This is a genomic window from Xanthobacter autotrophicus ATCC 700552 (assembly GCF_043194565.1).
GTDB classification, from domain to species: domain Bacteria; phylum Pseudomonadota; class Alphaproteobacteria; order Rhizobiales; family Xanthobacteraceae; genus Xanthobacter; species Xanthobacter autotrophicus_F.
This window is the reverse complement of record NZ_JBAFVS010000028.1, coordinates 1-55785: the sequence shown is the minus strand read 5'-3', so window position 1 is coordinate 55785 and position 55785 is coordinate 1. Positions and strand designations below refer to the sequence as shown.

Sequence of the window (55785 nt, the reverse complement as noted above, 5' to 3'; positions counted from 1 at the left end):
ACTTCCGCCGCTCTCCGGAGGACTGGCCGTTCCGCGATCCGCAGGACGGACGGCTCTTCACCCAGGCGGTCTCGGGCACCGCGCTGGGCAACAGCGGCGTGGTGCTGCGCCGGTTCGCCCTTGATGGGGCGGGGCTGGCGCGCCTCGGCCGCTATCATGTGCGGGGCGACATGGCGGCCGGAACGCTGGTGCCCGTGCTGGAGGATTTCAACGCCGGCGACATCGAGCCGATCCACGCGGTCTATGTGGGCCATGCCCACCTCGCCGCCCGCATCCGCGCCTTCGTGGACTTCCTCGCCGCCGCCATCCGGCAGGAGCCGGACGGCACCACGGAAGGTTAGACGGGGGCTTCGGCGGCCGGCTCCAGGTCCAGCGCATCGCGCAGCAGCAGGGCAATGTGGCGGGCCTTGCGGCCACTGCCATGCTCGATCTGGTGGCGGCAGGAAAAGCCGTTGGCGATGAGCGGCGCGTCTTCGGGCGCCGCGCGCATGGCGGGCAGCAAGGCGAGTTCCGCCATCCGCATGGAGACGTCGTAATGCTCCGCCTCCAGCCCGAAGCTGCCGGCCATGCCGCAGCAGCTGGTCTCCACGATGTCGTAGGAGAAGCCGGGGATGAAGCCGAGCACCTTGCGCGTCGCCTTCATCACCCCGAACGCCTTCTGGTGGCAGTGGCCGTGCAGCACCGCCCTGGGGCCGGGCAGGGGCTTCAGCCGCATGCGCAGGCCCTTGTTCTGGTGCTCGCGGGCGAGGAACTCCTCCAGCAGGAACAATTGCTTGCCCAGCGCCCCCACTTCCGGCCCCAGTCCAAGGCTGTACAATTCGTCGCGCAGGGACAGCAGGCAGGACGGCTCCAGCCCGATGATGGGGGTCTGCGCCGCGATCTCCTTGCGGAAGGCCGCGAGCACGCGCAGGCCCTCGCCGCGCGCCTTCTCCACCATGCCGGTGGTGAGATACGTGCGGCCGCAGCACAGGGGCCGGTCGGGCTCGGCATCGGCGGGATCGGGCCGGGCGATGCGCACGGCGTAGCCGGCGTGGGTCAGCACCGCATGGGCGGCTTCCGCCACCTCCGGCTCGAAATGGTGGCAGAAGGTGTCCACGAACAGGATCACCTCGCCGCGCGGGGCCTCTGCTTTCGGTTGCGCGACGGCCGGCGCCGCATAGGCGCGCGCCGCCGGCTCGGGGATGGCGCGGCGGGCGCTGATGCCCAGCAGTCGTTCCGCGGCCTTGGTCAGAAGCCGCGAGCGGTTGCGCAGCATGATGGCGAAGCGCAGCAGCCGGCGATGGCGGCCGGTCCATTCCGGCACCCCGCCGAACAGCCGGGTGCGCCGGGGCACGCCTTTGATCTCATGGCGCTGGGCGAGATATTCGGTCTTGATCAGCGTCATGTCCACGGCGCTGGGGCATTCCTTCTTGCAGGCCTTGCAGGACACGCACAGGTCCATGGCCGCATCGAGCCGGGGATCGGCGAAGGCGTTGGCGTCGGTGCCGTCGTTCAACGCGGCCTTGAAGGCGGCGACGCGGGCTTCCGTGGAATGGGCCGTGTCGCCGGTGATGCGGTAGCTTGGGCACATGACGCCCTTGCCGGTATTGCGACAATCGCGGCTGTGCATGCACACGGCTACCGCTTTCGCGTAATTCCCGCCGGTGGCGGGAATGCCGGAATAGGCGTCGCCGATGCCGTATGTGTCGTAAGCCGACCAGTCGAGGAAGGTTTTCATGCCGCAAGCCCCGTTCGCGCCCGCCGAAGCAAGATGCGTACCCGAGGCGAAAAGGGCCGGCTCCGGGCCGCACGAAGGGCGATGGCGCCCCGGAGCCGGTTCCACGGTGCGTCACTGGACGGCGCACGCACCGCAGCTCGGAAAAACAATGTGATGCCCCATGGCCCGTGCGCATTGCTCATGGGCCAAGCCCGCGCGGCTTGAGCGGGTCAAGCCCGCGCGGCGCCTGAGCGGTTAAAAGCGCGTGGTGAGGGTGGTGAGCCAGGCGGGGGAAGCGGCCACCAGGGCAGATTCCAGCTGCTTGTCGGCGCCGGTGAGGATCAGCAGGCCCACCAGCACCAGGACGAGGCCCAGCACCGTCTTTGCCCCCTTGCCGGCGCCCAGCAGGCGGCTGCGCCAGCGCGCCAGCGCCGGGCGGAACAGGGTGCCGAGCAGGGCCAGGGGCAGGCCGGCGCCGAGGCCGAACAGGGCCATCACCCCCGCCACCTGCGGCAGGCTCTGCCCCTGCGCCGCCAGCACCGAGGCTGCGCCAAGGGTCGGGCCGACGCAGGGGCTCCATACCGCCCCGAGCAACAGGCCCACGGCGAACTGGCCGCCGATGCCGGCGCGGGAGAAGCCGTCGAACCGGCGCGCGGCAAGGTCGCTCACCGGCCCGCCGGCAGCGGCGAGGCGGGTTTGCAGCTGCGGCACCGCGAGCACGGTGCCTACCGCCACCATCAGCAGCGCCGCGACCATGCGGAACGCCTCGCCCTCCAGGCCGATGGCATAGCCGATGGTGGCCACGAACAGCCCGATGGCGACGAAGGAGAGGGCGACGCCCGCCGCCAGCGCCACCGGCGCCAGGCGATGCTCGGCCGCCGCCGCCCCGAGCACGATGGGCAGGAGCGGCACCACGCAAGGGGAGAGCACGGAGAGGACCCCCGCCATGAAGGCGAGGGCGTAGCTGCCGAAAGCGAGGCTTTCCAGAGCCATGATCGCCTCAGATGGCGTGGGAGAGCAGGGCCTCGATGGAGCCCTTGTGGGTGTCGCCCACGGAGCGCCCGGCCTCGGTCGTGCCCTTGAAGGCGATGAGGGTGCTCTGGGAGCGCGCGTTGAAGCTCTTCACCGCATCCTTCTGGCTGTCGAAGTCCACGCGGAACACCACCATGTCCTTGAATTGCGGCTGGCTCAGCAGCTCCGACAGGATGGGCGCCTGCGCCGCGCAGACCGGGCACCAGGAAGCGTGGATCTCCACCAGGATGGGCTTGCCCGCCTGCTGGGCCGCCTGGAAGGCGGTGGGCGTGAAGGTGGTATGGGTCGGCGCGGCGAAGGCCATGGCCGACACGCCGGCGACGAGCGCGGCGCCGAGCGAGAAGGCGAGGGTGGCACGACGGGTGAACATGTGTCTAAAGCTCCACGTCCCGAAGATGGCGTCCGGCGCAGCCGCGCCGGCACGGAAGGCCCGGTCCCGCAGGGGCCGACACCGGGATTTCGCCCCAGGGCCGCCGTCGGTTACAGGCGGGTGGGGCGATCACGCCGAGGTGATGGGTCAAGGAGGACCGCCACGGGGACGTGGCCATGGGCGCGCGGCTACGGGCGCGTGGCCTGCCGTCTCGCCCGTTCACACGGCAGCGCCTTTCCGCTAGATGAGCGTGAGGCGCCGTCTGCGCTTCCTCTTTGCGTTTTGAGGCGGGTTGCCGTCCGGGCTGATGCAGCCCTCGCGGATCCGGCTCTGGCTGGCTCGAAAGGTGTGTTCCGTGACCGATCAGGTGAAGCTCGTGCTTGCTTCAGGCTCGCCCCGCCGGCTGGCGCTGCTCAATCAGGCGGGTATCGAGCCGGACCTGCTCATGCCCGCCGACGTGGACGAGACCCCCGAGCGCGGCGAGCTGCCGCGCCGCCTCGCCCAGCGCCTCTCGGAAGCCAAGGGCAAGCTGGTGGCCCAGCGGGCGAAGGACGCCGAGATGAACGCGCTGGTGCTCTCCGCCGACACGGTGGTGGCGGTGGGCCGGCGCATCCTGCCCAAGCCGGACCTGGAGGATGAGGCGGACGCCTGCCTGCGGCTGCTCTCGGGTCGCACCCACCGGGTCTATACCGGCGTGTGCCTGGTGGACGCGAAGGGCCGCGCCCACACCCGCCTGGTGGAAAGCCGGGTGCGCTTCAAGCGCCTGTCGCGGGATGAGATCGCCGATTACCTCGCCTGCGGCGAATGGCGGGGCAAGGCCGGCGGCTACGCCATCCAGGGCATTGCCGGCTCGTTCGTGGTGAAGCTGGTGGGCTCCTACAGCAATGTGGTGGGGCTGCCTCTGGCCGAAACCATCGGCCTGTTGTCGGGCCAGGGCTACGACGTGCGCGCCGGCTGGGTGGAGCGCGCCGCATGAGCGCGGACCAGCCCAGCGACGAGAAGCCCAAGGCCGGGAAGGCCGGGGCCGGGAAGGCCGGGGCAGCGAACGCGAAGAGCGGGCCGGCCAAAACCGCCCTGCCCAAAAAGGCCACCGCTCAAAAGACTGCGGCCCCGAAGACCCCGGCCCAAAAGGCCCCGGCCCAAAAGACCGCAGCCAAGGCGAGCGCTCCCAAGGCCGCCACGGACCAGGCCGCCCCGCCAAAAGCTGCAATCGCCGACGTGGCCGCCCCGGACACGCGCAGCCCAGACGCGGCTGCCGGCACACCTTCCGCCTCCGCCTATTCGGCCAAGCCGTGCCCGATCTGCTCCAAGCCGTCGGCGGAGCGCTTTCACCCGTTCTGTTCCAAGCGCTGCGCCGACGTGGATCTCCACCGCTGGCTCTCCGGCTCCTACGCCATCCCCGGCCGCCCGGACGAGGAGGAGGACGGCGAGGCCCAGGACGAAGGGTGAGGGGCCTTTCCCGCCGCCACCTTGACGCCCCCCGAGCGCCGCGCGAGGTTGCTCGCCCAAGACGGTGAGGAGCGCAGCATGGCGGCGGTGGAACGGACGGCGGACACCTACCCATCCTTCCGGACGCAGGCCCTCATTGACGGCGCCTTCGCGCCGGCCGTCTCGGGGCGCACCTTCGACGCCATCAATCCGGCCACCGGCAAGGTTCTCGCCCAGGTGGCGGCGTGTGACGCGCAGGATGTGGACCGCGCGGTGAAGGCGGCTCGCGCCGCGTTCGAGGATCGCCGCTGGGCGGGGCTGCGGCCGGTAGAGCGCAAGCGCATCCTCCAGCGGTTCGCCGAGCTGATCCGCGCCCATCGCGACGAGCTGGCACTCACCGAAACCCTCAACATGGGCAAGCCCATCGCCGATGCGCGCTCGGTCGACGTGCGCGCGGCGGCGGACTGCTTCGCCTATTACGGCGAGTGCTGCGACAAGGTCTATGGCGAGGTGGCGCCCACCACCGCCGATCAGCTCGCTTTGGTGCTGCGCGAGCCCTTGGGCGTGGTGGGCTGCGTGACGCCGTGGAACTTCCCCATGATCATGGCCGCCTGGAAGGTGGCGCCGGCGCTGGCCATGGGCAATAGCGTGGTGCTGAAGCCGGCGGAGGAAAGCCCCCTCACGGCGCTTCGCCTCGGCGAGCTGGCGCTGGAGGCGGGGGTTCCGGCGGGGGTGTTCAACGTGGTGCCGGGCCTCGGCGTGGAGGCGGGCAAGGCGCTGGGCCTGCACATGGACGTGGACGCCATCGCCTTCACCGGCTCCACCGAGGTGGGGCGCTATTTCCTGCGCTATTCCGCCGACAGCAACCTCAAGCGGGTCTTCCTCGAGCTGGGCGGCAAGACCGCCTTCGTGGTGGCCCACGACGTTCCCGACCTCGACGAGGTGGCGCAGGCGGTGGCCTCCGGCATCTTCTTCAACCAGGGCGAAATGTGCACGGCGGCCTCGCGGCTGCTGGTGGACAACCGCATCCGCGCGGAGCTTGTCGCCCGCGTGGCGGCGCTGGCCCCGCGCTGGATGCCGGGAGATCCGCAGGACCCCGCGGCCCGCGCCGGCGCGGTGGTGAGCTTTGAGCATCAGGGCCGCATCCTTGCCGCCATCGCGGAGGGGATCGCCTCCGGCGCGCGGCTGGTCACCGGCGGCACGGCGGTGCGGCAGGACACCGGCGGCGCCTTCGTGGCACCCACCGTGTTCGATGGCGTGGCACCCTCATCCGCGCTGGCGCAGAAGGAGATCTTCGGCCCCGTGCTCTCGGTGATCGGCTTCGACGGGCTGGAAGAGGCGGTGAGTATCGCCAACGGCACCGTCTACGGCCTCGGCGCGGCGGTGTGGAGCGGTGATCTGGCCGCCGCGCACAAGGTCGCCCGGCGCTTCAAGGCCGGCATCGTCTATGTGAACTGCTTCGACGCCGACGACATCACCACCCCGTTCGGTGGCGTGAAGCAATCCGGCTTCGGGCGCGACAAGTCCTTGCACGCGCTCGACAAATATTGTGATCTGAAGACGGTGTGGACGCGGCTTTAGGGGCTGCCTCCTGTCACGACGCCCACCGTTCCCCGGACCAGCGACACCGCAGGTGGAGCGCCGATCCGGGGCCCAGCGCAAAACTCCTGCGCAGCAGGCAAAACCCTAAGGATGCTCCGGGAAAGAGCCGCCTTCGGCGCAGTCTTGCGCTGGACCCCGGCTCTCCTTCCACTGCGCTGCGCTTCGTTGCAGTCGGCCGGGGCGCGAGGACGCGGCGTTTGTCGCGAGTTGGCTCAGGGTGTGGACGCGGCTTTAGGGGCTGCCTCCTGTCACGACGCCCACCGTTCCCCGGACCAGCGGCACCGCAGGTGGTGCGCCGATCCGGGGCCCAGCGCAAAACTCCTGCGCAGCAGGCAAAACCCTAAGGATGCTGCGGAAGAGAGCCGCCTTCGGCGCAGTCTTGCGCTGGACCCCGGCTCTCCTTCCACTGCGCTGCGCTTCGTTGCAGTCGGCCGGGGCGCGAGGACGCGCCCCCAACCTCGACCGTTAGCCCCTCACGCCCGCTCCAGCAGAAAGACGTGCTCCATCGCCGGGCACTGGCCCTTGAGGCCGCCGGAAACCGGAACCGCCTCGATCTCCGCCACCATATAGTCGGCGCCATACAGCGCGCGGGTCTCCGCCGGCTCCACGGAAAAGGGCGGGCCGGCCACCAGCGATTGGTCATAGGCGTAGCAGACGAGCAGTTGCGGGGCGCCCTCCGTCAGCGCCACGAGGTGGGGGGCGTAGCGGGCGCGCATGTCCTTCGGCAGGGCCACCAGGGCGGCGCGGTCCCACACCGCATCCACCGGGCCGAGGGTGTCGCGGGTGAGCGCGAAGATGTCGCCCTGCAGGATGTCGAGGCCGGGGGCGCTGAAGCGCGTGAGTGCGCCGTCCGCCGTCACCTCAGGCGCGACGCCCAGCTCGGCGAACAGCTCTTCCACCGCGATGCGGCTCAGCTCGGCGCCGACCACCTGAAATCCCTCGCCCAGCAGCCAGGCGATATCCCGCGTCTTGCCGCACAGGGGCACGAACACGCGGCCGCCCGGACCCACGGGGAGGCGGGAAAAATGCGTCACCAGGAAGGCGTTGGCCTTGCCCTCGTGAAAGCCGATCTGCTTGCCCTCCCACCGCGCCCGCCAGAAATCCGCTTCCATCCGCAGCTCCCCTTGCCTTCATCCAGTCAGATCGCCCAAGCGGGCCATTTGCGCAAGCGTGCAGCACATATGGGCGCGGCCATGCTTTCGCGATATGACTTTCCACACAGTCCTTGCGTGGTCCTCACCGGAGCAGCCCATCGTGACATCCGCCCCCCTCTCGAACTCGACGGCCCACTGGCGCGCGCTGGATGCGGCGCACCACCTCCACCCCTTCTCCGATACCAAGGCGCTGAACGCCGAGGGGGTGCGGGTCATCACGCGGGCGGAAGGGGTCTATGTGTTCGACAGCGAGGGCAACAGGATCCTCGATGGCATGTCGGGCCTGTGGTGCTCTCAAGTCGGGCATGGGCGCAAGTCCATCGTGGATGCCATCGCCCAGCAGCTCCACCAGCTCGATTATTACAACACCTTCTTCAAGACCACCCATCCCGGCGCGGCGGAACTGGCCGCCGCCATCTCGGAGGTGGCGCCGGCGCACATGAACCATGTGTTCTTCACCTCCGGCGGCTCGGAGGCGGTGGACACGGTGCTGCGCATGGTGCGCCACTATTGGGCGGCGCTGGGCAAGCCGGAAAAGTCCATCTTCATCTCGCGCCGCAACGGCTATCACGGCTCCACCCTCGGCGGGGCCTCGCTGGGCGGCATGAAGCCCATGCACGCGCAGGGCGGCCTGCCCATTCCCGGCATCATCCATGTGGCGCAGCCCTATTGGTGGGCCGAGGGCGGGGAGATGGGCCGCGATGAGTTCGGCCTCTACGCCGCCCGCGAGGTGGCCCGCGCCATCGACGAGGCGGGGCCGGAAAACGTGGCCGCCTTCATCGGCGAGCCCATCCAGGGGGCGGGCGGCGTGGTGATCCCGCCGGCCAATTACTGGCCGGAAGTGGAGAAGATCTGCCGCGAGCGTGATGTTCTTCTGGTATGCGACGAGGTCATCTGCGGGTTCGGGCGCACCGGCCGCTGGTTCGGCTCCGATTACATGGGTGTGAAGCCGGACCTCATGACCTTCGCCAAGGGCATCACCTCCGGCTACTTCCCCCTCGGCGGTGTGATCGTCGGCGACAAGGTGGCCGAAGGCTTCATCGAGCACGGCGGCGACTTCAACCACGGCTTCACCTATTCGGGCCATCCCGGCGGCTGCGCGGCGGCGCTTGCCAACCTCAAGATCATGCACGAGGAAAAGCTGGTGGAGCGGGTGCGCACCGACATCGGGCCGTACCTGCAAGAGCGCTGGCTGAAGCTCGCCGAGCATCCCCTGGTGGGCGAGGCGCGCATGGTGGGCCTCATCGGCGCGCTGGAGCTGACGCCGGAAAAGGCCACCCGCGCGGCGTTCGCGGCGGAAGAGGGCACGGTGGGCCTGATCTGCCGCGATTTCTCGTTCCGCGAGGGGCTGGTGATGCGCGCGGTGCGCGACGGCATGATCCTCGCCCCGCCCTTCACCCTCTCCCACGAGGAGGCGGACGAACTGGTGGCCATCGTCTGGCGGGTGCTGGACCTCACCTATGCCGAATTGCACAAGCGCGGGATGATGGTGCCGGTGCCACGGGTTCCGGCGCGCGCGGTCCAAGCTTCGGTGTAGTTGAGAAAAACCTCATGCCCCGCTCCGGGGCATGAGGCTGGAGGTCCCCCTCACGCCACCGGCTTGCTCTCCGCGAAGCCGGGGCAGGCGGCGGCGAAGGCTTCGTACCAGGCGACAAGCCTGAGATGGTCCGCCCGCCACTTGCCCTCGAAGCGGAAATCGAACCAGCCGAGCGCGCAGGCGAGTGCGATGTCGCCCACCGTGATGGTACCGTCGAAGGGGGCGGCATCGGCCTCGAAGGCGGCGAGGGCGCGAGTTCGCTTGCCCTCCTGATGGTCCAGCCACTTGGGCTCGTGCTTCTCCGCCGGGCGGAAGCGGGCCTCATAGAGCAGCAGGATGCCGGCATCCATCATGCCGTCCGCCAGCGCTTCCTTGCGCAGGGCGGCGATGCGCGCCTTGGGGTCGAGGGGCAGGATGCGGCCGCTGCCGGCGAGAAAGTCGAGATAGGCGAGGATCACCGAGGAATCGAACAGCACCTCGCCCTCGTCGGTGAGCAGGGCGGGCACCTTGCCGAGCGGATTCTGCCGACGCAGGGTATCGTTCGGGTCCAGCGTGTCGGCGGGCTCGATCTCGAGGGTCTGGCCGAGGATCGCGGCGGCGATGCGCACCTTGCGCACGAACGGCGAGGTGGCGGAAAAGCGCAGCAGCATGGGGGCAGGTCCGGGGCTGAGAAGGGACCTTTCAGATAGCGCGGGGTCCGCTGCGCCGGAAGTCAAAACCCGCAGCGCATGTCATCAACGGCGTGAATGGGTGAGCGTGCAGCGCGCGGGGCCTCACCCGCCCGGCGTGAGCCATGACACGCGGGCGCGGCCCTGCCCGTCGCGCGCCAGCAGCGGGGCGAGGGCGTTGAGGATGGTGCGCATCTCGTCCGCCAAAGTGAACGGCGGATTGACGATGATGAGCCCGGACCCCGACAGGGTGTCGAGGCTGCGCACGGTGGCGAAATCCAGCTCCACCCGCAGCGTCTTGGGCAGGCCGAGGCGGGCCACGTCGCGGCGGAAGGCATCCACCGCCTTGAGGTCCTTGATGGGATACCACAGCATGATGATGCCGGTGGCAAAGCGCTGGGTGGCGGCCTCAAGTCCCGTCACCAGGCGCTGGAACTCGCCCGGCTCCTCGAACGGTGGGTCCACCAGCACCAGCCCGCGCCGCTCGCGGGGCGGCAGATGGGCGGCGATCCCCTGCCAGCCGTCCTGGGGCAGGATCTTCACCCGGGGGTCCTCGCCCACGCGCTTTTCCAGCTTGGCCCGCTCTTCCTTGTGCAGTTCGCAGAACAGGAAGCGGTCCTGCGGGCGCGACAGGGCGAGCGCCAGCGCGGGGGAGCCGGGATAAAGCCGGCGGCCGCCGGCGCGGGTGGCGCGCACGGCATCGAGATAAGGTGCAAGCAGGGCTGCGGCGGGCTTGGGCAGGGTGCCGGCGAGGTCGGCGGCCAGCACCGCCTCGATGCCGGTATCTGCTTCCAGCGTGCGCTGGGCGTTGGCGCCGTCCAGGTCGTAGAGGCCGGCGCCGGCGTGGGTGTCCAGCACCCGGTAGGCGTTTTCCTTCTTGTTCAGATAGGCGAGCACGCGGGCAAGGGCGGCGTGCTTCATCACGTCGGCGGGGTTCCCCGCATGGAACGAATGGCGGTAGTTCATGGGTTTGGACTGATCCGCCTCATCTGCCGCTGCGCACGGGCGGCATCACCATGCGCGACAGGCGGCAGGCGCGCCGGTCCACGTCGGGGCAGGCGCGGAAGGCGAGGTCCTGGCTGAGGCAGACCCGCACCTCGGTCAGCCGCCGCCGGTCGCATTGCACCGAGAACATGTCGGACGACAGGCCGGGATTGGCGGTGCGGAAGGCGCTTTCCACCTCGGAGGGCGCGACCATGCGGTAGTCGTCGAGGCGGGTGAACTCGGCGGGGATCACCACCTTGTCCCGTGCCGCGCGCACGAGGTCGAAATAGGCCTGCGGCGGAAGGCCGGAGCAGGTGCCGTGCTTCTTCCACTCATAGATGACGAGCCCCCGGCTCGGCATCACGTCCAGCATGGAATTCACCAGCGGGTTGGGCACGTAGGGGGCGGGGCGCTGGCAGTTTTCGGGAAAGCCGCGCTCATATTGCGGCCACAGGCCGTGCACCACGAAGGCATAGGGGCGGGTGCGGCTGCACTGGGGCTCGTTGTCCGCCTTCGGGCCCTTGTCCTCGCAATAGGTGGGGGACCAGGAGAGGGACAGCACGTAGAAATCGAAGCGGCCGGGCGCATGGTCCTGCGCCGCCGCCGGCCCCGTCAAGACCGCGACGAGCGCAGAGCAGAGCAGGCCGGCGACAAGACCGCTGGCGAAGGCGACGAGGGTGCGCCTCACGGACCCGCCATCTTGCAGGACGGCGCATAGGCATAGCTGCGGTCGAGGCCTACCACGCACCAGTCCACGCCCCAGCTGGCGCCGATGAAGCCGCCGTCCTCGATGATGGAATAATAGATGGCGCGCTTGCGGGCGTCGTTGGTGAACACGGTGCCCCTGCAGAAGCGGCGCGGCTGGTATTCCGGTCCCCACGGGCGGAAGGCGATCTCGCGCACCTTCTCGAAGCCGGTGATGGCGAGGGCCGAGGACCAGTACATGCGCTCGGTCTCGGCGAATCGGCTGGCGATGAGGTCGAGGGCCTGCTGATCCTCGCAGGCCGGCACGACGCCGGAATAATTGGGGCCGGAAAGCCAGAAATTCTTTTCCAGAAGGCTCGCCGCACCGGCGCCGGAGGCTCCGCCCATGGTCAGGAGCGCAAGCCCCACCACGGCTGCCGCAGCCTTCACCGCGCCTGATGCCGCCGCGAGGGACATCGCGCGCTTCGCCTTCGCCGCTGCGCTCCGCGCCCGATAAAGCATGGTCCTCTCCACTTCAGGCCCCCCGCCCATGTCGGGCGAACTTGACGGGGGACGATGCGGCGGCGTTTTCGCCCGGTCAAGGACACGGCGGCAACACCTTGCCAGAAAATGAACGCAGGGCGCCTGTCGTGCTCCCGCCGGAATGATGCGGCATGCTCCTTCCTGAATTTAGAGGGCGATTCACCGGGCAAATGGGTTCAACTTGCCCGGGTCGCGCTCAAACTCCGACTCACCGTCCGCCGGCCCACCGGGAGGGTTCATGTCGCAGTCCCGCTTTGCCAGCATGCCGTCTCCCGCACCGCCCGCCGCCGTCGCGGCGCCGCGCTTCGCATCCGGCCGGGAGGCGGCGCTGGATCTGAGGCCGGACCAGCCGGTCTATTGCTTCCGCCCCCATGTGCTGGCGGCCGACGCGAAAGCCTTCCTCGACGCCTTTCCCGGCAAGACCGCCTATGCGGTGAAGACCAATGGCGAGCCCATGGTGCTGGATGTGCTGGCCAGGGCTGGCATTGCCGCCTTCGACGTGGCCAGCCCCGCCGAGTTCGCCGCCGCCCGCGCCGCCGCGCCGGGGGCGGAGCTGCTCTACATGCATCCGGTGAAGGCCCAGTCGGACATCCGCCTCGCGCTCGAGCACTACCGCATCCGCGCCACCGCCCTCGACCACGAGGACGAGGTGGCCAAGATCGTGCGCATGGTGCGGGCGCTGGATCTCGACCCGGAAGACCTCACCTTGTTCGTGCGCATCGCCTCCAAGGGGGATGCGGCCTACGAGCTGTCCAAGAAATTCGGCGCGGCGCCGGGCCATGCGGCGGAACTGCTCCAGCGCATCCACGGCCTGGGCATCAAATGCGGCCTGTGCTTCCATGTGGGCAGCCAGGTGGAGGACCCCGACACCTATGCCCGCGCGGTGGCGGTGGCAGCCGAGGTGCGCGCCGCGGCGGGGGTGCCCATCGTCGCCCTCGACGTGGGCGGCGGCTTTCCCGCCACCTATGCCCAGAACCCGCGTCGCCCGGCGCCGCCCATGCCGCCGCTGGCCGAGATCATCTCAGGTCTCATGGGCGCGGTGGAGCGCCATGGCTTTGCCGGCACCCCGCTGGTGGCCGAGCCGGGACGGGTGATCGTGGCCCGCGCCTTCTCGGTCATCGTGCGGGTGCTCTTGAAGAAGGGCCAGCGGCTCTACATCAATGACGGGATCTGGTCGTCCCTGTCCGATTCGTGGACCGGCAAGATCCTCCTGCCGGTGCGTCACATTCCCGATCCGGCCCGCCGCCGGCGGCCGGGGCGGGGCGCATCAGGCAGCGGGCGCATTGAGCCGTTCCGCATCTATGGCGCCACCTGCGACAGCGTGGACGTGTTGTCGCGCCCCTTCTACCTGCCCGAGAGTGTGGACACCGGCGACTGGATCGAGATCGGCCACATCGGCGCCTATTCCCTGTCCCTGCGCACCCGCTTCAACGGGTTCTATCCGGACACTTTCGTGGAGGTGGAGACCCCCTTCGAGGCGGGCGACGCGCCGGAGGGCTTCGCCGAGCCTGAGCGCCGCGGGGGCGTGGAGGAGTGATCTTGAATTTGTAGTTGCCCATGCCGGCGCACCGTCCGAACCCGAAACGGTGATCGAGAACACGGTCGTTTGAATTGCCCCAAAGGGGCGCCGCCGCGATCCTCCGCCGCCATTGGAGGATACACAGCATGCTTATTCGACGCCGACGGGGCTGGGAAATTCCCGAATCAGCAGCGACGCCGGAGGGGATCTACCTCTCCCGCCGGGAGCTGATGGGCGCGGGCGCGATGATGGTGGCGGCCGGCCTTGCGGGACCCGCGGCGGCCCAGCGCGTCGGCGACCTGCCGGACCCCTCGGCCAGCCTTTACCCGGCGCCGCAGAACCCGCGCTACACCCTGGAGCGGCCGGTGACGCCGGAGGCTAAGTCCAGCACAGTCAACAATTATTACGAATTCAGCTACGCCAAGAACGTCGCCCCCTCCATGGGCCGCTTCGAGCGCCGGCCGTGGCTGGTGAAGATCGACGGGCTGGTGGACAACCCGCAGGAACTGGGCATCGACGACCTGCTCAAGAAGGTGCAACTGGAGGAACGTCTCTATCGCCACCGCTGCGTGGAGGCCTGGTCTATGGCGGTGCCGTGGACCGGCTTTGCCATGAAGGATCTGGTGGCGCTGGCGGGTCCCAAGGCGGGCGCGAAATATGTGCGGATGGAGACCTTCCTGAACCCGAAGGTCGCGCCCAATCAAAAGGATTTCCGCTATCCGTGGCCCTATGTGGAGGGCCTGACCCTGGCCGAGGCGACCAACGAGCTGGCCTTTCTGGTCACCGGCGTCTACGGCAAGCCGGCGCCGGGCCAGTTCGGCGCGCCGCTGCGGCTGGTCACGCCCTGGAAGTATGGGTTCAAATCCATCAAGGGCATCGTCCGCTTCACCTTCACGGACAAGCAGCCGCTGAGCTTCTGGGAGGAGGTGCAGGGCGCCGAATATGGCTTCTGGGCCAATGTGAACCCCAAGGTGCCGCATCCGCGCTGGAGCCAGGCGACCGAGGAAGACATCGCCACCGGCAACCGCCGCCCCACCGAGCTTTTCAACGGCTACGGCGCATTCGTCGCCGGTCTCTATGCCGGCCGGGAGACGGAAAAGATCTGGTTTTGAAGGAGATTCGCACACATTCCCCAGCCTCACTGGGGGATGTGCGCGGAGGGGGCGAGCGTGAGTGTGGCGCCGGTGATGGAGACGCTGAGGCCGCTGTCGGAGGAGATGCTGACGGGCTGCAGCGTCACCTGGCGGGTGGCATCCTGCGAGGCCAGCATGTTGGCCGAGAAGCCCGGGCCCAGGGAGAAGCCGGTGGACAGGCCCACATAGGTGCCGGCCAGCGCCCCCGGATCCACCTTCGGCCCAGTGGCGAGCACCGCCCACAGCATGCTGGCCTGATCGGAGATGCCGAAATCGAGGCCGACCCGGTCGAGGGTGCCCGCATAATAATGGTTCATCCCCATGGAGGGGCGAAACTCGCAGCGCACTTTCCGGGTGGAGCCGAAGCCGTAGGCGGTGGCGAACTCGCCCCGGCATTCCAGCAGCCCGGCGGAGACCTGCGGCATGGTCGCGCCCGCCAGTGCCCCGCAAGAAATCGCGACGCAAGAAAATGCGACGCAGGAAATTGCGGCGCAACGGATCGCGACGCAGGACGACGCAGCAGTAGCGCCCGGAGCCATCAGCCGGGCGAGAAAATGAGACATTCCGGACCCCCGCAACAAGGTCGACGCGTCAGACCGCCCGCGCGATCCGACAAAGGTCAATCTGGCGCCCAAGATCCGACTTTTTCGTGAAGCGAGGCAAGGCGCTGTCGAAAAAGGCAGCGCCTTGCCGGAAAAGGCCCTGCGGACCTCAGTTGGGGAGCAGCACCAGGGTGAGGTCGGCAACGCCGGCGGCGATGTCCGCCCCGACCATGCCTTCCACCGAGACGGTCTGCAGGGCGATCTGGTTGCTGGAGCCGCCGAGCAGGATGTTGGTGCCGCCGCCGATGGTCCAGGCCGCATCCACCGAGACGCCCACATAGCTGCCGGCGATGTCGCTGGGCGCCACGGTCGCGGACGGGGCGAACACCGCCCAGGCGAGGGTGTCGGCAGCCAGCGCGCCGATGTCGATGCCGAAGCGCGCGATGGTGCCCTTGTAGCGGGACTTCACCATATAGGGCTGCACGCTGGTGTCACGGAACTCGCAGCCCATCTCGCGCAGGGACCCGAGGATGAAGCCGATGGACGGCGCCACCTTGCACACCAGCATGCCCGACTGGACCTTGGGCGTGATCGGGGCGGGCGGCGTCTGGGCGGTTGCCGGCACGGCGGCGAGAGCGAGGACGAAAGCGGATACGGCGGCGAAGGAAGCGCGCATGAGGACCCCCGGGTTGCGGCGTGCGCAGAGGTACGGTGGGCGCGATCGGCGTGCAACCGCCTTGCGCAGGGGCATGGCGCGGTCGGGAAAATGGCGCAGCGGGCGTGCCCGTAACGCGTTGGGGCACCATGAAAACGAATGCACCCCCGACCATCGGCCGGGGGTGCATTGTCGGTCTTAAGGCTGCGCAACGATCGCGGCGGAACGCGCTTTTCGGCACGCCTCGCCGCGGGCGCGGCCGAATCAGCGCAGGGTCAGGTCGGCAACGCCGAGGGCGAGGTTGACGCCGGTCTGGCCTTCAACGGAGAGCGGCTGCAGCGCGATGGTGTTGGACGAACCGCCCACCAGCACGTTGGCGCCGAGACCCACGCCGAACGCGGCGTTGCTGGAGGCGCCCACATAGGTGCCGCGCAGGGCGCCGCGGCCGACCACGGCGGTGGGGGCGAAGACGGCCCAAACCATGCGGCCGGAGGTGCTGAAGCCGAGGTCGATGCCGAAGCGGCGGGTCACGCCCTGGTAGGTGCCGGCCTGGGCGCTGCGCGAGGACGGCAGGAAGCTGCAGCTCATCTCACGCACGGAGCCGAGGACGAAGCTCACGTTCGGCGCGAGGTTGCAGCTCAGCGTGCCCACCTGGACGCGAGACTGGGCGGACGCAGGCACGGCGCCGACGGAGAGAAGGGCGGCAGCCGCGAGGCCGGCCTTGAGAACAGTCTTCATGATGTCGTTCCTCCTGTGGGAAGCGGGCGGGTTGATCCCTGCACCCGACGACGGCGAAGCCTTAGCCCAGACCTCACTGCTGCGCCAACGCTTCAAACGGGCACAAGTTCCTTTTTTTCCAATCCTGTGCCGGCTTTCAGTTCAGGGAGCCGCAGAAGCGCTGGATGCGCCGGCAGGCTTCCTCAAGGTCCGACGTGGCGGTGGCATAGGAGATACGGAATGCCGGGGCGAGGCCGAACGCCGAGCCATGCACCACGGCAACGCCTTCCGCCTCCAGCAGTTGGGTGGCGAAGTCTTCGTCCGTCGCGATGGTGACGCCGCCGGGCGTGGTCTTGCCGATGGTGCCGGCGCACGACGGGAACACGTAGAAGGCGCCTTCCGGCTTGGGGCAGTTAAGGCCCTTCGCCTGGTTCAGCATGGACACCACCAGGTCGCGGCGTTCCTTGAACACCGCGTTGTTGGCGGCGATGAAGTCCTGCGGCCCGTCCAGCGCCTCCAGTGCCGCCCACTGGGCGATGGAGGAGGGGTTGGAGGTGGACTGGGACTGCAGCGTGCCCATGGCCTTGATGAGCGCTTCGGGGCCGGCGGCATAGCCGATACGCCAGCCGGTCATGCAATAGGCCTTCGACACGCCGTTCATGGTCAGCGTGCGGTTGTAGAGCCTGGGCTCCACCTGGGCGGGGGTGACGAACTTGAAGTCGTCGTAGACCAGGTGCTCATACATGTCGTCGGTGAGGATCCACACCTGGGGATACTTCACCAGCACGTCGGTGATCGCCTTCAGCTCGTCGAAGGAATAGGCCGCGCCCGAGGGGTTGGACGGCGAGTTGAAGATGAGCCACTTGGTCTTGGGGGTGATGGCGGCTTCCAGCACGTCGGGACGCAGCTTGAAGTTGTCCTCGATGGTGGTCATCACCGGCACCGGCTTGCCGCCGCAGAATTCCACGATGTCCGGATAGCTCACCCAATAGGGCGCGGGGATCAGCACCTCGTCGCCGGCATCCACCGTCGCGACCAGGGCGTTGAACAGCACCTGCTTGCCGCCGGTGCCCACCGTGACCTGCGCCGGCTTGTAGTCGAGGTCGTTCTCGCGCTTGAACTTGCGGCAGATGGCGGCCTTCAGCTCGGGAATGCCGTCCACCGCCGTGTACTTGGTCTCGCCGCGGCGGATGGCGGCGATGGCCGCTTCCTTGATGTTCTCGGGCGTGTCGAAGTCCGGCTCACCGGCGGAGAGCGCGATGATGTCCCGCCCGGCCGCCTTGAGCTCCCGCGCCTTGTTGGAGATGGCGATGGTCTGCGAGGGCTTGATGCGCTTCAGTGCGGACGAGATGAGGCTCATGGCCTTTGGGCTCCGGGCGCGCCCGGCCGCACGAGGCACAGGCGGCGCGGGCTGGGCATGTGGCAGGATCGCGGCCGGCTCCTGCCGACGCGGCGCGGACACTAGTTCAGCCGCCGCCCGCAAACAAGCAAGGATCTTGAATATTGCGGCACGCGCGCGTGATGGATCGACGCGGCGCGCGCGGCGCCCTTGCGGCAGCGCAACGCTCGGGCCACATGAAAGCGCGGCGACCAGGCTCAATCGGCGCGGTTCATGCGGCGATCCGAGTGAAATACCTTGGATTTCGGGGAGGGGACGGGTGCTGACGCTCTATTCCACCCAGGCCTCGGGCAATTCCTACAAGGTGCGCCTCATGCTGGCGCAGCTCGGCCGGCCGTTTCATCTGGTGGAGGTGGATATCTTCGCCGGCGAGAACCGCACCCCCGATTTCCGCGCCCGCAATCCGGAAGGGCGAGTGCCGCTGCTGGAGGTGGACGGGCGGTTCCTCGCGGAGTCCAATGCCATCCTGTTCTACTTGGCGGAGGGCACCCGCTTTCTGCCTGCCGATGCCTTCGATCGGGCGGAGGTGCTGCGCTGGATGTTCTTCGAGCAGCACAGCCACGAGCCCGGCATCGCCGCCGCGCGGTTCTGGCTCCGGCAGGTGCGGGGCGGGCGGGACCTGCGCACCCACGACGTGGACCGCTGGATGGAGGAGGGCTACGCCGCCCTCAGGGTGATGGAGCGCCATCTGGGCGACCGGCGCTTCTTCGTGGGCGCGACCCTCACCATCGCCGACATGGCGCTTTATGCCCACACCCACGTGGCCGAGGAAGGCGACTTCTCGCTGCAGGGTTTCCCCGCCGTGCGGGCATGGCTGGAGCGGGTTGCGGCGGAGCCCGACCATGTGGACATGGAATGGCGGCCGTCTGTCGCGGCAGCATAGCGGGGATCAATCGCGGTTCCGTGAGCGCTCGACATCATCTTGCCATGATGTGCAAAAGCCAAGCCGCTGTCACGCCACGATTCCCTTCCACTCTCGCAGGTGTCGGCGGAACTGATTCGCAAGCGTCGATGTTTGTTGGTTGCGTTCTACTTAAGCGAGATCATCATGTCCGGACGGTGTGACATGGAAGTGGGGCACTTCACCCTGGGGCGGCTTGATCGTCCGGGCGCGGGCATATCGTCGGCTGATCCGGAACTGCTTGCCCGCGCCGTGCGCGACCACAAGGTGGGCGATGCGCTTGCCCAGGCCGCTCTCACCTTCGCGCTCATGCTTGCCATCGGTGCCGTTGCCTTCGTGCTGAGCGCGGAGCATGCGGCCGCCGCCAGCCAATTCATCGTCAACGGCGTGATGGACCACTCGGTGATTTTGCTCGGGCTTGCCATGGTCGGCGCGTTCCTGCTGGTCAGCCGCCGTGCGGCGCAGCGCCTGTCCCGCGCCAGATCTCGCATCGCGGGTGATGTCGAGCCGTCCCGCCGGCCGCGCTGAGCCGGCGATGCAACTGCGCCCCGACCCTCGGTTTCACGCCCTCCCACCGAATGTGCGGGATGCGCTGGTCCGGCGCGATCAGCGTCGACGTCTTTCCTTGCCCCGTCCCGGTCGCCGCGCGGTCCTTGCTGCCCTGGCGGTCCTCGGTCTCCTTGTCGCCGGCGCCATGGCCTTCGCTGCCGAGGAGGCCGGCGCGCCCCGGCGCTTCGCCGGGGAAGCGGTGCGGGTGGTGCCCTTTGCCGAGGGGCTGGAGCATCCCTGGGCCATCGCCTTCCTGCCCGACGGCCGCCTCCTCGTGACCGAGCGGGAGGGGCGCCTGCGCGTGGTGGACAGGTCCGGACAGCTGATGCCGCCCATCGCCGGCGTGCCCCAGGTGGCGGCGCGGGGGCAGGGCGGCTTGCTGGACGTGGCGCTGGACCCCGCCTTCGCCACCAATCGCCTCGTCTATCTGAGCTATTCCGAGCCGCGCCCGGACGGCGCCGCCACCTCCGTGGCGCGCGGGCGCCTGTCGGAGGACTTCAGCAAACTCAGCGACCTGCAGGTGATCTTCCGCCAGCAGCCCGGCCATTCCGGCGGTAACCATTTCGGCTCGCGCCTGGTGTTCGCGCCGGATGGCATGCTGTTCGTGACGCTGGGCGATCGCTTCGACCTGATGGACAAGGCGCAGGACCTCTCCACCACCCTCGGCAAGGTGGTGCGCATCGCCCCCGACGGCTCGATCCCGGCGGACAATCCGTTCCGCGATCGTCCCGGCGCGCGGCCGGAAATCTTCAGCTATGGGCACCGCAACGTGCAGGCGGGCGTCATCGAGCCCGCCACCGGCCGGCTGTGGACCGTGGAGCACGGCCCGCGCGGCGGTGACGAGGTGAACCGGCCGGAGGCGGGCAAGAACTACGGCTGGCCCGTCATCGCCTATGGCCGGCACTATTCCGGCGCCAAGATCGGCGTCGGCACGCGCAAGGAGGGCATGGAGCAGCCCCTGTTCTATTGGGACCCCTCCATCGCCCCGTCGGGCGCCGCTTTCTATTCCGCTGATCTCCTGCCCGCCTTCAGGGGCCAGCTTTTCGTCGGCGCGCTGGCGGGGCAGGCGCTGGTGGAGGTGAAGATCCGCGACGGCGCCGTCACCGGCGAGGAGCGCCTTGCGCTGGGCAAGCGCATCCGCGACGTGCGGCAGGGGCCGGACGGGGCGCTGTGGCTCGCCACCGACGACACCGGCGAGATCCTGCGCGTGGTGCCCGCCGCCGGCAAATGACTGCCCCCAAATGATGGCCACTGACAGGATTCCCTTGGGTCCGCATCACCCCTAACATCGGGTCGCCGATGGCGTCGGGCTTTGCGTGGCCGGCGCCCTGTTTCGCGGAGACCCCATGGCCCAGACGCTGCTTGCCCGCAACGCCCTCGTCCTCGTCACCATGGATGGAGAGCGCCGGGAGATCCCGGGCGGCGGGCTCTATGCGGAGGACGGGCGCATCGTCGCGGTGGGGCGCGCCGCCGACCTCCCGGCGCAGGCGGACGAAATCATCGACCTTGCCGGCCATGTGGTGATTCCCGGCCTCGTCAACACCCACCACCACATGGTGCAGAGCCTGACCCGCGCGGTGCCGGCGGCGCAGGACGGCGAATTGTTCGACTGGCTGCGCGCACTCTATCCGCTGTGGGCCGGCCTGACCGGCGAGATGGTGGAGACGGCGACCCTCACCGCCATGGCGGAGCTGATCCTCTCCGGCTGCACCACCTCGTCCGACCACCTCTATATTTACCCCAACGGGGTGCGGCTCGACGATTCCATCCGCGCCGCGCGGCAAATCGGCATGCGCTTCCACGCCGCCCGCGGCTCCATGAGCGTGGGCGAGAGCAAGGGCGGCCTGCCCCCCGACCGGGTGGTGGAGGACGAGGGCTTCGTGATGAAGGACGCCGAGCGTCTCATCGGCGCCTATCACGACCCGGCCCGCTTCTCCATGCTGCGGGTGGTGCTGGCGCCGTGCTCGCCCTTCACCGTGAGCCACGAGCTGATGCGGGAGACCGCCCGCCTCGCCCGCGCCAACGGCCTCACCCTGCACACCCATCTCGCCGAGAACGATTCGGATATCGCCTTTTCCCACAAGACCTTCGGCATGGGACCCACCGAATATGTCCGCGAGCTGGGCTGGGTGGGGCCGGATGTGTGGCACGCCCACTGCGTGAAGCTGGACGAGGCGGGCATCGCCCTGTTCGCCCGCACGGGTACCGGCATCGCCCATTGCCCGTGCTCCAACATGCGGCTCGGCTCGGGCATCACGCCGGTGAAGCGCTTCCGGGCGGAAGGCATCCCGGTGGGCCTCGGCGTGGATGGCTCGGCCTCCAACGACAGCGGCCATCTTCTGGCCGAGGCGCGGCAGGCCATGCTGCTGCAGCGCGTCGCCTTCGGCCCCGACGCCATGAGTGCGCGCACCGCGCTGGAGCTGGCGACGCGGGGCGGGGCGCGGGTGCTGGGCCGGGACGATATCGGCGCCCTTGCCCCGGACATGGCGGCGGATTTCGTCGCCTTCGACATGGCGGCGCTGGCCTATGCCGGGGCGCTGCACGATCCGGTGACGGCGCTCCTGTTCTGCGCGCCGCAGCAGGTGAGCGTGAGCGTGATCAACGGCCGCGTGGTGGTGCGCGACGGCCGCCTGCTCACCATCGACGTGCCCGCGACGGTGCGGCGGCACAACGCCTTCGCCGACGAACTGGCGGCGCTGGTACCGTCCTGAGGGTGGGAGCGGCGCCGCTCAGAACTTGTGGAAGATGAAAAAGGCCCCGGCGGAGATGAAGGTGAACCCCACGAGGTGGTTCCAGCCCAGCGGCTCTTTCAGATAGAGCACCGAGAAGCCGGCGAAGACGAGGAGGGTGATGACCTCCTGCATGGTCTTCAGCTGGGCCGTGGAATAGACCTCCGAGCCGAATCGGTTGGCGGGAACGGCGAGGCAATACTCAAAAAACGCGATGCCCCAGCTGGCGAGAATCGCCAGCACCAGCGGCGACGACTTGTGCTTGAGATGCCCGTACCACGCGAACGTCATGAAGACGTTGGAGGCAACCAGCATCACGATGGGGAGGATCTGAGGCGGCAGGAGGGTCGTGAGGGAGGGCATGGGGCAGGGGCATCCGTTCCGAGCCCTCCTCCTAATCCGTCGATGTGGCGGATCAAAGCCATCGCGCAGAACGTTCTCGGGCTTGGGAACGTATGCAATTTAAAATTGCAAAAATTGAATCATATTGATAAGGGTTGTATATTCTCGCGAAATGCACGCCTTCGCTGGGAAACGGGGGCAAGTATGAAGACGCAATTGGCTGCAGTTTTGGGAATGGCATTGGCAACGGCGGGCTGTGCGACGAACCGTGGTCCGGCCCTCGGGGCTCGGGAGCTGGTGCCGCCGCAGTCAGGTATCTATGTCGGCTCTCTCTATTACGTTGCTGAACGACCGACCGCGCAGCTGGAGACTCCCACTTCCCTGGAGTCCCTGTGCGACACACGGCCTGATCTTACAGTTTTCGGCATTGCCAATCCGACTGTTCAAACGGTCGCCGACATTAACCTGCTGCTCGATACGCGGCTGCAGGGCTCGCTGAGCGGGTTGAGCACAAAGCTCATTTCGCTCGGCCTGTCGGGGAACGTTTCTGACTATTACGAGTACAAGTTAACCAATGTGACAAAATACACGATCTCTGAGGTGTCGGCGGAGACGGTGTTCGAGGGGCTGCTTAAGGACCCCAAATGTCGCAGGGGGATTACGCGCCACAAGAACGAAGGCATCTATCAGGTGAAAGCGACTTATGTCGGCGATCTTGTCTTCCAGCGAAAGCAGGGTATCGGGTTCGATGCCAGCGTCACGGCTAAGCTGGGCCAGATCGAGCCCACGGTGAAGTCGACCTTCTCAAGGACACTTAACCTCGGCTTCTCCGGCAAGGGCCTCGTCTTCTCATTCGTGCCGATCCTGCGCACACCCGCCAGCTGACCCAAGGCCGGCGGGAAGTCTGGAAGGGGGGCTTTTCCGAACGGGCTTGCCCGCCCATATTCCCACCATGGCCAAAGCATCCCGTCCCGGTAAGCTCGGAGAGCGCTCCCAGCGTCATTTCGAGCCGGCGCCCCAGCAGGCGCTCGATCCTGAACTCGCACAGTCCCTCGGGCTCGCCCCCGGGGACCTCTCCCTCGACTTCGCGTCCGCCGGCGCCTCCGCCACGGTGCAGGCGCTGTCGCAGTTGATCGAGAGCGGGCGGCCGGAGGTCAATGGCCAGACCTGGGTGCCCCATCGCCCGCCGCGCCCGGAGAAGTCCGAGGGCGGTGTCCGCTTCACCATGAAGAGCGATTTCGAGCCCGCCGGCGACCAGCCCGCGGCCATCGCCGAGCTGTGCGCGCAGGCGCAGGCCGGCGAGCGCGACCAGGTTCTGCTGGGCGTCACCGGCTCGGGCAAGACCTTCACCATGGCCAAGGTGATCGAGCAATTGCAGCGCCCCGCCATCGTGCTCGCGCCCAACAAGACGCTGGCCGCCCAGCTCTACGGCGAGTTCAAGAGCTTCTTTCCCGACAATGCGGTAGAATATTTCGTTTCCTACTACGATTACTACCAGCCAGAAGCCTATGTGGCGCGGACGGATACCTATATCGAGAAGGAATCATCCGTCAACGAACAGATCGACCGCATGCGCCATGCGGCGACCCGCTCTCTGCTGGAGCGCGACGACGTGATCATCGTCGCTTCAGTGTCGTGCATCTACGGCATCGGCTCGGTCGAGACCTATTCGGCCATGACCTTCGACATCAAGGTGGGCGAGCGCATCGACCAGCGCGGCCTGCTCGCCGATCTGGTGGCCCTGCAATACAAGCGCATCCAGTCGGATTTCGCCCGCGGCACCTTCCGGGTGCGCGGCGACAGCGTGGAAATCTTCCCGGCCCATTACGAGGATCGCGCCTGGCGGGTCTCCCTGTTCGGCGACGAGGTGGAGAGCATCGCCGAGTTCGACCCGCTCACCGGCCACAAGAGCGGCGACATGAAGAGCGTGCGCGTCTACGCCGCCTCCCACTACGTCACCCCGCGCCCGACCCTGATCCAGGCCATCACCGGCATCAAGGCCGAGCTGAAGATGCGCCTCGACGAGCTGTACAAGATGGGCCGCCTGCTGGAGGCGCAGCGCCTCGAGCAGCGCACGCGCTACGACCTGGAGATGATGGAAGCCACCGGAAGCTGCGCCGGCATCGAGAATTATTCGCGCTGGCTCACCGGCCGCAAGCCCGGCGAGCCGCCGCCCACCCTGTTCGAGTACGTGCCGGACAATTCCCTGGTCTTCATCGACGAGAGCCATGTGACCGTGCCGCAGATCGGCGCCATGTATCGCGGCGACTTCCGCCGCAAGGCGACGCTGGCGGAATACGGCTTCCGGCTGCCCAGCTGCATGGACAACCGCCCGCTGCGCTTCGAGGAATGGGAGGCCATGCGGCCGCAGACCGTCCATGTCTCCGCCACCCCCGGCACCTGGGAGATGGAGAAGACCGGCGGCGTCTTCGTGGAGCAGGTGATCCGCCCCACCGGCCTCATCGACCCGCCGGTGGAGGTGCGTCCCGCCCGCACCCAGGTGGACGACCTGCTGGGCGAGGTGCGCGCCTTCGCGGCCCAAGGTTACCGGACGCTGGTCACCGTGCTCACCAAGCGCATGGCCGAGGACCTCACCGAATATCTGCACGAACACGGTATTCGCGTGCGCTACATGCATTCCGATATCGACACCATCGAGCGCATCGAGATCATCCGCGACCTCAGGCTCGGGGCGTTCGACGCGCTCATCGGCATCAACCTGCTGCGCGAGGGCCTCGACATCCCCGAGTGCGGGCTGGTCGCCATCCTAGACGCGGACAAGGAGGGCTTCCTGCGCTCGGAGACCTCGCTGGTGCAGACCATCGGCCGAGCCGCCCGCAACGTGGACGGGCGCGTCATCCTCTATGCCGACCGGGTCACCGGCTCCATGGAACGGGCCATGGCGGAGACCTCCCGCCGCCGCGAAAAGCAGATGGCCTACAATGTCGAGCACGGCATCACGCCGGAGAGCGTGAAGAAGGCCATCGGCGACATCCTCAATTCCGTCTACGAGCGCGACCATGTGCAGGTGGATGCGGGGCTGGCGGAGGAGGGGGCGGCCTTCGGCCACAACCTAAAGGCGGTGATGGCGGACCTGGAGAAGCGCATGCGCGCCGCCGCCGCCGACCTCGACTTCGAGACCGCCGCCCGCCTGCGCGACGAGATCCGCCGGCTGGAGGCCACCGAGCTTGCGGTGGCCGACGATCCCCTCGCCCGGCAGGAGGCGGTGGAGGACAAGTCCGGCGGCTTCCGGGGCCCGCGCAAATATGGCAAGGCGGCGAACATGCCGCCCAAGGAGGACGCCGGCAAGCTCTTGCCGCGCGGTCGCGGGGCAGGGCGCAAGCCGCGCGCCGCCGAGCCGGACAGCGAGGGAATGGGCGAGGCGCAGGCGGCCTATGCCGCGCCGGTCACCCGCGCCCACAAGCCTTCCCTTGACGACATGGGTCCCGGCTCCGACCGGGCCGTGCCGATCACGGAAGACACCTTCCGCCCCGGCCCGAGGCCGGATCCCGGCACCAAGGGGTTCCGAAAAGGCGGGCGACGGACGAAGGGATGAGCCGCCGCGTTCCAGGCGGGGGGATATCCTAACGCTGGCGCCGGTGGACGATTTTGCCCACCACCAGTTCGTCGATCTCCAGGCGGCGGATGCGGGCGCGGCCGATGGCGAGGCGGCCGATGGCCAGCGCCCCGATGGCCAGCGCCCCCACCGCCAGCGCCCCGATGGCCAGCGTGCCCACGGTGCCGAAGCCGACGGCAACCGCCCCCGCCGCTGCGGCGGGCGCCGCCCGGTTGCGCGCCCGCAGCCGCCTCGCAGGGGTGTCCGTTTCCGCCGCCGTCGTGTCCTGCAGGGATCGGTCCGTCATGAGGTTTGCCCGTGTGTTGGCGATGGCCCAAGGGATCTGCACATAATACCAATGGCCCGTGAGCTTGACTCATGGGCCGTTGGGCAAGCCCGCGCGGCGCTTGAGCGGACCCACTTGGCATCGGTCGACGACCGAGGCCGATGGTATAAAGACCCGAACATGGTCCCGGAGATACCCCTGGCGCGGGTTTTCAGAGCCTGATCCGATCAGGTTGAATCGACGGCGCAGCCCGTCACGGCACCAGCGAGTGCGCCGACCAGTCGTCGCGCGGAACCTCGTCACCAAGGGTGTAGCTGAAGCTCTGCACGTCCATGCCGTCGGCGCTGGTGTGGCAGGTATAGGAGAGGTGGTACCAGTGCCCGTGGCTGCGGATGGCCGCGCCCGGCGCGGTGATGGATGCGGTGCCGAGCTTGGGATCGGCGAAGGCATAGGCCACCGTTTCCTCGGGCTGCATGCCGGCGTGCTCGCGCCCCACAATGCCCATGGCGCGGGCGTTGCAGCGCTGCTCGATGCGGGTGGGAAGGTCCACATGCAGCATCGCGGCGTCCCGCTTCGGCGCGTCCTCGGCCGTGCCGGTAGCCTGCTTCGGTGTCGAGCGGTGCTTCGCGGCGGCGGCATCCGGGCCGGAGAGGCCGAGAAGGGCGAAGGCGGCGATGGCCGCCAGTGTGGTCAAGGCAAGTCGCTTCAAGGCAGGACGCTTCAAGGCAGGAGGCTTCAAGGCTTCACATCCGCGGCTGACAGAGATGAATCGGTGCGCATAATGGGCGCTCGTGGCAAGGGTGGGACGCGGAACGCGATAATTGCGCGCATCCTTGCCGGATTGGTCGTGTGTTATGCTGGGCAAAATATAGCTGGGCGCGGCTCTCGCGTGCGGCGGGGAAGAGCAGGAGATGGCTGGAGGCGAAATGGCGGATGAGCGGGCGATGATCCTCGCCGTGCAGGGGGCGGACCGGGAGCAGATCCAGTCCCTCCTGATCGAGGCGGCCGATGGGCTGCGGGCGTCCGGCGTGCGCGTCCTGGGCGTGGTGGAGCATCTGCCGCCCGGCTGCGACCACGAGGATGTGCTGCTGATCGACCTCGTCTCCGGCGAGACCAATCGCCTGCACCAGAATCTCGGTCCCGGCGCTGCCGGGTGCAGCCTCGATCCCGCCGGGCTCGCGGCTGCCGCCGCAGGTGTGGAACGGGCCATCGCGGCGCGCCTCGATGAAGGCGGCAATCTCTCCGACACGGTGGTCATCCTGTCCAAGTTCGGCCGGCAGGAGGCGGAGGGGCGCGGGCTCACCAGCGCCTTCCACGCGGCGGTGGCGGCGGAACTGTCCGTGCTCACTTCGGTTTCCCCCACCGTGCGGGACCAGTGGGACGGCTTCGCCGGGGATCTCGCGCAGATCGCCCCGGCCAGCCTGCGCGAGGTGGAGGCGTGGTGGGGCTGCCTGACTGGCGAGATGGCGGAGTGAGGCGGCCAGGGTGGCGCTGGCCCGGCACGCCCCCATTGCAGGCGTGACGGGCCGTGCTCTAAGTAGGGCTCTCGACACGGACGATCCATGGCGTTTATCGCGGCGGTTCCGCGATAGCCGGAGACGACCCTCCTCCCGTCAAGAAGGCAGCCATGGCCCCGCGTCCCTTCGCACGTCCCGCCGCGCCCGGCGCCATCCCCGCCGCGGCCATGGCCCTTGCCGCCGCTTTGACCCTCGCGGCCTGCCAGGGCAATCCGGACAGCTGGGGCACCGGGGTGGTGAAGCAGTCCGACGCGTTCGGCGACTATTCGGAGACCGTGGTGGCCATCCCGCGGCCCACCGCCGGCCCGCGCCAGTTCCAGTGCTCCGGCCCGTTCGCGCCCAACACAACCGCCATCAACATCGCCGCCGATTTCGGCCAGGCCCATGTGGTGACCGGCAATGTCATCTCCCCCGACGGCAGCACGTCTCCCGGCCTCGTCGTCCTGCCCAACGATCCGGCGCTGAGCCTTGAGATCGCGTGGAAGGACGCCATCGACATGGTCAACCCGCGCCGGGTGGCCTTCACCGAATCGTCGGCGTGGAGCGTGAACGGCATCGCCATCGGCTCCACCCTCGCCGACCTGGAGAAGGCCAACGGCAAGCCGTTCCGCGTCCAGGGCTTCGGCGGCAATGGCGGCGGCGTGGTGGCGGACTGGCGCGGCGGGCGGCTCGGCAATCTGGACGGCGGATGCACGCTCGGCGTCCAGCTGGCGCTTTCAGCCACCGTATCGGACCAGACCCAGGCGCGGCTTTCGGGGCAGCGGGCCATCGCCTCCAGCGACCCGGCCCTGCGCTCCGCCGCCCCCACCGTGGGCGTGTTCTGGGTCACGTACCGATAGTTGGTCGGTTCGGCTCAGGCCTGACGGGCGCCGGCGCGGTGGGCAAAGGCCCACAGGCGATAGCCGGAGAAGGTCCACAGCATGATGATGCCGGTGGTGATGGCCTGGGCCAGCAGATAATAAAGCCCGAGCTGGTGCACCAGCAGGCCCATGATGAGGCCGTTCAGCACGAACGCCACCCCGGCCACCACCATGAAGCGTGGCACCGCCCCGGCATGGGAGCGGGTGGATTCGAAGGTGAAGCGGCGGTTGAGGGCGTAGGAGACGATCCCGCCCACCACGAACCCGACGCCGGACCCCGCCACCGGGCCGGTGAGGCCGTTTTCCACCATCAGCGTCAGCGCGGCGAAATGCGCGGCGGTGGCGGCAAGGCCCACGCCCACGAAGCTGGCCAGCTGCCGGATGAGGTCGCGGTATTTTAGGACCAGTTCGGCGAGGGACGATGGCACCGTGTGTGTCTCCGGCGGACGTGAGCCGTGAAGGTCGGCGTCATGGCTTCCGTCGCCGCAAATTATGGTCTAAGGAAGCCCATCAGCGCGCAGGGTGAAAGAGAATTTCCGAGGTGTGACCTCCTCGCACTTCGCTCCGCCCCCATGCGCGCACGCTTCCGGGACTGTCCGGGGCGGTGCTCGATCCTTTCGGGGGGCGCGTGACCCGCGGCCCTTTTTTTGCGCCCGGAGCGCGATAGAAAAGGCGCGAGTGCCCTCACGGCATCCAAGAGCCCGTTCCGATCCGACGGCAAATGCCGTCAGCTCGGCAAACGGTCTCTTCGCGTAAGTCGGAACCGGAAGCATCGACGAAATGGATCCCGCGGTCCGCCCCCGTGTCTACCCGGGAGCGGGCGGCGACGGTGGAGAGCGCCAGACAGAAATGCCGAAACGCACCGATATCGAAACCATCCTCATCATCGGCGCCGGTCCCATCGTGATCGGGCAGGCCTGCGAGTTCGATTATTCCGGCACGCAGGCGGTGAAGGCGCTCAAGGAGGAGGGATACCGGGTCGTCCTCGTCAACTCGAACCCCGCCACCATCATGACCGACCCGGACATGGCGGACGCGACCTATATCGAGCCCATCACCGCCGAGATCGTCACCAAGATCATCGAGAAGGAGCGCGGCGACCGCTCCCGGGGCTTTGCCCTTCTGCCCACCATGGGCGGCCAGACCGCGCTCAACTGTGCCCTGTCGCTGAAGAAGATGGGCACCCTCGACACGTTCGACGTGGAGATGATCGGCGCCACCGCCGAGGCCATCGACAAGGCCGAGGACCGCGAGCTGTTCCGCGAGGCCATGACCAAGATCGGCCTGTCCACCCCCACCTCGCGCCAGATCAAGACCCTGTCCCAGGCGCTGGACGCGCTGGAGATCGTGGGCCTGCCCGCCATCATCCGCCCGTCCTTCACCATGGGCGGCACCGGCGGCGGCATCGCCTACAACAAGGCGGAGTTCATCGAGATCGTGGAGCGCGGCATCGACGCCTCGCCCACCAACGAGGTGCTCATCGAGGAAAGCGTGCTCGGCTGGAAGGAGTATGAGATGGAGGTGGTCCGCGACAAGGCGGACAATTGCATCATCATCTGCTCCATCGAGAACATCGACCCCATGGGGGTCCACACCGGCGATTCGATCACGGTGGCGCCGGCGCTGACGCTGACCGACAAGGAATACCAGATCATGCGCGACGCATCCCTTGCGGTGCTGCGCGAGATCGGGGTGGAGACCGGCGGCTCCAACGTGCAGTTCGCGGTGAACCCCGAGGACGGCCGCCTCATCGTCATCGAGATGAACCCGCGGGTGTCGCGCTCCTCGGCGCTGGCGTCCAAGGCCACGGGCTTTCCCATCGCCAAGGTCGCGGCGCGCCTTGCCGTGGGCTACACGCTGGACGAGATCGAGAACGACATCACCGGCGGCGCGACCCCGGCCTCCTTCGAGCCCACCATCGATTATGTGGTGACGAAGGTGCCGCGCTTCGCCTTCGAGAAATTCCCCGGCGCCGATCCGGTGCTCACCACCGCCATGAAGTCGGTGGGCGAGGCCATGGCCATCGGCCGCACCTTCCAGGAATCGCTCCAGAAGGCCCTGCGCTCGCTGGAAACCGGCCTCAACGGCCTCGACGAGATCGAGATCGAGGGGCTGGGGCAGGGCGACGACAAGAACGCCATCCGCGCCGCGCTCGGCACCCCGACGCCTGATCGCCTGCTCTATGTGGCGCAGGCCATGCGCCTCGGCCTCACCGACGAGCAGATCCATTCCGCCTGCAGGATCGACCCCTGGTTCCTCGCCGAGATCCGCGGCATCGTGGAGATGGAGGCGAAGGTCCGCCGCTTCGGCCTGCCGGTCACGGCCGGCGCCTTCCGCCGGCTGAAGGCCATGGGCTTTGCCGACGCCCGCCTCGCGACGCTTGCCAGCCTGTCGGAGGCCGAGGTGCGGTCGCGACGCCAGGACCTCGACGTGCGCCCTGCCTACAAGCGCATCGACACCTGCGCGGCCGAGTTCGCCTCGCCCACCGCCTACATGTATTCCACCTATGAGACGCCCTTCGCCGGCGTCCTCGCCGACGAGGCGCGGCCGTCCAACCGGCAGAAGGTGATCATCCTTGGCGGCGGCCCGAACCGGATCGGGCAGGGCATCGAGTTCGACTATTGCTGCTGCCATGCGGCCTTCGCCCTGAAGGACGCGGGCTATGAAGCCATCATGGTCAACTGCAACCCGGAGACGGTCTCCACCGACTACGACACCTCGGACCGGCTCTATTTCGAGCCCCTTACCGCCGAGGACGTGCTGGAGCTGATCGCCCGCGAGAAGACCAACGGTACCCTCAAGGGCGTCATCGTGCAGTTCGGCGGCCAGACGCCGCTGAAGCTCGCCAAGGCGCTGGAAGATGCCGACGTGCCGATCCTGGGCACCTCGCCGGACGCCATCGACCTGGCCGAGGATCGCGACCGCTTCAAGACCCTGCTGGACCGGCTCAAGATCCGCCAGCCGGCCAACGGCATCGCCTACAGCGTGGAGCAGGCGCGCCTGGTGGCGGCGGAGCTGGGCTATCCCATGGTGGTGCGCCCCTCCTACGTGCTGGGCGGCCGGGCCATGCAGATCATCCGCGAGGAGAGCCAGCTCGGCGACTACCTGCTGGAGACCCTGCCCGGCCTCGTGCCGCAGGAGGTCAAGGCCCGCTACCCCAACGACAAGACCGGCCAGATCAACACGGTGCTGGGCAAGAACCCGCTGCTGTTCGACCGCTACCTGTCCGACGCCATCGAGGTGGACGTGGACGCCCTGTGCGACGGCAAGGACGTGTTCGTCGCCGGCATCATGGAGCACATCGAGGAGGCGGGCATCCACTCGGGTGACAGCGCCTGCTCGCTGCCGCCCTATTCGCTCTCGCCGGAAATCCTTGCGGCGCTCGAGAAGCAGACCGCCGCCATGGCGCTGGCGCTGGGCGTGGTCGGGCTCATGAACGTGCAATACGCCATCAAGGGCAATGACATCTACGTGCTGGAGGTCAACCCGCGCGCCTCCCGCACGGTGCCGTTCGTGGCCAAGGTCATCGGCCTGCCCATCGCCAAGATCGCGGCGCGGGTGATGGCCGGGGAGAAGCTTGCCAGCTTCAACCTGGAGCGGCCGCAGGTGGGGCATATCGCCATCAAGGAGGCGGTGTTCCCCTTCGCCCGCTTCCCCGGCGTGGACACGGTGCTGGGGCCGGAGATGCGCTCCACCGGCGAGGTGATGGGCCTCGATACGGATTTTGGCGTCGCCTTCGCCAAGAGCCAGCTGGGCGGCGGCACCAAGGTGCCCAAGTCCGGCACCGTCTTCGTGTCGCTGAAGGAAGGCGACAAGGAACGCATCCTGCCCTCCATCAAGATGCTGCTGGATATCGGCTTCAAGGTGATCGCCACCTCCGGCACCCAGCGCTTCCTGGAGGAGCACGGCGTGCCGGCAACCAAGATCAACAAGGTGCTTGAAGGCCGTCCCCATATCGTGGACGCCATCAAGAACGGCGGGGTCCAGCTCGTCTTCAACACCACCGAGGGGGCACAGGCGCTTGCCGACAGCCGATCCCTGAGGCGGGCGGCCCTCTTGCAGAAAGTGCCGTATTACACCACGCTGTCGGGAGCCATTGCGGCAGCGCAGGGGATCAAGGCCTATGTGGGCGGCGATCTCAAGGTGCGCCCGCTGCAGGGTTATTTCGATGCCGGCGGGCATGAGGCGCGGGGCAAGGCTTCCGTCGCCTGATTCTGCGTCCGCTGGTCGCGGCGCGCGTGGGTCCGGGTTTGTCCCTGGGCATTTTGCCTCCACGGGCGTTTTCGTCGTGCCTGCCCTGCGCATCCGCGCCGGGGAGGCGAAGTCTTTGCCGCCGTGCGGCTTCCGTCGGGCCTTTGCCGCCGGGGGTTTGCCCTCAGGCAGGGGCAGTCGCCGCAGCCGTGGGCCAACGCCGCGCGGTGAGGCTTTCTTTTCTTGCGCCGGGCGCGTCCTCTCCAGGGGTGTCCGGGGCAGTGACCTGTTTCAGGAGGTCTGAAGAAGGACCCATGGAGAAGATTCCCATGACGGCGGGGGGCTACGCCGCCCTCGCGCAAGAGTTGAAGCAGCGCCAGCAGGTGGAGCGTCCGCGCATCATCGCCGCCATTTCCGAGGCCCGCGCCCATGGCGACCTCTCCGAGAATGCGGAATATCACGCCGCCAAGGAGCAGCAGTCGCTGAACGAGGGGCGCGTCGCCGATCTGGAGGACAAGCTGTCCCGGGCCGAGATCATCGACGTTTCCAAGCTGTCCGGCGACATCGTGATGTTCGGCGCCACCGTGACCCTCGTGGACGAGGACACGGAGGAGGAGAAGGTCTGGCAGATCGTCGGCGACAGCGAAGCCGACGCCAAGGCGGGCCGCATCTCCATCTCCTCGCCGGTGGCGCGCGCGCTCATCGGCAAGAAGAAGGGCGCCTCGGTGGAGGTGGTCACGCCCAAGGGCGCGCGCTCCTTCGAGATCGTGGCGGTGCGCTGGGCCTGAGCCCCTGTGTTCCCTCTCCCGCACGCGGGAGAGGGCTTTGCCGCGGGCGGTTCGCAGCGAACGTGAGGCGTCTCACGCCCCCCTCACGCTCCCTTGGGGCAATCCGGCTTCCAGCGGCACCACCGGGGCGTTCTTGGACTGCTTCAGGGTGAGGGCGGTCTTCACGTTGCGCACGTTGGGCGCGGCGGTAATGTCCAGCACCAGGTTCTGGAAGCTGCGCAGGTCCGGGGTCACGCACAGCATCAGGAAATCCACGTCGCCGGAGAGCATCCAGGCGCTGCGCACCTGTGGCCAATGGGCGATCATCTCCTGAAAGGCGTCCAGGTCCACCTCGGCCTGGCTGATGAGATGCACCATGGCGAAGGCCATGAGGTCATACCCCAGGCTCTTCTCGTCGAGCAGCGCGCGGTAGCCCTCGATGATGCCGGCTTCTTCCAGTGCCCGCACGCGGCGCAGGCAGGGCGGGGCGGAAATGCCGACGCGGCGGGACAGCTCCACATTGGTCATGCGCCCATCCCGCTGCAGTTCGTCGAGGATCTTCCAGTCGACTGCATCAAGGCGAACGGTCAAGGCACAACTCCCCACGGGTAAAGTCACGGCACCTTAGTGCGCGCTTATGGCAACGCAACGAAATAATCTTGCGCCGCTGTCGCGGTGCAAAGCGTCGCAGAGCGCGTCACCCGGCGGCGTCGAATGCTGTGTGCGCGCCCATTCCGGCTCGCTGCGTGGCGCGCGGACGCCGTGCGGGGGGCCTTGGGCGGGGGCCGCCCCGCCTTGTGAGCCTTGGGGGGACCCCCTACATTCGAGCATAGCTCACGCTGCGGCCGGGAGCGCCGGCCGTTTCGGCCGTCGACGCCCCACATGCTGCCGCGGCACCGCATGGTATTTCGGGGACACTCATGACTGCCCACACCGTCAAGGTCGTCATCATCGGCTCGGGGCCGGCCGGCTACACCGCTGCCATCTATGCAGCGCGCGCAATGCTGGAGCCGGTGCTGTTCGAGGGCATCCAGCCCGGCGGCCAGCTCACCATCACCACCGACGTGGAGAATTATCCCGGCTTCGCCGACCCCATCCAGGGGCCGTGGCTGATGGAGCAGATGCGCGCCCAGGCGGCGCATGTGGGAACCACCATCGTCAGCGACCATGTGTCGAGCCTCGACCTGTCGCATCGGCCGTTCCGCATGGTCACCGAATCGGGCGACACCTATGTGGCGGATGTGGTGATCCTGGCCACCGGCGCCCAGGCGCGCTGGCTGGGGCTCGAATCGGAGGCGTCCTATCGGGGCTCCGGCGTGTCCGCCTGCGCCACCTGCGACGGCTTCTTCTACCGCGGCAAGGACGTGGTGGTGGTGGGCGGCGGCAATACCGCGGTGGAGGAGGCGCTCTTCCTCACCAATTTCGCCTCCAAGGTTACCGTCGTGCATCGTCGCGACAGCTTCCGTTCCGAAAAGATCCTGCAGGAGCGCCTGTTCGCCCACCCCAAGGTCCAGGTGGTGTGGAATGCGGAACTGGCCGAGGTGGTGGGGGTGGACGATCCCTTCACCAAGGTCACCGGCGCGCGCCTGAAGGATGTGCGCACCGGAACCCTCACCGAGCTGCCCGCTGACGGCATATTTATCGCGATCGGCCATGCGCCTGCCACAGAGCTGGTAAAAGACCAGCTGAAGCTCAAGGAGAGCGGCTATGTTTGGACCGCGCCCGATTCGACGGCAACGTCGGTGCCGGGCGTGTTCGCGGCCGGGGACGTGGCGGACGACATCTATCGTCAGGCCGTCACCGCCGCGGGCCGGGGCTGCATGGCCGCCCTCGAAGCGGAGCGCTTCTTGGCCCACCAGGGTGTGGCAAAGGCGGCTGAATAATCCGTCCCTTGCCCGCGCCGGCGTCCAGCGGCAATCACGTTTTGGCTGGGCGGAGGGACGGCGCAGGCGGGGGCTGCCCCGTGTCTCCGTATCGAACCGATTGAATACAGCGCCGCTTTCCGGCCCCGCTCGGGCCGGTGACGCGAGAGGCGGATGCCTGTCGACGGCCGTGCGGGACCGTCGAACGGCTCTTTCCGTCTCTCTTCAAAGGGTGAGAGGGGCTCGGGCCTGATGGATTGGGACAAGCTTAAGGTTTTCCACGTCGCCGCCGAAGCCGGTTCGTTCACCCATGCGGGTGAGACGCTCGGCCTCTCCCAGTCGGCCGTGAGCCGGCAGGTCTCAGCCCTGGAGACGGAGCTGAAGATCCCCCTGTTCCACCGCCATGCGCGGGGGCTGATCCTCACCGAGCAGGGGGAATTGCTGTACCGCACCGCGCACGAGGTGTTCCTGAAGCTGGAATCGGCCCGGGCGCAGCTCACCGACAGCCGGGAGAAGCCCAACGGGGAATTGCGGGTGACCACCACGGTGGGGCTCGGCACCCACTGGCTGACGGCGCGGGTGGGCGAGTTCGTGGATCTGTTCCCGGATATCCGCATCCAGCTCATCCTCACCGACGAGGAACTGGACCTTGCCATGCGCGAGGCGGACGTGGCCATCCGCATGCGCCAGCCGGTGCAGCCGGACCTGGTGCAGCGCAAGCTGTTCACGGTGCATTTCCATGCCTATGCCTCGGCCGACTATCTCAAGCGGCATGGGCATCCCCGGTCCATCGAAGAGCTGGACAAGCACCGTATCCTTTTGCTCGGCGGCCCGATCCCGCCCTATTTCCAGGGGCTGAACTGGCTGGAGCATGCCGGTCGCGACGGCTCCACGCCGCGGGTGCCGGCCTTTGAGGTGAACAGCGTGCTGGGCCTCAAGCGCGCGGTGGAGCGCGGGGTGGGCATCGGCACGCTGCCCGACTATCTCTCGGATGATGCCTCGTCCCTGGTGCAGCTCTTCACCGATCGCGAAACGCCCAAACTTGAGGCATACTTCACCTATGCGCAGGAAATGCGCTCGGTCGCTCGTATTCAGGTGTTTCGAGACTTCCTGATCTCCAAGGCGCAGCGGTGGAATTACTGATTTATGACATGCGGCGGTAAAAAGATAGCGATGCGGCCTGCCAGCCAAGCGCTGGGCACATGCCTGATATGCGGTCAATCTCCGTTGCCAACTGCCTAAGAGGCGGGCATCTTGCCATTGCGCTGATTGCACCTTGTGCGGTGCGTCAGCTGTTCCCCTCTGGAAGGTTCGCCGCTCTGCGGCGATACTTGCCGGGTCCCTCATCGGACCCGGCATTTTTCTTTTCAGGGCACCTTTTTGCGCCTGTGCCGTTGTCACGCTTGACGCCTATATTCAGGTTGTCGGCCCTCCTCCTTCTGACGACGGGAAACTCAAACATGGCACTTCTGAAGCGTGGGCTCTCCGGCGAGCCGGTGAAGATCCTTCAGGCCAAGCTCGGCGTCGCCGCCGACGGCCAGTTCGGCCCGGGAACGGAAGAGGCCCTCAAGGCCTACCAGAAGGAGCACGGGCTTTCCGCCGACGGCATCGCGGGTCCGGACACCTTCGCCGCCCTCGGCCTGCCCGAGCTCATCCTGCTCACCCAGGGCAGCAAGGGCGAAACGGTGAAGAAGCTGCAGACCGCCCTCGGCCTCACCGCCGACGGCGCCTTCGGTCCCGCGACCGCCAAGGCCGTGGAAGCCTTCCAGGCGAAGAACGGGCTGGAGGCGGACGGCATGGCCGGCCCGGTGACCCTTTCCAAGATGGACGTCTTCGCCTCCTTGGTCACGTCCGATGCGGTTGCCAAATCGCAGGCCGGCACCGTCTCGGCCGACGGCAAGACGGCGGAAGCCTCCGTGGCCGGGGCGCCGAAGAAGAGCATCTGGCAGTCCATCACCGAATTGTTCTCCTGAGCCCACAGCGTAGGGCGCTACAGGACAGGTCACCCTAGGGCAGGTCACCCCAGGGCAGGTCGCCCCAGGACAGGTCGCCCCAGGACAGGTCATTTGCGCGCCGGCCGGAACAGGCCGGCGCGATGCCGCGTTCCGATTTCAGTAAAGGAGCGCTGCATGGTGTTTGCCCAAGCCTGGCCGGTCCCTCAGGCTGCATTGCCGATCCGTCCGGTTCCCGACCCCGGCCGCTCGCCGGAGCCCCCGGTCCAGCCGCCCCTTCCGGTCGAAGATCCGCCCGCACCGTTCGTGCCCGGCCCCGACTTGCCGCCTTTGCCGGATGACGACCCATCGCGGGAGCCGCGCCGCGAGCCGTTCCCCGAGCCCGTACCGGTGTCTGATCCGCCGCCCCTGCCGCAGGAACCGCCGCGCATGATAGCGAGCGATTGATCGAGCAGATGGACCCAATTGCCTGGATCAAGCTCCAGGCCGGAAAGACGCCGCTAGCCCTCTGGCACGCCCGGTGCTTGCTCCGTCCCGAAGGCCTGATCACGGCACGGAGCACCGGTCCATGGCGAATTCCGAACATTTGGGGGGCTGCATCGTGCCACGCACGGCGCCGGCGGGGGCGCGCCCATGACCATCAGGGCCATCCTGACCGACATCGAGGGTGCCGCCGGTCCCCTCAGCTTCCTCAAGGAAACCCTGTTGCCCTACGCGCGGGAGCAACTCGGCAGCTTTATCGCAGCACACGCCGAGGATGACGATATCGAGGAGGCTCTGGACGAAGCCGGGCGCCTCATGGGCGGGTTCTCTCTGAAGCCGGTGGAGGCCGAGGCGCTGTTGCAGCGCTGGATGAAGCAGGGGCGCAATCCGACGCCCCTCAAGATCATCCAGGGCAGGATCTGGCAGCAGGGCTATGAGGCGGGCGCCTTCTCCGCCGAAATCTACCCCGATGTGGCACCGAGCCTGAAAGCCTGGACCGATGCCGGGCTCCGTCTGTTCACTTATTCGTCCAGTTCGCAGCTGGCGCAGAAGCTGTGGCTCGGCGCGGCGGCCGAAGACGTGACCGGGATGTTCGAAGACTTCTTCGATACAAGCGTCGGCCAGAAAGTGGAGGAAGAATCCTACAAGGCCATCGCCGAGCGGCTCGCGGTGCCGGCGGCGGAGATCCTGGTCCTGTCCGGGAACGAGGACGAACTGGACGCCGCCAAGGCCGCTGGCCTCGCCACCACGCGCATCGCGCGGGAGGGTGGCGAGGGTGGCAATCATCCGGTTGTCCCGGACTTTGCCTCCCTGAGCTTTGGATAGGCCGCGCGCGCTGTCCCGCCCGATCACCGATTGAAAGCTGAGACATGGCAAGCTTCACCGTACAGACGCGCAGTGGCGACCAGGTCGAGGTGACGGGCCGGGATGGCGCCACGCTGTTGAAGGCCATGCGCAAGGCGGGCGTGGACGAGGTGGTGGCCCAATGCGGCGGCGGCTGCGCCTGCGCCACCTGCCACGTCTATGTGACCCTGCCGGCGGGGGTTGCGCTGCCGGAGATCGGGGCGGCCGAGGGCCGGATGCTGGCGACGAGCCGCCATCGTACCCTCGCCTCCCGGCTGTCCTGCCAGCTCAAGCTGGAGCCGGGTCTCGACCGGATGCATGTGGTGATCGCACCGGACGACGGTGGCGATTTCTGAGGTGGCGATTTCTGAGGCTGTGATTTCTGAGGCGGTGATTTCTCAGACGGGGACTTCCGAGCGCCCGTTCCTGCGATCGGTTTCAATACATTGAAGTGGTGCCGGATGAGGGGATCGAATAGTGGTATTAATGATCTGATATATATTATAATAATTGAGCGAACTGACATCTAATGCCAACAAAAATGCCAGCAGATCGGCGTTGTGCAGGGGTATGGTGCCGGCGATCGCGTTGCCCACGAAAAAAGCGGAACGAGGTGGCCACTCTCACGCTGCCTCCCACACCCGGTTGAGGATCTTTGCCGCAAGCGCGGCCTTGTCCTGCGGGCGGCGTCATCGGCACCGACAGCCACTCCTTTAGCCCAATGCCGAGAGCACCATCCCCGCCAAACCACAAACCGCCAGAGTGGGGAGCATCTCGAGCTTGAGCCGGAACATGGCGAACATGGCCACCGCGGCCAGCACCGCCGCACGCCGGTCGATGGACGAGAGCAAGGGAAGGTCCGGCTCAATGCCGTGCCAGTCCATCAGGCTGAAGAAGGAGCCGATCTGCGTCCAGACGCTGTCACTTCCGAGGGCAGCCCACAGCACTGCGACCGGACCGAGCCACACGGGCAGCCAGACCGCGATGATGCCGGCTGCCCGCCGGAGCGACGGCTCGGCATGGGCCAGATCCCCACGTTCGAACATCTGGTCCACGACCCCATGCGCATCGGCCTTTGCATTCCCGTGGACTGCGCTCTGAAACAGCTCGGGCGCGGCCCGGCTGCCCGCCCACCCGGCGAGGCCCGCGGCGAGGATGATCAATGGGAAAGGGATGTGCAGAATGTAGATGGCCAGGAAGGCGAGGCCGGCAATCGCCGCCATGAGGCGGTTCTTGAGCGCGCGCCGGCGGAGAGGACGACAGCCATGAGCACCGAATACCAGCCCGCCGGCGCGGCGGCGCCCGAACCGGACGCCGGCCGCTTCTGGGTGCGCGAAATGCCCTACCTCGCCATCCTGATCATGACCGTGGGCGGGGTCGCCTACGGGGCGATGACGCGCAGCCCACTCGCCACCTATTGGGAGCTGGTGGCCCTGGTCAGCTTCGCCGTCGGGATCTTCTCCGGCTGGTCGAAGGCGGCGGACAAGGACGAGCGCGTCCGTCTCCTCTGGACGCAGGTGCTGCATTGGGGCGCGTTCCTCGCCGCCATGAACCTGGTGTTTCTGCCCAGCGTTCAGGCGGTGGCAGATGCCGATTCCACCAGCCTTGTGGTGCTGCTGCTGCTCGCCCTGGGCACCTTCGTTGCCGGCGTCCACACCGCGTCCTGGCGCATGTGCCTAAACGGCGTGGTCATGGCGCTGTGCGTGCCCGCGGTGGCCTGGCTTGACCAGTCGGCCTTGTTCGTGGCCCTCGCGGCGGTGGTGCTGGTCGCAGTGGCCGGGCTGGTGCTGTGGGCACGTTCGCGGGTGTAAGGCCAGTCATCGGGGAGAGCAGGACATGCGGGCGACTCGTTTCCATATGGTGGTGATCTTCCTGCTCTTTGCAGTCACCGTGGTGAACTACATTGATCGGGCCGCCATCTCCTATGCCATCCCGCTGATGGAACAGGAGCTCGGACTCTCGAAGGGCGATGCGGGGATCGTCCTCGGCGCCTTCGGCCTCGGCTATGCGGTAACGACCCTGCTCGGCGGCTTCGCGGTGGATCGCTACGGCGCGCGCCTGGTGCTCACCATCGCCGCGCTGTTGTGGAGCTTCTCCATCGGCCTGACCGGGGCGGCCACGGGCTTCCTCACCCTGTATCTGGCGCGCACCCTGCTCGGCGTATCGGAAGGGCCGAATTTCCCGGCGCTCGCCGGTGCCGTGAGCCATTGGCTGCCGCCGCAGGAGCAGGCCACCGCGCTCGGCTATGCGCTGGTCTCGGTGCCGCTGGCGCTCGCCATCGGCGGCCCCATCGTCACCCAACTGCTGGCGGTGCTGGACTGGCGCTGGGCCTTCGCCGTGCTGTTCGCGATTTCCATTGCGTGGGTGCCGCTCTGGTTTCTCCTGTTCCGCGACGATCCCGCCCAATCGCGCCATGTGAACGCGGCGGAGCTGGACCATATCCGGGCCGGACGGGACGAGAGCGCGCATCACGCCGTGCGCGAATGGCCCGGGGCGGCCGAAATCCGCGCCCTGCTCACCAACCACACATTGCTGGTGAACTACTGGGCCTTCTTCGTGTTCGGCTATTTCCTGTTTTTCTTCATGACATGGCTGCCGAGTTACCTGCACCAGGCTTACGGGCTCAACCTGGCGCAGGTGGGCGTCTTCACCGTCCTGCCATGGTTTGCGGCCGCCGTCGCGCTGTGGGGGCTCGGGCGCTGGTCGGACCATCTGTTGAAGGTCACCGGCCGGCTCAGGGTCGCGCGCTCCTATCTCATCGCCGGCACGCAGTTCGTCGCGGCGCTGGCGGTGGTGCCGGTGGCCCTCAGCAACAACCTCACTGTTGCGATTTCCGGCATCACCGTGGCGGTGGCTGCCTCCATGGGCGCCAACGCGGCCTATTATGCGGTGAACGTGGACGTGGCGCCGAAGCGCGCGGCAACCGCGCTCGGGATCATGGATTTCGGCTTCGCCCTGTCGGGCTTCGCGGCGCCGGTGATCACCGGATGGGTGCTCGGCCTGCGCGGATCGTTCGCCGACGGCTTCCTGCTGATGACGGGGCTGGCCCTGTCCTCGGTGGTGCTGGTGCTCGCCTTTCACCACCCCGACGCCGACCGCAAGCCCGCCTGAGCATTCGCCGAGCCCTTCCAGGCATCCTCTTAATCGGCACATCGCAGGTGAACGGGGGCGGCATCGTCGCCTCCACTCTCGACATCAGCAATGCCGATTTCCCCACGGTTGAGGGACTGGAAGGCAAGATGCCCGTCGGGGCGGTCGCGTCCCCGAACCGAAGGAGCTGCGCCGCGGTGGCCGGCAACGCAGTCCCTTGGTCTTTTCGGGGCGGTGGAGGTGCGCGGTCCTAGGTGTGGACCACTGTTCTGCCTCGGACGCGGCCGGCAAGGATGTCATCGGCAAGCTTGGGGAGGTCATCGAGGCCGACTTCCTGCGTCACCAGATCGAGGTCGCCCGGCTCAAGCAGTTCCGAAAGGCGCTTCCACGCGTGCGCGCGCCGCGGCGTGGGGCAGTTCACCGAATCGACCCCGAGGAGCGCCACGTTCCGCAGGATGAAGGGGAAGACCGTCGTCGGCAGGTCTGTCGCCGCGGCGAGGCCACAGGCGGCCACCGCGCCGCTATAGACGGTCGAGGCGAGCACGTTGGCAAGGATATGCCCGCCTGCCGTGTCGACCGCCCCGTGCCAGCGCTCGCCCTGCAGGGGCTTCCCCGCTGCTGTGTAGGTGTCCCGGTCGACGATTTCGGCGGCTCCGATGCTCTTCAGGAAGTCTTCCTCGCTGCGGCGGCCGGTGAGGGCGCTGACCTTGTACCCGAGGCGCGAGAGCAGGCGCACCGCGACACTGCCGACACCACCCGCTGCGCCCGTCACCAGCACGTTGCCGCCAGCGGCGATGCCGTAGCGTTCCAGGGCATCCACGCAGAGCATGGCGGTGAGGCCCGCGGTGCCGATCGCCATGGCCTGGCGGCTGGAGAGCCCTTCGGGCAGTTTCACCAGCCATTCGCCCTTCACGCGCGCCCGCTGCGCAAAGCCGCCGGACCAGCTTTCGCCCATGCCCCAACCGGTGAGCACCACCTTGTCGCCGGCCTGGAAATCGAGACTGGCGCTGGATCGAACGGTGCCGGCAAAGTCGATGCCCGGCACCATGGGCAAGGCGCGCAGGATGCGGCTGAGGCCCTTGAGGGCGAGCCCGTCCTTATAGTTGAACGAAGAATATTCGACATCAACCGTCACATCCGCCTCGGGCAGGTCCGCTTCGGTGATGGTTTCGAGGGCGATGGACTGACCAGCCTCTGTCTTTCGCGCCATGAGGGCGCGAAACGTTTCGTTGCTCATGCGACGTTTCCCTGTGGTCTTGTCTGTGAAACACCAGATGCAGCCCGATGCCGGCGAACGGGCGTCAACGGCGAGGGGCTTTGCGGGCTTCGTCGGCTTTCGCGTACTGCGCGCGGATGTAGTGGACGAGCCCGCCGAGGGCCTCGACAGCGGCCTCGCCGTCCCGCTCCCTCAGAGCCGCGAGCATGCGCTCGTGGTGGCCGACGATCTCCTTCCGGTCGCGAACGCGGAAGATGATCATGTTGCTCACCGGCATGAGGGCTTCCACCACCGCGTTCATGAGGAAGCGCAGCAGCGCGTTGCCCGCCGCGTCCACCACCGCCCGATGGAAGCGCACGTCTGAGGCGCAGAAATCCTGGTCGGAGATGGCGGCCGTCTTCTGCAGGGCGATCTCCGCCTCCAGCGCCGCGAGATGTGCGTCGGTGCGGTTCTGCGCGGCAAGGCGGCAGCACACGGCCTCCATCTCCAGCCGGGCCGTGGCCATCTCCTCGAGCGTGATGCCGCCGCTCGCCACCATGAGGGTGACCGAGGTGCCGAGGCTGGCCGCCAGATCCTCGGCCGACGGCCCGGTGACGAACGTGCCGCCGGTCGGGCCCCGCCGCGAGCGGATGAGGTGGCGCGCCGCCAGCCGCTTCAGCGCCTCGCGCACGGTGGGGCGCGACACGCCGAACTGGACGGCCAGCTCCTCTTCGGTCGGCAGGCGCTCGTCCACCTTGAGCCGCCCGTCCACGATCGCCTGTTGAAGCTGGTCCGCGATCTGGCTGGCGGCGCTGGTGGTGACAATCTGGCCGTAAGTCGGTTCCATCTGGTTTGCCCACACTCCCTGTCTCCCCTTCTTGGTCTCAGAAGTGGGCGGTCAAATCAACCTAAAAATTATTTGTTTGACAAATAGGGGAATGGACGTTTTCGTTTGGTCGATCGCGGACGAAGACGCCGCGGCCAAACAACGCCAGGGAGAGAAAAATGCGCGCTGCCATTGCCGCGGCGGCCATGCTGTCATGCGTGGTCGCAGCCCATGCGGAAGACCTTCCCACCTTCCGCATCGGCGTGCTCAACGACCAGTCGAGCCTCTATTCGGACATTGCCGGCCCTGGTTCTGTCACCGCGGCGCAGATGGCGGTGGAGGATTTCAAGCCGGAGAAGCACGGCTTCAAGGTGGAAGTGGTCGCGGCCGACCACCAGAACAAGGCGGATGTGGGCTCATCCATCGCGCGCCGCTGGTTCGACCTCGACAAGGTGGACGCCGTCGTCGACGTGCCCACATCGTCGGTTGCGCTCGCCGTTGCCGACATCAGCCGCGACAAGAACAAGGTCTTTCTCGTCGCCAGCGCCGGCAGCTCGGACCTCACCGGCAAGGCCTGCTCGCCCAACACGGTCCACTGGACCTACGACACCTGGGCTCTGGCCAACGGCACGGCCCGTGCCATGATCAAGCAGGGCGGGACGTCCTGGTACTTCCTCACCGCCGACTACGCCTTCGGCCACGCCCTGGAGCGCGACGCCGCCGAGGTGGTGAAGGCCAATGGCGGCCAGGTGATGGGACGTGCGCTGGCGCCGTTCCAGACCTCGGACTTCTCTTCCTTCATCCTGCAGGCCCAGGGCAGCGGGGCAAAAGTGGTGGCCCTGGCCAATTCCGGCGGCGACACCATCAATTCCGTAAAGCAGGCGGCCGAGTTCGGCCTCAGCCAGAAGCAGAAGCTGGTGAGCCTGCTCATCTTCCTGTCGGACATCCACGCCCTCGGCCTCAAGACGGCACAGGGCCTGATGCTGACCAATGCCTTCTACTGGGACCTCAACGACGGCACCCGCGCCTTCGGCAAGGCCTTCGGCGCCCGCAACAACGGCCGCATGCCCACCATGAACCAGGCCGGCACCTATGCTTCCACCCTGCATTGGATGAAGGCCATCGCCGCCATGGACAAGGCCAAGGCGCGCGACGGTGCCGCGGTCGTCGCCCAGATGAAGCAGATGCCCACCGATGATCCGCTGTTCGGTAAGGGCGAAATCCGTGCCGACGGGCGTACCATTCACGACATGTACCTGTGGCAGGTGAAGGCGCCGGCGGACTCCAAGGGCCCCTTCGATTATCTCAAGCTCATTGCCACCATCCCCGGCAGCGAGGCCTTCCGACCCATGTCGCCGGAGACCTGCCCCATGCTGAAGAAGGCGGGCTGAGGTGCGCGCGCCGGCGCAGCCCGCCATCCGGCCGAAGGGCAAGGCCTTCTCCCTGGCGATCCTGGTGATCGCCGAGGTCGCCGCCATGGCGACCTGGTTCGCCACGACCGCCTCCCTCGGCGCCATCCGGGCACAATGGGACCTGTCGCCGTTCCAGGAAGCCCTGCTCACCAGTTCCGTCCAGGCGGGCTTCGTCGCCGGCACGCTTCTAAGCGCGCTGCTCTCCCTCGCCGACCGGGCGGACCTGAGAACCCTGTTCTCGGCGTCCGCCCTCGTCGCCGCATTGGCCAACGGCGCAATCCTGCTGTTCGAGCCCACCCACCCGGCCGTGGCGGTCCTGCGCTTTGTCACCGGCATGTGCATGGCGGGTGTCTATCCGGTGGGAATGAAGCTTGCCGCCACCTGGGCGCGGGGCGACCTGGGCCTGCTCATCGGCATGCTGGTTGCGGCCCTAACGCTGGGGTCCGCGTCGCCGCACGCCATGGCTGCCATGGGCGGGCTCGACTGGCGGGCGCCCGTCGCGGGCGCGGCCGCGAGCGCCCTCATCGCCGCGTTCCTCATCCGCTTCGCGCAGGTGGGGCCCAACCAGGCCAAGGCGCCGCCCCTGCGCTTGTCCAATGCCCTCGATGCCGTCCGCCGGCCGGCGCTGCGGCTCGCCAACCTCGGCTATTTCGGCCACATGTGGGAGCTCTACGCCATGTGGGCGTGGATCGGCGCCTTCTTCGCCGCGAGCTTCGCCTTGCGCTACGGTGATGCCCCGCCCTTCGATCCCCGTCTTGCCACCTTCGCGGTGGTGGCCATCGGCGCGCTGGGCGCGCTGGGCGGCGGGTTTGCGGCGGACCGTCTCGGCCGCACATTCGTCACCGCCCTGTCCATGGCCGTCAGCGGCCTGTGCGCGGCGGGCATCGGCCTGCTCTTCGGCGCCTCCCCCTGGCTGCTGCTGCCCGTCGCCCTGATCTGGGGCGTGAGCGTGATCGCCGATTCCGCGCAATTCTCCGCCGCCGTCACCGAATTGTCCGACCGGAGCCTGGTGGGCACCATGCTTACGGTTCAGACGTGCGTCGGCTTCCTCATCACCCTGGCGAGCATCCATCTGCTGCCCTATGCGGTGGATCTGCTCGGCTGGCGCTACGCCTTCTGCCTGCTGGCCATCGGCCCCTTCCTCGGCGTCCTCGCCATGCTCCGTCTCAGGCTGCGGCCCGAGGCTTCAGCCATGGCAGGCGGTCGCCGCTGACGTTTCCCGACGAGGCACCCATGACCTATTCCAAGATCCTCTACGAGACGCTCCACGGCGTCGCCCGCATCACCCTCAACCGGCCCGAGCGCACCAATGCCCTGGATCAGGAGATGCTGGGCGAAATCAATGCCGCCATGGACGTGGCCGAGGTCGATGCGGGCGTGAAGGCGGTGATCGTGCGCGGAGCCGGCAATGCTTTCTCCTCCGGCTTCGACCTGAAGGCGCAGATGGAGGCGCGCCCGGTCGGCGTGGATGCCTGGCGCCCGCTGCTGCGCAAGGATTTCGACACGGTGATGCGGTTCTGGCATTGCCCCAAGCCCACCATCGCCGCGGTGCGCGGCCCGTGCCTCGCCGGTGCCTGTGAACTGGCCCTCGCCTGCGACATGACCATCGCCACCGAGGATGCCTTCTTCGGCGAGCCGGAATTGAAGTTCGGCGCCGGCATCGTGGTGATGCTGCTGCCCTGGATCGTCGGTCCCAAGATCGCCAAGGAGATCATCCTCCTCGGCGAGGACCGGGTGCCGGCACGGCGTGCCGCCGAGATCGGCATGATCAACCGTGTGGTCGATGGCGACGGGTTGGACGCCGAGGCCCTGCGCATCGCCCGGCACATCGGGGCCATCGATCCGGGCCTGGTGAAGGAGACCAAGCGCGCACTCAACCGGGCGCTGGAGACGCAGGGCATGCTGCAGGCGCTGGAAAGCGCGCTGGAGATCGATCTCGCCATCGAGGGTGCCGGCTCGGCCGACAAGATCGCCTTCTTCGATGTGGCCCGACGCGACGGGTTGAGGGCGGCCATCGCCTGGCGCGACGCCCGCTTTCCCGCCCGCGACGCCTGAGGGGATCGCGATGCCCCCCGAGACACAGCCCGGCGCACTCTGCGGCATTCTTTCAACGGCAACTGGCGAAGTCGAGGATGACTGCGCCACCTCGGGGACGGGGGCCCTTGCATCGGCCGCCGCTGTCCTTGCCGCGCGCCTGGGCGCCGCCGGGGTCCGGCCTGACGAGCCGGTGGTGGTGACCGTTGCCAACCGCGTGGCAGACCTTGCCGCGCTGTTCGGCGTCTGGCAGGCGGGGGGCGTGGTGGTTCCACTCCACGCCGCAGCCGCCGAGACGACCCGCGCGGCGATGCTTGAACACGTCCGCCCCCGCTTCCTCCTGGCCGATGGCGAACTGATCACCCTGGCCGATGCCCCGCCGCCGGAGCGTCCGTTGCTGCGGGGCGCGGCGCTGGTGGTGTTCACATCCGGTTCCACCGGCAAGCCGAAGGGCGTCGTGCTCGGCCACGATCGCTTGGCGGCGAAGCTCGACGCCCTGCAGGAGCTTCTGCGGCTGTCGCCCCTGGACACGGTCGTCCTGCCGCTGCAGCTCATTTTCATCTTCGGCCTGTGGGTGGCGCTCCTGTCGCTCCGGGCGGGAGCGCGATTGGCGCTCGTGGGCAAGTTCTCGCCCGTCGCGCTGCGCCAGCGGCTGCAGGGCGCGACGGTGCTGGCTACGGTGCCCTCCATGCTGCGGACCATGTTCGGCGCGGGAGAGATGGAGGCGCCGGCGCTGCGCGCCATCCTCACCGGCGGCGAGGCGCTGGGCGCGCAATTGTCCGGCCAGATCTCCCACCAGTTGCCCGCCGCCGGCGTCTTCGACCTCTACGGCTTGACCGAGACGGGTTCCTGCGACTTCTGCCTGGGGCCACGCGATGCTGCGCCCGGCCGCGGCTCCATCGGCGTGCCGACCCGGGGCATCACCTACCGCCTCTCCGCCGATGAGCCTGCCCCCGTAACAGCACCGGCAGGCGCGTCACAAGGCGAGCTGCAGGTTCGCTCGCCGTTCGGCATGCTGGGGTATCTGGACAATCCGGATCTGACCGAGGCCGCGTTCGCCGATGGTTATTTCCGCACCGGCGACGTGGCGCGCCAACGTCCTGATGGATTCGTCGAGATCGTCGGCCGCATCAAGGAAATCATCTCGCGCGGTGGCAACAAGATCGCTCCGGCCGAGATCGAGCTGATGCTGTCGGCGCATCCCGCCGTGGCACAGGTGCTCTGTGCGGGCGTCCCGGACCTGCGGCTGGGCGAGGCCCTGCATGTCGCCGTGGTCCTCAAGCCGGGGCGCACCGAGACCGCCGATGAGCTTCGCAATTGGTGCAAGGGGCGGACGGAACGCTTCAAGGTGCCCGATGCGATCCATATGGTCGATGGTCTTCCGACGGGCCCCACCGGGAAGGCCCTGCGCGCAGGAGTTCGGGAGTTGGCCCAGGCCCGCAAGCTGTAGTGGCGATGGGATCGGCATGGGAATCCACTGGCCAATACGCTCGCGTTTTGCCGGAAGAGGCGTTGCACGAGCCGGGCGCGGGTCCAGAGGGCCGGCGCCAGCGAGTTGCGCCCTGTGGTGCGCTGGGGGATGCCCTCGCCTCAGTTCGCGTTTAAGGGGCGCACTGCCCCCGCCGCGCTGACCGGGAGCTTCGCGCGCAGGTAGCCGCTCCACGCCGCATCGGACGGAAACTCCTCCGGTAAGCGGACGCCGTCGCGCAGCCCGTGGGCCCTCGCCATCTCCTCCGGGGACATGCCGTCATCCACCAGCCTGAGTTGCTGGAACAGGCTCAGGGAGTAGCCGGGGATCCATCGGCGGATGTCGTGCCAGGGCACCTCGGCAAAGCTTTCCGGCGCGAGGTTCATGAGCGTCGTCATGCAGCTCTCGCGCAGGGTCGAGTAGAAGATCGGGCGCGCGTCCACCCGGTTGATGAAGGCGAGGATGCGCTCGAAATAGAGGCGGATCGCCGCCGCGTCCCGATGGATCGGAAAGATCTGCACCTCGTCGGGCGGCGAGCGCGCGAGGCGGTTCCAGATGAGGTCCCGCTCGCTGCCGATCTCCGGATAGATGGGATCCCGGCGGAAGAAGCCGGCGACCGCGTCGAAGCTGACGCCCTTGGCCTGCCGCGCCTCGATGGAGACCACCACGTGCCGTCCGTCGGCGAAGCCGAAGGAGAGCATGACGTGGGCGAGCGCCTTCATGCTCCCGAACGGCTGGATGATGAGGTCGGCGCCGGTGAGGGTCGACAGGTCGAAGGTGGCCGTGGTCCACCGCGGCACGGATGCCTCGCCGGGCTGATGCAGCGCATCGCGGAAATTGCGGATGGTGACCCTGTCGCCGTCGATCACCGCCGTGGGATTGTGCTGCTGGAGCGCCACCCAGTCCTGCTCGATCGGCTCCGTGCTGAAGAACGCCATGCAGAGCGTCGCGATGCCGGCGAGCGCTACCGCCCGGCGGGATACGCGCCCGAGACCGGGAGCGAACCAGAGGGCGATTACGGCGAGGGGAAAGGCGAAGCTCCCCGCCTGTCGGACCGCCGCCGGCCAGGCGATCCAGTAATGGATGGCGAGCCCGAGATAGAGACCGGCCGCGACAACAACCACCCCCGCCACCACGCCCAGGGCGCGCCGGATGGCCCGCGCAGTTGCCGTCACCATCACCGAAACCCCTCCGAAGCCACCATCTCGCGCCCGCTATACACCGAAACGCGCAGTGCCTCCTCCGTTAGCCGCGCTCCTTCAGCCGCACTCCCGGACCATTGCCGTTCTGGTCGATGAAGAGCACGCCGGCGGCTTCGAGAGCTGCGCGGATGGCATCTACAGCCTCTGCAGAGACGGCCCTTCGGCTGCGCTCGAAGTCGACGATCGTGGAGAGACCGAGTTGGCCAGCTTCTGCCAAGGCCGGTTGGGTCAGATCAAGGAGAGCGCGGGCTGCACGGCATTGTGCTGGGGTCATGGGGCTCAACATTTTATGTTGACAGGGGTCCGCGCTCGCTTCTGGCGTCTCAACATTAAATGTTGATTGCCGCTGGAACAACCCAAATGCCGATCTACACCGTTCCGGCAGCCGCCCCCGGCTTGCCTGCTGACCAGACGCCCAGCCGCCGAGACTCTCTGAAAGCCGGCACCACCGCGGCGACCGTCGCCATGTTGGCCGTGCCCGTCGCCATCCTGCCGAAGGAGGCAGAGGCCTCGGCGCCCGGCACGAGCCCGATAACCGCACTTTGGGACCAGTGGCAGCCACTGAAGTGCGAGCATGTCCGCCTCACAGCGGACGTCGAGGCGGCGAGCGCTCGCTACCTGTCCGTCCGGCCGCCGTTGCCCGCAAAAGCCTATGCGAATCCAGCCACTTCGGCTTCGGCATCGATTTTCTCGCACGGACACCCCCGGGGGAATTCCGGCGCTGGGGCTTCGCGAAACACTGGCAGAGCCCCGCCGAGGTGTGCTTGGGCGTTCAGTACATGCCTGCGCCGCCGAGCCATCCGGGAGCGCCAGCACCATCGTGGCGCGCCGCCGCGGATCGACCAGCACCCAGCAGTTCGCCGCCCGGCTCCAGCCCACCGCCGAAACATGCCGGTACTGCCCAGCCGCCAGCAGCCGCACCTACCAGGCGGTCGTCTCGCGATGGACGACGACGAACCAGGTCTCCACCAGCCCATCGATCGGCCGCACCATCACGCCCCCGCCGCAATGATCGCCGCCGGGGTGCGCCCGAAATCGAACGCCATTTCTACCTCGTCTCGTCCGGGGGATCGGAAAATGGTGCCGGATGAGGGGATCGAACCCCCGACCTTCGGTTTACAAAACCGCTGCACTACCGCTGTGCTAATCCGGCGCCGCCGTTCTGATCTAGCAGCGCTGTCGCGGGGCGACAAGCGCTCCAGAAAGGAATGGCCCCGCCTTTGAGGCGGGGCCATCCTGCCGGGCCGGACGCGGCGCGGGGGAACCGCGCGCCGGCGTCAGTGCCAGTGATCGATGTTGCGATCCTTGGTCTCGGGCACGAACAGAAGGCCGATGACGAAGGTCATCAGGGCGATCACGATCGGGTACCAGAGGCCGTAGTAGATGTCGCCGGTGGCCGCCACCATGGCGAAGGCGGTGGCCGGCAAAAGGCCGCCGAACCAGCCGTTGCCGATGTGGTAGGGCAGCGACATGGAGGTGTAGCGGATGCTGGCCGGGAACAGTTCCACCAGCGCCGCCGCGATGGGGCCGTACACCATCGTCACGAACAGGACGAGGATGAACAGGAGCCCGATCACCGCCGCGACCCGCGGCTGGAAGATGTCGAACGGATGAGACATCTTCACGATGTCCTTGTTCGTCGCGGCGTTGGGGTAGCCGGCCGCCTGAAGCGCCGCGACGGCGGTCTTCGAGAAGTCGGCGGTGTAGGGCACCACGGCGTCATTCACCTTCAACTGCACCGGCGAGCCGGCGGGACCTGCTTCCGTCGAATACTTCACCGAGGACTTCGCGAGGAAGTCACGGGCGATGTCGCACGGGGCGGAGTAGATCCGGGTGCCGACGGGGTTGAACAGGCTGCCGCAATTGGCCGGATCGGACACCACGACCACCCGCACGTTCTGGATCGCCTTTTCGAGCGCCGGGTTGGCGTAGGAGGTGATCATGTTGAACAGCGGGAAATAGCTCGCCGCGGCGATCAGGCAGCCCGCCAGGATGATGGGCTTGCGGCCGATCTTGTCGGAGAGCCAGCCGAAGAACACGAAGAAGCCGGTGCCGAACACCAGCGACCACGCGATCAGCAGGTTGGAGGTGTAGCCATCCACCTTCAGGATCGATTGCAGGAAGAACAGGGCATAGAACTGGCCCGTGTACCACACCACGCCCTGGCCGGCGACCAGGCCAAACAGGGCGAGCAGCACGATCTTCAGGTTCGACCACCGGCCGAACGCTTCCGTCAGCGGCGCCTTGGAGGTGGTGCCGTCTTCCTTCATCTTCTTGAAGGTCGGGGATTCGGAGAGCTGGAGGCGAATCCAGACCGAAACGCCGAGCAGGACGATGGAGACGAGGAAGGGAATGCGCCAGCCCCAGTCGCGGAAGGCCTCTTCGCCGGTGAGGGTCCGGGTGAAGAGGATGATGATGAGCGACAGGAACAGGCCCAGCGTTGCCGTGGTCTGGATCCACGAGGTGTAGAAGCCGCGGCGGCCGTGGGGGGCGTGCTCGGCCACATAGGTTGCGGCGCCGCCATATTCACCGCCGAGCGCGAGGCCCTGCAGCAGGCGCAGGGCGATGAGGATAATGGGCGCGGCAATGCCGATGGAGGCGGCATTGGGCAGGATGCCGACGATGAAGGTCGACAGGCCCATGATCAGGATGGTGACGAGGAAGGTGTATTTGCGGCCGACGAGGTCACCGATACGACCGAACACGATGGCGCCGAACGGGCGCACCAGGAAGCCGGCGGCGAAAGCCAGCAGGGCGAAGATATCGCGGGTCGCCGGCGGATAGGCGCTGAAGAACTGGGCGCCGATGATGGCCGCCAGCGAGCCATACAGATAGAAATCGTACCACTCGAATACGGTGCCGAGGGAGGAAGCGAAGATGACTTTCTTCTCCTCCCGGGTCATGGGACGCGGCTTGGCGGCCGTCCCTGCAGTCGTCACGCTCATGGAAAAGTCCCTCCCGTCGCATCAGGGCTCCGCCCGGGGCGGATGTCGAACTGAACACGATCTGTCGGAAGGCGGGCCGGGCCGGCACAACGCAAGGCATCCGCGCGCAGGAGATGCGGCGGTGTCCCTTGGCGTTCCTCCGTCGGCCCGCCGCTTCCGCCTCTGGCGTGCGGATATGTTCCGGCAGGCTTTCACTTGAACAAAGAGAACGCGTGGTCTGGCCCAACACGGTGCGAGTCGGCCAGCGCGTGCTCTGGAGCCGGTTCCGAGCAGATTGAAACGATCTGATCGGCGCATGCTCTCGGCGCACCGTGCGCCATGGCAATACCATGACGAAGGTGCGGCGGACTTACGATTGGTCAATGGTCTTAGGTGCAACCGCGAACAGTTTCGCGGCACTGCAAGATGTTCGGGCGCGGGGCCCCAGGTCAGCGCCCCAGGTCAGCGCCCAAGGTCAGCGCCCAAGGTCAGCGCCCAAGGTCAGCCCCCAAGGTCAGCCCTCAAGTCAGCCGCGCTTCATCACCCGTCGCGCCATGCCCAGGGAGAGGGCGGCGGCATTGGACACGTTGAGGCTCTTGATGGCGCCCGGCAGGTCGATGCGCGCGAGCACGTCGCAGGTCTCGCGGGTGAGCTGGCGCAGGCCCTTGCCTTCGGCGCCCAGCACCAAGGCGAGGGGGGCGCGCATGGGCGTGTCCTCCAGGTCGGCGGGACCCTCGCTGTCGAGGCCCACCACCAGCATGCCGTTGTCCTTCAGTTCGGTGAGCGCGCGCGACAGGTTCGTCACCAGGCAGAAGGGCACATGCTCCAGCCCGCCCGACGCGCTCTTGGCGAGGACGCCGGTGGCGGCCGGGCTGTGGCGGGCGGTGGTGACGATGGCGCTGACCGCGAACGCCGCCGCCGAGCGCACGATGGCGCCCACATTGTGCGGGTCGGTGATCTGGTCCAGCACCAGCACCAGGTCGGTCTTGGCAATGTCCTTCAGGCGCGGGGAGGGCAGGTGGTCCACCTCGGCGAGGAGGCCCTGGTGCACCGCGTCCGCGCCCAGCAGCTTGTCGATGTCGCCCGGCCGCACGATCTCCGGCGGGATCGGCGGGGTGAGCCCTTCCTCTTCGAGGCGGTGGATGGCGTTTTCGGTGGCGCGCAGGCGCCGGAAGCGCCGTTGGGGATTGCCGATGGCCTCCGCCACCGTGTGCCAGCCATAGAGCAGGGCCACGTCGTCCGCTCCCGCCCAGGACGGCGGCTTTCCGCTGCCCTTGCCGCCGCCGCCACCGCCGCCTTTGGCCCAGCGCGGGGCGCCGGGCGCGCCGGGGCGGCTCGTGAAGGGCGGGCGGGAGCCGGGGCGGCGGGGTTCGCGGGGCGGACGGTCGGACATGGGGAGGCTTTGTCAGACCACGCCGTCCGGCGCAAGGGGCGTCACGCGGGCAGGCCAGGGGTCAAGCGGGCAGGGCAGGGGTCACGCGGCGAGGGGGCGTCGCACGGGGAAGCGGGGCCGCGCCGCGCGGGGCCGTTGGAGCGGGCGGCAGCGACTGCCGTGGCGGGGCACCGGCGGCGCGCCGTCCACAGGCGGCGCCGACCGGCAGCATTTCCGGTTGACTTCAGCGCACAGCTTTCACATAAACCCGATCCTCGGACGGTGATTTGAGCGTGCTCGTCGCCGGCTTCGCGCTGCTGGGAATTCCTTGGATCACCAGCTTGGTAAGAAGCCTCTCCAGCGTCACGCTGGAGTGAACCGGTGCGACGGGCGTCGATGGAGGGGTGCCCGAGTGGTTAAAGGGGACGGACTGTAAATCCGTTGGCTCTGCCTACGTTGGTTCAAATCCAACCCCCTCCACCACCCGTCGTGCGGGTCGAGACGAGATGGGCGCAAGCCCGGCCTCCGGCCTTTTCCGGTTTCAGTACTTTGCCTTGAAAGCGTGAGCGGCCGTCGTGGTCCCGCGCCTGCGCCCGGCTTGTGGGGAAGCCCCTCGGCTGGCGCCGGCGTCCTGGTCGCGCGCTGGGATCGGTGCTGCACGGGCGGACAGCCATCGCTCCGGACTTGTCCCCAGCCCCCTCGGCCCCGTCTTCCGCCCGCCGGAGGGCTGTGTTAAGCCTCGCGACGCGCGGGTGTAGCTCAATGGTAGAGCAGCAGCCTTCCAAGCTGAATACGAGGGTTCGATTCCCTTCACCCGCTCCAGCCCATGCGGCGGGCGCACCGCTCACATGATCTTTTGCGTCAGCCAGGCCTTGATCTGGGATGCCGCCGCGGCGGCGATGCTATCCACGGATTCGCCGCTGAACTGGGTGGCAGGGCTGCTGGCCTTCAACACAGACGCCGATGCGAGCACCTTGTTGGTGTTCTGGTCTACCAGCGCGAGGTCATACGTCATGAAAATGCCGGGCGTGGCGGCGAGCGCGTAACCTCCGACAATGCCGCCCAGGAGTACGGTTGTGACCACCGTGGTCGCCACCACCTGCCCGGTGCGCTCCTGCGTGGTCGGGATGAGCAACTCGCGGATCTCGATCTCGAGCCGGACCGGACGGCTGCCTTGCATCAGGCTCTCCACCTGCTTGAAGCTCTGGGTGGTGAGGGCGGTCGCGAGGCGATGCTCCTCGTAGGAGCGGAAGCCGCCCCTCTGGACTTGCCGCAGCTCGGGGTTGGGGGCGTTTCGCTCCTTCTCTTCGAGCTGGCTGGCCTCCGGCCACTGGATCGAGGCGTTGGCGGCGAAGGTTACCTTGACCCCGGTAAGATGCAGCGTGGGTATGTCTTCCGGGGACAGGGCGAGCTTCGGCGCCGTGGCGCAGCCGGCGCACAGCAGGACAAGCACCAGCGCGAGCGCGGATTTCAGAACGGTGTTCATCGCAAGGCCCCCAAGCCTGAAGCGTCAGCCGGGAGCAGGCTTAGTTTTGCGGTATTAAATTACGACAACATTGGGTTGCATATTTTGTGACATCGCGTCGAAAGCGGTCGCCGCATGCCCCGGCAGGCAAGCGCGCCCGCGGGCGCGGGCGCGGGGCGGCGTGTGCGCGGCCGGCGGGACCGCGCGGTCCTCTTGCATCCGCATCCGAAACCCCCTATCCCACGGCGGCTTTTTTCGCGGCCCGTGCGGGGCGCTTGACCGACTGAGAGAGAACG

General features: G+C 67.8%; 54 protein-coding genes and 3 tRNA genes (1 of these 57 only partly in view). 31 read left to right on the top strand and 26 right to left on the bottom strand.

The genetic code is table 11. The features are described 5' to 3' along the window. A protein-coding gene (locus V5F48_RS21550) for a LysR family transcriptional regulator (protein ID WP_394260279.1) crosses the window boundary here: on the top strand, positions 1–341 show its end. 583 nt of this gene lie to the left of the window's left edge; the window shows 341 of its 924 coding nt (coding positions 584–924); its start codon lies beyond the left edge, outside the window; its stop codon occupies positions 339–341. Here the strand turns inward: V5F48_RS21550 and V5F48_RS21545 are convergent. The 3 genes from V5F48_RS21545 to V5F48_RS21535 form a co-directional block, all read right to left on the bottom strand. Then, entirely contained in the window at positions 338–1717 is a 1380-nt protein-coding gene (locus V5F48_RS21545) for a (Fe-S)-binding protein (protein ID WP_394260278.1), read from the bottom strand. The genes V5F48_RS21550 and V5F48_RS21545 overlap by 4 nt on opposite strands. Before the next feature lie 234 nt (positions 1718–1951). After that, on the bottom strand, positions 1952–2689 hold the full coding sequence (locus V5F48_RS21540; protein WP_394260277.1) for a cytochrome c biogenesis CcdA family protein: 738 nt from the start codon (positions 2687–2689) through the stop codon (positions 1952–1954). A gap of 7 nt (positions 2690–2696) precedes the next feature. After that, complete coding sequence (locus V5F48_RS21535; RefSeq protein ID WP_394260276.1) at positions 2697–3098, bottom strand: thioredoxin family protein; 402 nt, start codon at positions 3096–3098, stop codon at positions 2697–2699. Between the two features lie 355 nt (positions 3099–3453). Here V5F48_RS21535 and V5F48_RS21530 point away from each other — a divergent pair, with 355 nt between their 5' ends. The 3 genes from V5F48_RS21530 to V5F48_RS21520 all read left to right on the top strand — a co-directional run bounded on the left by V5F48_RS21530 (position 3454) and on the right by V5F48_RS21520 (position 6107). Then, positions 3454–4074 (top strand): Maf-like protein, encoded by a 621-nt coding sequence (locus tag V5F48_RS21530; RefSeq protein WP_394111327.1) that lies wholly within the window; start codon positions 3454–3456, stop codon positions 4072–4074. 242 nt (positions 4075–4316) lie between these two features. After that, positions 4317–4547, top strand: coding sequence for a DNA gyrase inhibitor YacG (gene yacG / locus V5F48_RS21525; RefSeq protein ID WP_394260288.1), 231 nt, complete (start codon positions 4317–4319; stop codon positions 4545–4547). 78 nt (positions 4548–4625) lie between these two features. Beyond that, on the top strand, positions 4626–6107 hold the full coding sequence (locus V5F48_RS21520) for an aldehyde dehydrogenase (RefSeq protein ID WP_394260275.1): 1482 nt from the start codon (positions 4626–4628) through the stop codon (positions 6105–6107). Between the two features lie 494 nt (positions 6108–6601). Here V5F48_RS21520 and tmpT read toward each other — a convergent pair whose 3' ends face one another. Next, on the bottom strand, positions 6602–7240 hold the full coding sequence (gene tmpT, locus V5F48_RS21515; protein WP_394260274.1) for a thiopurine S-methyltransferase: 639 nt from the start codon (positions 7238–7240) through the stop codon (positions 6602–6604). Positions 7241–7382: 142 nt separating this feature from the next. Between tmpT and V5F48_RS21510 the strand changes: the two genes are divergently transcribed. Then, on the top strand, positions 7383–8819 hold the full coding sequence (locus V5F48_RS21510; RefSeq protein ID WP_394260273.1) for an aspartate aminotransferase family protein: 1437 nt from the start codon (positions 7383–7385) through the stop codon (positions 8817–8819). A 50-nt stretch (positions 8820–8869) separates the two neighbouring features. On the opposite strand, the gene V5F48_RS21505 is transcribed toward V5F48_RS21510, so the two are convergent. The 4 genes from V5F48_RS21505 to V5F48_RS21490 all read right to left on the bottom strand — a co-directional run bounded on the left by V5F48_RS21505 (position 8870) and on the right by V5F48_RS21490 (position 11677). Further along, positions 8870–9469, bottom strand: a complete 600-nt coding sequence (locus V5F48_RS21505) for a glutathione S-transferase N-terminal domain-containing protein (RefSeq protein ID WP_394260272.1) — start codon at positions 9467–9469, stop codon at positions 8870–8872. Positions 9470–9592: 123 nt separating this feature from the next. Continuing rightward, the gene (locus V5F48_RS21500; RefSeq protein WP_394260271.1) at positions 9593–10453 is read right to left on the bottom strand and encodes a 23S rRNA (adenine(2030)-N(6))-methyltransferase RlmJ; all 861 of its coding nucleotides are present in this window, start codon (positions 10451–10453) and stop codon (positions 9593–9595) included. 19 nt (positions 10454–10472) lie between these two features. Next, the gene (locus tag V5F48_RS21495) at positions 10473–11159 is read right to left on the bottom strand and encodes a ribonuclease T2 family protein (RefSeq protein WP_394260270.1); all 687 of its coding nucleotides are present in this window, start codon (positions 11157–11159) and stop codon (positions 10473–10475) included. Beyond that, positions 11156–11677 carry a hypothetical protein gene (locus tag V5F48_RS21490; protein ID WP_394260269.1) on the bottom strand — a complete coding sequence of 174 codons (522 nt, stop codon included), beginning with the start codon at positions 11675–11677 and terminating at the stop codon, positions 11156–11158. Before V5F48_RS21490 ends, V5F48_RS21495 begins: the two co-directional genes overlap by 4 nt. A 283-nt stretch (positions 11678–11960) precedes the next feature. On the opposite strand from V5F48_RS21490, the gene V5F48_RS21485 reads away from it, so the two are divergent. Both V5F48_RS21485 and msrP read left to right on the top strand, forming a co-directional pair. Beyond that, positions 11961–13235 (top strand): type III PLP-dependent enzyme domain-containing protein, encoded by a 1275-nt coding sequence (locus V5F48_RS21485; protein WP_394260287.1) that lies wholly within the window; start codon positions 11961–11963, stop codon positions 13233–13235. Positions 13236–13363: 128 nt separating this feature from the next. Continuing rightward, positions 13364–14329 carry a protein-methionine-sulfoxide reductase catalytic subunit MsrP gene (gene msrP / locus V5F48_RS21480; RefSeq protein ID WP_394260268.1) on the top strand — a complete coding sequence of 322 codons (966 nt, stop codon included), beginning with the start codon at positions 13364–13366 and terminating at the stop codon, positions 14327–14329. 26 nt (positions 14330–14355) lie between these two features. Here msrP and V5F48_RS21475 read toward each other — a convergent pair whose 3' ends face one another. Then, positions 14356–14775 carry a DUF992 domain-containing protein gene (locus V5F48_RS21475; protein ID WP_394111340.1) on the bottom strand — a complete coding sequence of 140 codons (420 nt, stop codon included), beginning with the start codon at positions 14773–14775 and terminating at the stop codon, positions 14356–14358. Between V5F48_RS21475 and V5F48_RS21470 the strand changes: the two genes are divergently transcribed. Further along, the gene (locus tag V5F48_RS21470; RefSeq protein ID WP_394260267.1) at positions 14774–14908 is read left to right on the top strand and encodes a hypothetical protein; all 135 of its coding nucleotides are present in this window, start codon (positions 14774–14776) and stop codon (positions 14906–14908) included. The genes V5F48_RS21475 and V5F48_RS21470 overlap by 2 nt on opposite strands. Positions 14909–15061: 153 nt before the next feature. Here the strand turns inward: V5F48_RS21470 and V5F48_RS21465 are convergent, their stop codons facing one another. From V5F48_RS21465 to V5F48_RS21455, 3 genes are all read right to left on the bottom strand, one after another. Then, complete coding sequence (locus tag V5F48_RS21465) at positions 15062–15568, bottom strand: DUF992 domain-containing protein (protein WP_394111342.1); 507 nt, start codon at positions 15566–15568, stop codon at positions 15062–15064. A gap of 243 nt (positions 15569–15811) precedes the next feature. Next, complete coding sequence (locus tag V5F48_RS21460; RefSeq protein WP_394260266.1) at positions 15812–16285, bottom strand: DUF992 domain-containing protein; 474 nt, start codon at positions 16283–16285, stop codon at positions 15812–15814. A 136-nt stretch (positions 16286–16421) separates the two neighbouring features. Further along, entirely contained in the window at positions 16422–17624 is a 1203-nt protein-coding gene (locus V5F48_RS21455; protein ID WP_394111344.1) for a pyridoxal phosphate-dependent aminotransferase, read from the bottom strand. A gap of 298 nt (positions 17625–17922) precedes the next feature. Between V5F48_RS21455 and V5F48_RS21450 the strand changes: the two genes are divergently transcribed. The 4 genes from V5F48_RS21450 (at position 17923) to V5F48_RS21435 (ending at position 21824) form a co-directional block, all read left to right on the top strand. Then, complete coding sequence (locus V5F48_RS21450) at positions 17923–18546, top strand: glutathione S-transferase family protein (RefSeq protein WP_394260265.1); 624 nt, start codon at positions 17923–17925, stop codon at positions 18544–18546. Between the two features lie 99 nt (positions 18547–18645). Then, the gene (locus tag V5F48_RS21445) at positions 18646–19092 is read left to right on the top strand and encodes a hypothetical protein (RefSeq protein ID WP_394260264.1); all 447 of its coding nucleotides are present in this window, start codon (positions 18646–18648) and stop codon (positions 19090–19092) included. A gap of 97 nt (positions 19093–19189) precedes the next feature. Further along, entirely contained in the window at positions 19190–20344 is a 1155-nt protein-coding gene (locus tag V5F48_RS21440; protein ID WP_394260263.1) for a PQQ-dependent sugar dehydrogenase, read from the top strand. A 115-nt stretch (positions 20345–20459) separates the two neighbouring features. Beyond that, positions 20460–21824: an 8-oxoguanine deaminase gene (locus V5F48_RS21435; RefSeq protein ID WP_394260262.1), complete on the top strand. Its 1365-nt coding sequence runs from the start codon at positions 20460–20462 to the stop codon at positions 21822–21824. Between the two features lie 18 nt (positions 21825–21842). On the opposite strand, the gene V5F48_RS21430 is transcribed toward V5F48_RS21435, so the two are convergent. Then, the gene (locus V5F48_RS21430; RefSeq protein WP_394260261.1) at positions 21843–22205 is read right to left on the bottom strand and encodes a DMT family protein; all 363 of its coding nucleotides are present in this window, start codon (positions 22203–22205) and stop codon (positions 21843–21845) included. Positions 22206–22388: 183 nt separating this feature from the next. On the opposite strand from V5F48_RS21430, the gene V5F48_RS21425 reads away from it, so the two are divergent. Together V5F48_RS21425 and uvrB are read left to right on the top strand one after the other, a co-directional pair. Next, the gene (locus V5F48_RS21425) at positions 22389–23069 is read left to right on the top strand and encodes a hypothetical protein (protein ID WP_394260260.1); all 681 of its coding nucleotides are present in this window, start codon (positions 22389–22391) and stop codon (positions 23067–23069) included. Between the two features lie 67 nt (positions 23070–23136). Continuing rightward, a complete protein-coding gene (gene uvrB, locus V5F48_RS21420) occupies positions 23137–25740 on the top strand; it encodes an excinuclease ABC subunit UvrB (protein WP_394260259.1) in 2604 nt (867 codons plus the stop codon). Positions 25741–25768: 28 nt separating this feature from the next. Here the strand turns inward: uvrB and V5F48_RS21415 are convergent, their stop codons facing one another. Continuing rightward, positions 25769–26047 (bottom strand): hypothetical protein, encoded by a 279-nt coding sequence (locus V5F48_RS21415; protein ID WP_394260258.1) that lies wholly within the window; start codon positions 26045–26047, stop codon positions 25769–25771. A 232-nt stretch (positions 26048–26279) separates the two neighbouring features. Next, positions 26280–26720 (bottom strand): DUF930 domain-containing protein, encoded by a 441-nt coding sequence (locus V5F48_RS21410; protein ID WP_394260257.1) that lies wholly within the window; start codon positions 26718–26720, stop codon positions 26280–26282. Positions 26721–26937: 217 nt separating this feature from the next. Between V5F48_RS21410 and V5F48_RS21405 the strand changes: the two genes are divergently transcribed. Together V5F48_RS21405 and V5F48_RS21400 are read left to right on the top strand one after the other, a co-directional pair. Continuing rightward, complete coding sequence (locus V5F48_RS21405; protein ID WP_394260256.1) at positions 26938–27501, top strand: DUF2478 domain-containing protein; 564 nt, start codon at positions 26938–26940, stop codon at positions 27499–27501. Between the two features lie 152 nt (positions 27502–27653). Further along, complete coding sequence (locus tag V5F48_RS21400) at positions 27654–28382, top strand: hypothetical protein (protein ID WP_394260255.1); 729 nt, start codon at positions 27654–27656, stop codon at positions 28380–28382. Positions 28383–28396: 14 nt separating this feature from the next. Here V5F48_RS21400 and V5F48_RS21395 read toward each other — a convergent pair whose 3' ends face one another. Next, positions 28397–28831 (bottom strand): GtrA family protein, encoded by a 435-nt coding sequence (locus V5F48_RS21395; protein ID WP_394111392.1) that lies wholly within the window; start codon positions 28829–28831, stop codon positions 28397–28399. A gap of 421 nt (positions 28832–29252) precedes the next feature. Here V5F48_RS21395 and carB point away from each other — a divergent pair, with 421 nt between their 5' ends. Further along, positions 29253–32615 (top strand): carbamoyl-phosphate synthase large subunit, encoded by a 3363-nt coding sequence (carB, locus tag V5F48_RS21390; RefSeq protein ID WP_394260254.1) that lies wholly within the window; start codon positions 29253–29255, stop codon positions 32613–32615. 293 nt (positions 32616–32908) lie between these two features. After that, positions 32909–33382, top strand: coding sequence for a transcription elongation factor GreA (gene greA, locus V5F48_RS21385; RefSeq protein ID WP_394111390.1), 474 nt, complete (start codon positions 32909–32911; stop codon positions 33380–33382). 72 nt (positions 33383–33454) lie between these two features. On the opposite strand, the gene V5F48_RS21380 is transcribed toward greA, so the two are convergent. Further along, positions 33455–33952 carry an Lrp/AsnC family transcriptional regulator gene (locus tag V5F48_RS21380; protein ID WP_394260253.1) on the bottom strand — a complete coding sequence of 166 codons (498 nt, stop codon included), beginning with the start codon at positions 33950–33952 and terminating at the stop codon, positions 33455–33457. Positions 33953–34281: 329 nt separating this feature from the next. Between V5F48_RS21380 and trxB the strand changes: the two genes are divergently transcribed. The 5 genes from trxB to V5F48_RS21355 all read left to right on the top strand — a co-directional run bounded on the left by trxB (position 34282) and on the right by V5F48_RS21355 (position 38857). Beyond that, positions 34282–35244: a thioredoxin-disulfide reductase gene (gene trxB / locus V5F48_RS21375; RefSeq protein WP_394111388.1), complete on the top strand. Its 963-nt coding sequence runs from the start codon at positions 34282–34284 to the stop codon at positions 35242–35244. 231 nt (positions 35245–35475) lie between these two features. Then, positions 35476–36366: a LysR family transcriptional regulator gene (locus V5F48_RS21370; RefSeq protein WP_394111387.1), complete on the top strand. Its 891-nt coding sequence runs from the start codon at positions 35476–35478 to the stop codon at positions 36364–36366. Between the two features lie 317 nt (positions 36367–36683). After that, complete coding sequence (locus V5F48_RS21365; RefSeq protein WP_394260252.1) at positions 36684–37196, top strand: peptidoglycan-binding domain-containing protein; 513 nt, start codon at positions 36684–36686, stop codon at positions 37194–37196. Between the two features lie 612 nt (positions 37197–37808). Further along, positions 37809–38483 carry an acireductone synthase gene (mtnC, locus tag V5F48_RS21360; RefSeq protein WP_394260251.1) on the top strand — a complete coding sequence of 225 codons (675 nt, stop codon included), beginning with the start codon at positions 37809–37811 and terminating at the stop codon, positions 38481–38483. Positions 38484–38527: 44 nt separating this feature from the next. After that, on the top strand, positions 38528–38857 hold the full coding sequence (locus tag V5F48_RS21355) for a 2Fe-2S iron-sulfur cluster-binding protein (protein ID WP_394111384.1): 330 nt from the start codon (positions 38528–38530) through the stop codon (positions 38855–38857). 357 nt (positions 38858–39214) lie between these two features. On the opposite strand, the gene V5F48_RS21350 is transcribed toward V5F48_RS21355, so the two are convergent. Then, positions 39215–39724, bottom strand: a complete 510-nt coding sequence (locus tag V5F48_RS21350) for a hypothetical protein (RefSeq protein ID WP_394260250.1) — start codon at positions 39722–39724, stop codon at positions 39215–39217. 42 nt (positions 39725–39766) lie between these two features. On the opposite strand from V5F48_RS21350, the gene V5F48_RS21345 reads away from it, so the two are divergent. Then, a complete protein-coding gene (locus V5F48_RS21345) occupies positions 39767–40312 on the top strand; it encodes a hypothetical protein (RefSeq protein ID WP_394260249.1) in 546 nt (181 codons plus the stop codon). Positions 40313–40337: 25 nt separating this feature from the next. Continuing rightward, positions 40338–41612 (top strand): MFS transporter, encoded by a 1275-nt coding sequence (locus tag V5F48_RS21340; protein ID WP_394260248.1) that lies wholly within the window; start codon positions 40338–40340, stop codon positions 41610–41612. 229 nt (positions 41613–41841) lie between these two features. Here the strand turns inward: V5F48_RS21340 and acuI are convergent, their stop codons facing one another. Then, positions 41842–42828 carry an acrylyl-CoA reductase (NADPH) gene (gene acuI, locus V5F48_RS21335; protein ID WP_394260247.1) on the bottom strand — a complete coding sequence of 329 codons (987 nt, stop codon included), beginning with the start codon at positions 42826–42828 and terminating at the stop codon, positions 41842–41844. A gap of 64 nt (positions 42829–42892) precedes the next feature. Beyond that, positions 42893–43633, bottom strand: coding sequence for a FadR/GntR family transcriptional regulator (locus tag V5F48_RS21330; RefSeq protein WP_394260246.1), 741 nt, complete (start codon positions 43631–43633; stop codon positions 42893–42895). A gap of 158 nt (positions 43634–43791) precedes the next feature. Here V5F48_RS21330 and V5F48_RS21325 point away from each other — a divergent pair, with 158 nt between their 5' ends. The 4 genes from V5F48_RS21325 to V5F48_RS21310 are packed head-to-tail and all read left to right on the top strand — an operon-like array spanning position 43792 to position 48508. After that, complete coding sequence (locus V5F48_RS21325; protein WP_394260245.1) at positions 43792–45003, top strand: ABC transporter substrate-binding protein; 1212 nt, start codon at positions 43792–43794, stop codon at positions 45001–45003. A gap of 1 nt (position 45004) precedes the next feature. Continuing rightward, positions 45005–46237, top strand: coding sequence for an MFS transporter (locus V5F48_RS21320; RefSeq protein WP_394260244.1), 1233 nt, complete (start codon positions 45005–45007; stop codon positions 46235–46237). A gap of 20 nt (positions 46238–46257) precedes the next feature. Further along, positions 46258–47079 carry an enoyl-CoA hydratase/isomerase family protein gene (locus V5F48_RS21315; protein ID WP_394260243.1) on the top strand — a complete coding sequence of 274 codons (822 nt, stop codon included), beginning with the start codon at positions 46258–46260 and terminating at the stop codon, positions 47077–47079. A gap of 10 nt (positions 47080–47089) precedes the next feature. Beyond that, positions 47090–48508 carry a class I adenylate-forming enzyme family protein gene (locus V5F48_RS21310; RefSeq protein ID WP_394260242.1) on the top strand — a complete coding sequence of 473 codons (1419 nt, stop codon included), beginning with the start codon at positions 47090–47092 and terminating at the stop codon, positions 48506–48508. Positions 48509–48648: 140 nt separating this feature from the next. Here V5F48_RS21310 and V5F48_RS21305 read toward each other — a convergent pair whose 3' ends face one another. The 5 genes from V5F48_RS21305 to rlmB form a co-directional block, all read right to left on the bottom strand. Then, positions 48649–49704: an Lnb N-terminal periplasmic domain-containing protein gene (locus V5F48_RS21305; RefSeq protein WP_394260241.1), complete on the bottom strand. Its 1056-nt coding sequence runs from the start codon at positions 49702–49704 to the stop codon at positions 48649–48651. A 67-nt stretch (positions 49705–49771) separates the two neighbouring features. Continuing rightward, positions 49772–50002, bottom strand: a complete 231-nt coding sequence (locus V5F48_RS21300) for a helix-turn-helix domain-containing protein (protein WP_394260240.1) — start codon at positions 50000–50002, stop codon at positions 49772–49774. An 804-nt stretch (positions 50003–50806) separates the two neighbouring features. After that, positions 50807–50881 (bottom strand) — tRNA-Thr (locus tag V5F48_RS21295). A gap of 124 nt (positions 50882–51005) precedes the next feature. After that, positions 51006–52673, bottom strand: coding sequence for an MFS transporter (locus V5F48_RS21290; protein WP_394260239.1), 1668 nt, complete (start codon positions 52671–52673; stop codon positions 51006–51008). 505 nt (positions 52674–53178) lie between these two features. Continuing rightward, positions 53179–54045 (bottom strand): 23S rRNA (guanosine(2251)-2'-O)-methyltransferase RlmB, encoded by an 867-nt coding sequence (gene rlmB / locus V5F48_RS21285; protein ID WP_394260238.1) that lies wholly within the window; start codon positions 54043–54045, stop codon positions 53179–53181. Positions 54046–54422: 377 nt separating this feature from the next. Between rlmB and V5F48_RS21280 the strand changes: the two genes are divergently transcribed. Both V5F48_RS21280 and V5F48_RS21275 read left to right on the top strand, forming a co-directional pair. Beyond that, a tRNA-Tyr gene (locus V5F48_RS21280) sits at positions 54423–54507 on the top strand. 265 nt (positions 54508–54772) lie between these two features. After that, positions 54773–54846, top strand: a tRNA-Gly gene (locus tag V5F48_RS21275). 22 nt (positions 54847–54868) lie between these two features. On the opposite strand, the gene V5F48_RS21270 is transcribed toward V5F48_RS21275, so the two are convergent. Then, complete coding sequence (locus V5F48_RS21270; RefSeq protein ID WP_394110864.1) at positions 54869–55510, bottom strand: hypothetical protein; 642 nt, start codon at positions 55508–55510, stop codon at positions 54869–54871. Between the last annotated feature and the right edge of the window lie 275 nt (positions 55511–55785).

Coding starts and splice junctions, on each gene's coding strand:
- V5F48_RS21545 (WP_394260278.1), bottom strand. CDS start 1,717: ATGAAAACCTTCCTCGACTGGTCGGCTTACGACACATACGGCATCGGC.
- V5F48_RS21540 (WP_394260277.1), bottom strand. CDS start 2,689: ATGGCTCTGGAAAGCCTCGCTTTCGGCAGCTACGCCCTCGCCTTCATG.
- V5F48_RS21535 (WP_394260276.1), bottom strand. CDS start 3,098: ATGTTCACCCGTCGTGCCACCCTCGCCTTCTCGCTCGGCGCCGCGCTC.
- V5F48_RS21520 (WP_394260275.1), top strand. CDS start 4,626: ATGGCGGCGGTGGAACGGACGGCGGACACCTACCCATCCTTCCGGACG.
- tmpT (WP_394260274.1), bottom strand. CDS start 7,240: ATGGAAGCGGATTTCTGGCGGGCGCGGTGGGAGGGCAAGCAGATCGGC.
- V5F48_RS21505 (WP_394260272.1), bottom strand. CDS start 9,469: ATGCTGCTGCGCTTTTCCGCCACCTCGCCGTTCGTGCGCAAGGTGCGC.
- V5F48_RS21500 (WP_394260271.1), bottom strand. CDS start 10,453: ATGAACTACCGCCATTCGTTCCATGCGGGGAACCCCGCCGACGTGATG.
- V5F48_RS21490 (WP_394260269.1), bottom strand. CDS start 11,677: ATGCTTTATCGGGCGCGGAGCGCAGCGGCGAAGGCGAAGCGCGCGATG.
- V5F48_RS21485 (WP_394260287.1), top strand. CDS start 11,961: ATGCCGTCTCCCGCACCGCCCGCCGCCGTCGCGGCGCCGCGCTTCGCA.
- msrP (WP_394260268.1), top strand. CDS start 13,364: ATGCTTATTCGACGCCGACGGGGCTGGGAAATTCCCGAATCAGCAGCG.
- V5F48_RS21470 (WP_394260267.1), top strand. CDS start 14,774: ATGGTCGCGCCCGCCAGTGCCCCGCAAGAAATCGCGACGCAAGAAAAT.
- V5F48_RS21475 (WP_394111340.1), bottom strand. CDS start 14,775: ATGCCGCAGGTCTCCGCCGGGCTGCTGGAATGCCGGGGCGAGTTCGCC.
- V5F48_RS21465 (WP_394111342.1), bottom strand. CDS start 15,568: ATGCGCGCTTCCTTCGCCGCCGTATCCGCTTTCGTCCTCGCTCTCGCC.
- V5F48_RS21460 (WP_394260266.1), bottom strand. CDS start 16,285: ATGAAGACTGTTCTCAAGGCCGGCCTCGCGGCTGCCGCCCTTCTCTCC.
- V5F48_RS21455 (WP_394111344.1), bottom strand. CDS start 17,624: ATGAGCCTCATCTCGTCCGCACTGAAGCGCATCAAGCCCTCGCAGACC.
- V5F48_RS21435 (WP_394260262.1), top strand. CDS start 20,460: ATGGCCCAGACGCTGCTTGCCCGCAACGCCCTCGTCCTCGTCACCATG.
- V5F48_RS21430 (WP_394260261.1), bottom strand. CDS start 22,205: ATGCCCTCCCTCACGACCCTCCTGCCGCCTCAGATCCTCCCCATCGTG.
- V5F48_RS21425 (WP_394260260.1), top strand. CDS start 22,389: ATGAAGACGCAATTGGCTGCAGTTTTGGGAATGGCATTGGCAACGGCG.
- uvrB (WP_394260259.1), top strand. CDS start 23,137: ATGGCCAAAGCATCCCGTCCCGGTAAGCTCGGAGAGCGCTCCCAGCGT.
- V5F48_RS21415 (WP_394260258.1), bottom strand. CDS start 26,047: ATGACGGACCGATCCCTGCAGGACACGACGGCGGCGGAAACGGACACC.
- V5F48_RS21405 (WP_394260256.1), top strand. CDS start 26,938: ATGGCTGGAGGCGAAATGGCGGATGAGCGGGCGATGATCCTCGCCGTG.
- V5F48_RS21400 (WP_394260255.1), top strand. CDS start 27,654: ATGGCCCCGCGTCCCTTCGCACGTCCCGCCGCGCCCGGCGCCATCCCC.
- carB (WP_394260254.1), top strand. CDS start 29,253: ATGCCGAAACGCACCGATATCGAAACCATCCTCATCATCGGCGCCGGT.
- greA (WP_394111390.1), top strand. CDS start 32,909: ATGGAGAAGATTCCCATGACGGCGGGGGGCTACGCCGCCCTCGCGCAA.
- trxB (WP_394111388.1), top strand. CDS start 34,282: ATGACTGCCCACACCGTCAAGGTCGTCATCATCGGCTCGGGGCCGGCC.
- V5F48_RS21370 (WP_394111387.1), top strand. CDS start 35,476: ATGGATTGGGACAAGCTTAAGGTTTTCCACGTCGCCGCCGAAGCCGGT.
- V5F48_RS21365 (WP_394260252.1), top strand. CDS start 36,684: ATGGCACTTCTGAAGCGTGGGCTCTCCGGCGAGCCGGTGAAGATCCTT.
- mtnC (WP_394260251.1), top strand. CDS start 37,809: ATGACCATCAGGGCCATCCTGACCGACATCGAGGGTGCCGCCGGTCCC.
- V5F48_RS21355 (WP_394111384.1), top strand. CDS start 38,528: ATGGCAAGCTTCACCGTACAGACGCGCAGTGGCGACCAGGTCGAGGTG.
- V5F48_RS21350 (WP_394260250.1), bottom strand. CDS start 39,724: ATGGCGGCGATTGCCGGCCTCGCCTTCCTGGCCATCTACATTCTGCAC.
- V5F48_RS21345 (WP_394260249.1), top strand. CDS start 39,767: ATGAGCACCGAATACCAGCCCGCCGGCGCGGCGGCGCCCGAACCGGAC.
- V5F48_RS21340 (WP_394260248.1), top strand. CDS start 40,338: ATGCGGGCGACTCGTTTCCATATGGTGGTGATCTTCCTGCTCTTTGCA.
- acuI (WP_394260247.1), bottom strand. CDS start 42,828: ATGAGCAACGAAACGTTTCGCGCCCTCATGGCGCGAAAGACAGAGGCT.
- V5F48_RS21330 (WP_394260246.1), bottom strand. CDS start 43,633: ATGGAACCGACTTACGGCCAGATTGTCACCACCAGCGCCGCCAGCCAG.
- V5F48_RS21325 (WP_394260245.1), top strand. CDS start 43,792: ATGCGCGCTGCCATTGCCGCGGCGGCCATGCTGTCATGCGTGGTCGCA.
- V5F48_RS21315 (WP_394260243.1), top strand. CDS start 46,258: ATGACCTATTCCAAGATCCTCTACGAGACGCTCCACGGCGTCGCCCGC.
- V5F48_RS21310 (WP_394260242.1), top strand. CDS start 47,090: ATGCCCCCCGAGACACAGCCCGGCGCACTCTGCGGCATTCTTTCAACG.
- V5F48_RS21305 (WP_394260241.1), bottom strand. CDS start 49,704: ATGGTGACGGCAACTGCGCGGGCCATCCGGCGCGCCCTGGGCGTGGTG.
- V5F48_RS21300 (WP_394260240.1), bottom strand. CDS start 50,002: ATGACCCCAGCACAATGCCGTGCAGCCCGCGCTCTCCTTGATCTGACC.
- V5F48_RS21290 (WP_394260239.1), bottom strand. CDS start 52,673: ATGAGCGTGACGACTGCAGGGACGGCCGCCAAGCCGCGTCCCATGACC.
- rlmB (WP_394260238.1), bottom strand. CDS start 54,045: ATGTCCGACCGTCCGCCCCGCGAACCCCGCCGCCCCGGCTCCCGCCCG.
- V5F48_RS21270 (WP_394110864.1), bottom strand. CDS start 55,510: ATGAACACCGTTCTGAAATCCGCGCTCGCGCTGGTGCTTGTCCTGCTG.